A 57,671-nucleotide genomic window follows, 5' to 3' on the forward strand; every position below is an offset into this window, starting at 1 on the left:
TTGAAAAGGCCGCGGCGAATGCCGCCAGGGTCATTGAGCATGCGCGGTCGGCAAAAGATCTCGTTATCTATGTCCAGCATGAGTCTGCTGATCCAGCGATCCCTTTCTTCACCCCCGGTACACCAGAGGTCGCCATCCACTCCATGGTTGCACCGTTGGAGCAGGAGACAGTACGAGTGAAGCATTTCCCTAACTCGTTTCGTGAGACGGGTTTGAAGGCGCTACTGGATGAGCAAAGTATTGAGGAGGTCGTCATTATTGGCGCCATGAGCCATATGTGCATCGATGCAACCAGTCGGGCGGCGTCGGACTTCGGCTACAAGACAACCATTATCCATGATGCCTGCGCCACGATGGATCTTGAATTCGAAGGCGCTACGGTGCCAGCGTCTCAGGTTCATGCAACGATAATGGCAGCCTTGGCATTTGCTTACGGCACGGTAACTACAACGGAGCACTATATAGGGTAATGCCATAGCCCTGTGCGACGTGGCCACCTCTACTTACTCATTGAGATTAACCTGCCGAGCGAGTTGCGACATAACGCCCTATGCGGGCAACAGATAATCTTCAAATAATGTTGTGCTGCCACCATAGCAGTACAACATTATCGTAGGGACAGATTATTTTATGTTGCAACAAAGTATTGCCATTGGGCCGATGGGTTTCAGCCTTCACCAGCTATTGATTGGTTTTTCTTTTATGTTAGCCCTCCTTGTCGGTGCACTACTGGGCCGCCGCCGCCATGTTCCCGTGAGTGATACGCTATTTACGCTACTTTTTGTTGCAATTCTCGGCGCGCGCTTAGTTTTCGTAGTGCGCTACTGGGGTGAATATGATGGCTTATTAGACCGCTTAGATATTCGTGATGGAGGCTTTGATATTATTGGGGGGATTTTAATTGGCCTTGCGTATGCCAGCTGGTCTTTATGGCATTTTCCTCGCCAGCGCATCCCGCTAAGTGGAGCACTCTTGGCAGGTGGCTTTGTATGGAGCTTAGCTGCTGGCAGCATGCTATTGATGGAGCAACAATCACGCCCACTGCCTAAGGCTCCACTTATCACCCTTGATGGAGATCCCATCAACTTGCCGCAAATATCACAAACTAGCCAACAACCATTAGTGGTTAACCTATGGGCGAGCTGGTGCCCGCCTTGTATTCGTGAAATGCCTGTATTTGAAGAAGTTCAAAGGAATGAAGCGGAGATTACCTTTGTGTTTATCAACCAAGGAGAATCGCCGACACACATTGATGCTTTTATGAACAAACATGATTTCACGCTAGATAATGTTTGGCTAGACCCCCGCAATGCCATTGGCCAAGCCACCGGTGCCCACGCCATGCCAACCACACTTTTTTATGATGCCGATGGGCAACTGGTCAATACGCACTTTGGCGAGCTTTCCAGCGCTACCTTGCAACGTAGCCTGGAACGTTTGCGCTGACCCGCATCCATATCGTTCAACCTCTGCTGTCTAATTGAAAATGCCCCACTTAAACAGGATGTAGTAATGCGCTTAAATCAACACGCTTCTATTAGCAGTTTTCTCCTACTGGCAGGGCTTAGTGGCCTTTCAGCTAGCCACGCCGATGACTTACCCGCCCCCGTTCAGGCCCTCGCCGACCAAGGGATAGAAATTCACGGACAGTTTGATGCCCCTGGCGGGTTACGCGGCTATGGCGCTAGTGTCCAGGGCCGTGACATGGCGATCTACCTGACGCCCGATAAAGAACATGCCATTATCGGCACATTAATGGATAGCCGAGGCAATGATCTTACTGAAGCGCAGTTGGATGAGCACGTAAGAGCGCCCTTGGAAGCTGAAACCTGGCAGGCATTCGAGGCCAGCCACTGGATTCAAGATGGCGACGTGGATGCACCGCGCACCATTTATACCTTTACGGATCCAAACTGCCCCTACTGTCGTCAACTCTGGCATGCCGTTCGTCCTTGGGTCGAAGCCGGTGAGGTACAGCTACGTCATATCATGGTAGGTATTTTAGCCCCTGACAGCCCCGGCAAAGCAGCTGCTATCTTAGGTGCCGATGATCCTTCCGCAACGTTACATGCACATGAAAGCGGCGACCAAGAGATAGAGGCCAGCGCTCAATCTCGTGAGATCGAAGAACAGGTGTATGCCAATAACCAATTATTTGAAGAGTTGGGGTTATACGCTACGCCGACAAGCGCCTTCCAACGTGAGACAGACAACGGCACTCTTCGAATCGACCGAATAGAAGGCATGCCCAGCGAATCACGGTTAATAGAAATGATGGGCAGTGAAACGCCCTAACACGTCAATTGAAAACTCCACCGCATGCTAATTTAACTCTGCGGTGGAGTAGAGCCAGTATCAATCCTCGCTTAGGTTCTCAAATCTAGGCATCCCTACGTTCCATGGCTGTGCGTCGCCTTTGTCACCAAAGTTATCGTGATTGCCGAGCACATGATCATCATGCTCGCGGGCTTTGCCATAAAGTGAGCGACCATGGAAGCGTTCGGCTGTCTCAGCGACATCACCCGTGTAGCGGGGGTCTTGAGGGCGTTCTTGGCTGCTTACATAATAGGCAATATCCCAGGCCTGCTGATCTGAGAGCGAGTGAGGTTGGCCTAAGGGCATATTATTTTGAATGAAACCGGCCGCAGTGTCTAAACGAGCAATACCGGCTCCCCAATTGTTCGACCCATCACCCCAGGGAGCAGGAAAAACATACTCGCCGTTCTCGTAATGCCCTGAACCATCTTCTTGGTGGCATATTGCACAGTTTTCTTGGTAGGCAGCTTCACCACGTGCATAGTCAGGAGCTTGCTCAGGTTCATCCGGCGCAGGAAAACCACGTCCATAAATCGGTTTGTCTGGATACATCGGCGCACCGGTGGCCAACCACTGATGGTAGGCGCTGAGTGCCAACATTTCATCACTGCCATACTCAGGAGGCACACCATTCATAGAGTAGGCAAAGCAACCTGCGATACGCTCTTCAAGGCTATTCACATGCTGATTTTTACCGCGAAAATCAGGTAGTGTTACTGCTGCCGTCCAAACAGGCGCACTAAATGGTTGACGACCTTCGCCTAGATGGCAGCTAGAACAATTCATATCGTTATAAACATACTTATTGCGCAGCTGCTGAGTATCCGTAAATAGCTCGTAGCCGTAGCGAATGACCTTTTTTAACTCAGGATGAATATCCGCCGCTTCCAGGTCTTCCATAGTCGGCGGCACATGGACCAGCTCGCCCTCCTGGGGTGCAGGATATCCGAGTTCGGTAAGGTTCTGATAAGGCATCGCCTCGCTTTCAGACTCCCCATTAGCGGCATATGCCGTCATAGCCAATCCGGCAACCAGTGAGGTGGTCGCGATTGCCAGGACAAGAGTGCGTTTATGCATTGTCATCATTATTCTCCCGCTGCCTGGCTAGCGTTTTGGCGGGCATACCACGCCGAAACGGCCTGAATATCATCATCACTTAAACGCTTAGCTATCGATCCCATTAAATTTTGTGGATCATTAGAGCGCTCTTCATCTTTCCAAGCCTGTAGTTGAGCTTGAATGTAGCCAGCGTGTTGACTGGCGATGCCCGGAAAGTCACTACCAACGCCCATACCCCCTGGTCCATGGCAGCTTTTACACGACACAATATAGGCATCCCAGTCACCACGATTAGCTAACTGCTCGCCGCGCGCCAGAAGTGCTTCGTCCGCCTTATCACCGCCTTGCCCCGGGGTAACTTCTAGCTGACTGTAGTACGCCGCTACGTCTAGTACCTGCTGGTCATCAAGCATATTGGCAAATGGCATCATCGTAGCACTTTGGCGTCGACCCTCTTTAAAATCATGCAGTTGCTTAACGATATATGCTGCATCTAAACCCGCTAAGCGGGGCCACGATTCGCCATTTTCTACATGCAGCCCACTGCCATCGGCTTGGTGACAGGCGGTGCAAGTGGCAGCTGCCAATAGGCCTCGGCCTGCATCACCCTGCTCTGCGAGCGCGCTTCCGGCCACCAGGCCAGCCCCCAATAACAGACCAAACCTTCTCAGGTAGTTATTATTCATCGTGATTTTCCTTCTGACGTTATCGTTGTCTTTTGTTAACACCTTATTGAATAGAAACACTACCCAGACGCCTATGGCTTGGTCGTTTTTGGCATCGTCACAGGCATTACCAAGCGCGCGGTAAACCCTCCTTCAGCGGGGCTAATAAAGGTAACTTCACCGCCAAAACGCTCGGCGATTGCCGTCACTATAGCTAGCCCAAGCCCGCTCCCTTGCTGCTTACTGGCGCGCCAAAAGCGTTGCGTTATTTGCTTAAGCGTCGCTTCATCCACGCCTGGCCCCTGGTCACTAACAATAAACGTAAGGAAACTCTCACCAGGCTCCCACTGCACTTCCAGCGTAATGGGCATATCTGATGATCCATGCTGCAGAGCGTTATCTAGCAAATTTCGTAAGGCGGTAACCGCCAGCTCCCGTGGCATGGCGAGTGTGGCTTCCGGCCATCGCGGCGGTAAAACAAAACGCTCTAGGTGAGGTTCGTGAGTATCGGCTATCGCGTTCTCAGCTACTTCCGCCACATGACTCGCTTCTCCATCATCAAAGCGTATACGTCCTTCCACGCGAGCCAAGGTGAGTAATTGATCTAGCGTTGAGTTCAACCGGCCCACACCTTCTTCAGCATGGCTGAGTGATTCCATTGCTGCGCTTCCCTCTAAGCGACGAGCCACTTGAAGGTGAGTTTTGATCGCAGTGAGGGGCGTACGTAACTCATGAGCGGCGTCGTTAGTAAAGCGTTGCTCGCGGATAATGGTTTGTTGGATTCGGGCCAACAGACCATTAAGGGTGTCAATCAGCGGTCGAATCTCTTTGGGTAGGCCATAGGTAGCAATGGGGGCCAACGCATCAGGATGACGATTCGCGAGAGACTCGCGTAACCGTGTCAGTGGCGCTAAACCTCGCCAAATTCCTAACCACAACGCTATCATGCTGCCCACAAGTGCAACGATGAAGGGGACGACGGCTAATCGCACGACATCGTTGAGCAACATGTTGCGCTCATCCATACGATCAGCCGTGGTAATGACAATACCATCGCGTTCATAGGTAAAGACCCGCCACGTCACGCCCCCTGCTTGTCGGTAAGCATGTCCCTTTTCGCCCGGCGCGAGAATATTGTCCATATCGGCATGAGTACGCGCCATAATTTCACCTGCGGGGGAGTGTACTTGGCAGGCGAGTCCTTCTATGGAGGGGATGGACAGGACCGGTTGCTCGGCGTTCTGCCATACTTCAATCGGCAGTTGGAGAACTAAACCAGCCACCATACGTGCCGATTGGGCCAAACGCTGGTCCAGGGTGTCGACAAACTTTTCTTCTAGGTCTCGCATTAACCAAGCAGCGGCGATACCCCATAGTAGGGCCAGGGTGAAACCCAGCGTGAGCAACAAACGGGCACGTAAACTCATAGCTGACCCTTATAGGGCGTACCCGCTAAATGCACCGCCTCTGCCTTACCTAATCGGTAGCCGAACCCTCGCACTGTTTCGATGACGCCACTGCCCAACTTGCGGCGCAAATGATGAATATGCACATTGAGTGCATTACTCTCGACATCATCATTCATGCCATAAATGCTATCTTTAAGCTGGTCTGCGGAAAGTACGCTACGCGGCGACTGAAGGAACGTTTCGAGCAGTACCAGCTCACGGCGTGAAAGCATTATCAGTTGGCCTGCCACGTAAACTTCCCGTGCCGTAGGGTCTAGCGCAAGCTCTCCATGGTTAATCAAAACACGGCTGCGCCCAGCAGCCCGGCGTAATAGAGCCTGCAATCTCGCCACTAATTCATTTAAATCAAATGGTTTAACCAAATAGTCATCGGCACCACCTTGTAATCCATCCACTCGGTCACGCACGGCATCTCTTGCAGTAAGCACTAATACGGGCACATCGATCCCTTGCTCACGCCACTCTGATAATAATTGTAGGCCATCTCCATCGGGTAAGCCGCGGTCTAGGATGACCACATCGCTGGAAACCGTTTGCAGCGCCTGACGGGCAGCTTTAAGGGTCGATACGTGATCCACCACAAAATCGAATGTCATTAATCCGGAGCGAATGCCTAAGGCGACAAGCGGATCATCTTCAATTAGCAAAACGTGCATAGCAGTTTCCTTTTTATTACCCGTCAGCATGACTAACGGGCATTAACTCTGCGTTAAGGAGGCGGCATCAAGTCCCAAAAGCACCCTCTTTTTTAGTTCCTAATTGCCAGGAACAGCTGTCTTAGCACGTAAACGTAAACCTTGAGCAGGGTAAGTACATTACTCAGCGGACTGAAAGTCGCTGGGGGGAGGTGTAGCGCGCAGAAATAAACTCCGCTCTCTTAACAAAGGAGAGCAGAGAGTTGATTTGGCATGTACATTTCGGCCCTGCCCACTGAGGGTAGGACTTGCTTGGCCTGATGAGCATTCGCTTAGATAAGCGAATGCGTTCTTAACGTTCTACTCTGTCCAGCACTTCGTACATACGATCACGTGGGCTTGCTGGCGGAGTACTTACTAGGTGGGAAAAGTCTCCACGTAATGCTTTAAGCGCATAGCGTTCTTGATCGATTTCTTTTGAAGTGCGTACACCACGTTTTCGAAAGATAATGATGGGTGGACACCAGCCCTGCAATGCGTGTTGCAGAAGAAAACCGGTTACCGCCGCAGGCAACAGAAGCCAACGCTTATCGACTAACGCCCCAAGGGCCACACCAGCCAGGCTTAGGGTAGCCGCATTCGCTTCCAGAGTGCGTTCAATGTCCCACTCATGGTCAAGTTCGTGCAGACGTTGTTCAATTTCATGGGGGTGTTCGGCGAAGTACGCAATGTTGTCTTCGGTGCGCCGCCGGATATGCTGGTTGATGCTGTCAGCAGTATTCTGCTCAACGCGTGAAGTCGTTGAAGGGAGCATATGACCTCCTTTTCCTAATTTAATTTGTCCAACGTCATCCTTTCTTCAGACACTAGTTATCTTTCGTTAACCTAAAACTACACTTCGAAACCTGTACTTCAATCGTAGCAAACAATGGTTGAAGCTCAAGCGCCGATCAGCGGCTGCCTGAGAACCGCTTTGCTAACCACCAACCGCCAATCATTGCCACAAGCATCGCGACGAGAGGCGTGGTCAGTCCGACGACCGAGGCGATGGCAGGACCTGGACAGTAGCCCGACAGCCCCCAGCCAATACCAAAGAGCGCCGCCCCACCGAGCAAGCGGCTATCGAGTTCACGCTTGGTTGGTAGGTGGAATTCATCAGCAAAAAAAGGGCTGCTCCGACGCAATACCAACCGGTAGCCGATGAAGGTAGTGATGACGGCCCCGCCCAGTACGAAGGCCAAGGTAGGATCCCATTCGCCGGCGATATCCAGAAAGCCGAGAACACGCGCCGGATCGGTCATGCCCGAAATGGCGAGGCCGAGTCCGAACAAAAGCCCTGCGGCATAAGCCATTAAGGTTCTCATGCTCCACCTCCCATCACGTGTCGGGTGATATAGACGGTTGCCATGGCACTCAGCAAAAACGTGACGGTAGCCGCCATCGAACGCGGCGATAGACGTGACAGGCCACATACCCCATGACCACTGGTACAGCCGCTGCCGAGCCCTGTCCCGACACCCACCAACAGCCCCGCAATCAACATCAGCATCACGCCACCGGCGGGATCACCAATAACCTCATTGGGCTGTCCCACCACGTTTCCAAGACCGCCTCCCGCCAGAACGAGCACAACAGGCCCGGTGACCAGGCCAACCAAGAACGCGGCCCGCCAAGCGCTGTCGACCTTTGGACGCGTCGTCACCAGCGTGCCGGCGATGCCGCTGATACCGGTGATACGTCCTAGCGTGGCCATCAACCAGGTGGCGGAAATACCGATGAGTATACCGCCGGCCAATCCTTGCAGATTTGAAGTCCAATCCACTTCGTTTACTCCTTAGTTTGCTGAACCTGTTGGGTGTTGGTTGCCTGAGCCAACGACGTTTCCTCTTGATGCAGGCTGCGCCAAGCATCGTAGGTGCTGAGAAAGACCTCGCCGCCGAGCGCTTTCATGAAATCGGAGCCACGAAGCTTGTCCATAACCGGCCCCTTGACCTCGGCCAGATGCAGCGCCACGCCGGCATCCTTCAACCTAGCGTTGATCTCCTCCAGGCTTTCCAAGGCCGAGGCGTCGATGGTATTAACTGCCTGACACGCCAGCACGATATGCTGCAATTCGAAGTCCCGGGAAATCAAGGCCATCACGGTATCCTCAAGGTAACGGGCGTTGGCGAAATAAAGGCTTTCGTCGATGCGGAGTATGACCAGACGCTTATCGGTCTCAACATCGTGGCGCAGGACATTTCGGAAATGCTCGCTGCCTGGAACTCGGCCGACCACGGCGCTATGGGGACGGCTGGTACGGTAGAGATGCAAGGCGAGCGACAGCCCTACGCCGGCCAGGATGCCGCTTTCCACCCCATGGCCCAGGGTGGCGATGATGGTTACCAACATGGCTAGGCCATCACTGCGGGAATAGACCCAGTTTTTTTGCACCGCGCCCAAATCCACCAATGACAGGACGGCGACGATAATGGTTGCGGCGAGCGTGACGATGGGGAGGTAGGCGATCAACGGTGTCAGCAGCAACGCGGCCAGTGTGATGCCTATGGCCGTGAACGCACCTGCCGCCGGCGTCTGAGCGCCGGCATCGAAATTGACCACCGAGCGGGCAAAGCCACCCGTCACCGGCATGCCGCCAGAGAAGGAAGCCGCGATATTCGAAGTGCCAAGACCGATCAGTTCCTGGTTTGGCTCGATGCGTTGCCGACGCTTGGCGGCCAAGGTCTGACCTACCGATACTGACTCTACGAAACCGACCACGCTTATCAGCAAGGCAGCTACTAACAGTTCACGCCATAGCCCAAGGTCCAAGCCTGATAAGGTAAGCGGAGGTAGGCTGGCCGGTACTTCCCCCACGACGGCTACGCCGTGCTGATCGAGCTGCCAGGCCCAGCTCGCTAGGGTAGTCAGCGCCACGGCAACAATCGGTGCTGCCTTGGACAGCATATCCGCTGAGCGTGACGGCAGGCCTAGCGACAGGAGCCCTGGCTTCAACCAACGCCGGGCAGCATAAAGAAAGGCCAGCACACCTAAACCGATGGCAAGAGTAATGCCATTGATGCTTCCTACGTTTCCCCACAGGTCGCCCAGCAATTCGATCACGTTGTGACCCGAGGCTTCCACCCCCAGCAAGTGCCGGGCCTGACCGATCGCGATGAGCAGCGCCGAGGCGGTGATGAATCCGGAGATCACGGGATGACTGAGGAAATTGGCCAAGAAGCCCAGTCGCGCCACCCCCATGAGGATGAGAAGCAAACCAGACATCAGTGCCAGTACCAGTGCAGCACCCAAGTATTCCGGCGACCCTTGCGGGGCGACACGACCGATGGCCACCGCTGTCATCAGTGAGACTACTGCCACTGGCCCTACGGCAAGGGTGCGGCTGGTCCCGAAAATCGCATAAACGAACAGCGGAGCGATGCTTGCATAAAGCCCCACCTCGGGGGGAAGGCCCGCCAGCATGGCGTATGCCAGCGACTGTGGGATCAGCATGACGGTCACGATTACCGCTGCCAACAGGTCACTGGCCAGCGTATCGCGTCCATAGCCGGGCAGCCACTGGAGGATGGGCAGATAATGCTTCAGGCTGGCCATTGCACGCTCACGACCCAGAATCACCCTTTGCCTGATGGGCTTGTTGTTCAAGCCTGCCGCGCAAGGGCTCCAAGTCATAACCAGCCGCATTGGCTGAGGCGATCAGCTCGGATACCGGACGCTGCGGGGCGAGTGATAATGCCCACAGATGGGCAACGCGTTTTCCCGTTCGGCAGAAGCCGAGCACGGGGGCCTTTGCAGAATGCAGCACATCGGCGTAGGCGTCGATGTCCGCCTTTGCGTATTCCCCAGGCTTTACGGGAACTTCATGCCAGGCCATGCCCAGTGATTCTGCCTTTGCCTTTAGAGCATCGGGATCCGGCTGGTCATCACTTTCCCCGCGCGGGCGATTGGAGATAATGGTGCGGAACCCTTGTTCGGCGAGCTGTTCAAGTTCGTCGAGGCGAGGTTGTGCTGTCACATAAAGGCGATCATCGAGCGGTTTGATATCCATAGGTTACCTCCTTGGCCGTTTTAGGAGCGCGCCTCATCCCAGGCGGCTCCCGGTAGAGCATCGAGGGGAATCTTCAGGTAACGACGACCATTATCCTCTGGCTCTGGCAGGTCGCCGCCCCGAATATTGACTTGCAAAGCGTGCAAGATCAGTTTCGGCATGGGCAGCTTAGCGTCACGCTCGTTACGCAAAGCGATGAAGCTTTCCGCTGTCGGGCTGTCTTGTAGATGAATATTGGTTTCGCGCTGGACACTCACCGTGCTTTCCCACTCTGGCTCGCGATCGCCGGGCATGTAGTCGTGACCAGTAAAGAGCCGAGTGTCGTCCGGCAGTGCCAGGATGGCCTGAATGGAATCCCACAGCTTGTGAGCATTCCCCCCGGGGAAATCGGCACGGGCCGTACCACCATCCGGCTGAAACAGCGTGTCGTGCACGAACGCCGCATCGCCGATGACGTAGGTGATCGACGCCTTGGTATGGCCGGGCGAGAACATAATCCGGCCTTCTATCTCGCCCACGTGGAAAGTATCGCCCTCTACAAAAAGGTGGTCCCACTGGCGGCCGTCATCCGGAAAGTCGGGCCAGTTGTATATATCCTTCCATAGCGCTTGCACTTGTGTAACGTAAGCTCCTATAGCCGTTGGTGCCCCGGTTTTTTCTTTCAAATAGCGGGCCGAGGAGAAGTGGTCGGCGTGGGGGTGCGTGTCGAGTATCCACTGCACCTCCAGCCCCTGCCGTTCAACATACGCCAGTAGCTCATCAGCATTTTGGGTGGCGGTAGCCCCCGATTTCTCATCAAAGTCGAGCACTGGATCGATGATGGCACAGCGTTTAGTCGCGAGGTCGCTCACGACATACTGAATACTGGATGTCCGTGGATCGAAGAAACCGGCGACCACTGGGTTTCCTGTCGATTCAGCATAGGTTTGCATGGTGGGTTGCTCCGTTAGACCAGAATGATTCAACGATAGTAATTATTCGAATATATATCAAACGCATGCTTACGAAATGTCAAAAAGGGGTAGCAAAATTTATCTATTGTCTCGCACGCATCAGCTCCCATAATGCGCACTGACAGAAGAATTGTCCGCGACGTCGTTGACATCGCAAAGTGACTTGTATTTAGATAGATCGGTCTATATAGGAGCTGCCGCCAATGCCAGCCTCCAAGCGCGACCAGCTGCTCGCCACCGCCGAGCGACTTTTCTATGAGCAGGGATTCCACGCCACCGGCATTGACCGCATCGTGGCTGCCGCTGGCGTAGTGCGCATGACGCTCTACAATCACTTCTCTTCCAAGGAAGCTCTAATCACGGCCGTACTGAAAGCCCGCCATGCGCGCTTCATTGCCAGCCTCGATGCGGCGGCGGCCTCGGCTTTGCCAGGGCAGGTGACACAGGCCATGGTCGAGGCGCATGGCCGCTGGCTGGAACGCTACAGCCAGCAAGGCTGCATCATGGTCAAGGCGATGGGCGAGTTCGCCGAGCACAACACCGGGATCCATACCCTAGCGACGTCCGCCAAGACCGATTTTCTGGCACGCCTTGAGGCTGGCGTGGCACGCGACGGGCTGGATCACCACGCCGACCTGGCGCGACGCCTCTTTGTGGTACTGGAAGGCAGCAATACGACAGTGGCTCTGTTTGGCGTACAGACGGCCCTATCTGACACTCGGGCAGTGACCGATGTCCTGCTTTCAGCGGCCCGGAGCAGGATCCCATGAAGCCTCTATCCGCCGTCAACTATGTTAGTTCAACACGAAAAAGCGAGGTTACAGGATGGGTGCGAGTACTATTTTTGTGGTGCTGGCGGCGCTTTTCTGGGGGTTATCTGGCGGGATCGGCGGGATCCTTATGGCCGACGGTTGGGACGCGTTCGTGGTTTCCTTCTACCGGGGTGCGATTGGACTGCTGTGTGTCCTCATCTGGCTAATACTGCGTCCACACAGGAGTGGCCTGACAAAACGCCGGTTATGGTTCTGGTCTGTCATCGCCGGTGTCGGCGTAGCGGGTAACTTCTCGTTCTATTTCTTAAGCATTGCGCACGGTAGCGTTGCTGTTGCGGCTACGTTGATGTACAGCGCCCCAGTCTTCGTATATCTCGTATCCTTTGCTCTAAGGCTCGAAAGTCCCACGCCGCTGAAGTGGGCCGCGATCGCAGTAGTGATTCTTGGTGTCGTGTTGCTTACACAGATTTATGACGTCGGTGCGAGTGGCGTTACGGCGGTGGGTGTAGGGGCTGGTCTGCTTGCCGGACTGTCCTACGCAATATTCATTTTCGGCTTCAAGTATGCGGCGCCACACGGTAGCCCGCAGGCTATTCTCTCTATAGCGCTTACGGTACTTGTCATTATTCTTATCTGGCCGAGTGATGTTGGCCAGACGGTTGCTGTCCTGAGCACGCCGGATTGGCCGCTATTCGCAGTACTCGGTGTGCTCGGTGCAGGTTTGTCTTTTGTTCTTTATATCATCGGCTTGAATCATACGGCCCCGGCCGTGGCCTCCGTTGTGGCAATGGTTGAACCGGTCACCGCGACGCTGTTCGGCGTCGTGGTGTTAAGCGAAACCCTGGTAGGACCGCAAATTCTGGGTATGGGATTGATATTAGTCACAGTGACTGCGCTGAGCGTCTTTTCACGCTCTGGACGGCCACCTTCCGGATAGAACCACTAGCTGGTTAGCGTTCTGATCCAGGATCCACCGCTGTGATTACTGCTATCTGTAGGTATTGACGACTTGCGAAGGGTGAACAGAGAAAGGTATCGAGTTATTTCTTGGCTTATTTGATAGATGCCTAACTAAACATTACAGCAGGCGCGGAGTAGCCTAACCGCTCAAGTTATCCATTATATCAAAATTTACTAAATTTCCGCTCTTGGCCGAAACCAGCCTTCCAAGGCTCTCATGTGTCATTTCCAGAAAATGACTACCTGAATGTCCTCAGTGCGCGCATTCACCTTTTTCCCTAGCCATACGCTTGCGTCAAAAACGCGATGAGGCTTAGTGGTAGCTCCTATCGAATGAGCCGTCGAAACCATGAACGCAGTCAATGGCAGGGTAGGGCAACACTGGCTCGACGAAATTCAGGCGTAATGGCCAAAGGTTTTGCGCCAGTCGCGTGGGTTGACTTGATGATGATGCCTAAAGTGTTTCCGGAAAGAGGGCGCTGTGTGGAAACCAACTCTCTCTGAAATCGCTTCCACCGACAAGGAAGTGGTTTCCAGCAGTTCGCGTCCACGTCGTAACCGCTCGTTCACTAACCACTCCACGACCGTCATGCCGGTCGCTTTTTGAAAGTGACGCGTGAAGGTACGTCTGCTCATGGCGACGACGGACTAGCCTAGCCTCTCGTCTGAGCACTTCAAACTTCTGTCTGTTCTGCCATTTCCAAAGCATCATCTACTTCTTTCCCAAGATATCTAACAGTGCTTTCCAGCTTCGTGTGACCCAGGAGCAGTTGTACCGCTCTCAAATTTTTCGTGCGTCGGTATATCAGCGAAGCTTTGGTGCGACGCATTGAAGCTGGCATCCTTACGTTGCGTTCATAGCTGCCATTTAAGGCGCTTGCCGCAAGAGATACTTACCTATCGGGTCTCTGAACTCGCTACCGTCGCAGTAAGGCTCTTTGATTCTAAGCGGCTAGTAGCCGTCTTCCTCCCCACAACATCCCTCGTCGATACCTTCGCGCGCGTGTCGAGTTCACGCGCAAAGTCCCGTGAACTTAAGCGACTAATGCCTTAACTGCTGATGGCAACAATGCTTTTTCTCACCACAGAAGCCTTCCCTCCCTTTAAAGGATGAGAGTTCGGGTCTTTATGGATTAGATCATTCGATAACGAGTAATGATGATTTTGAGGAGGTAATAAAACTTTCATATCGTAAGCTTGTGTAATCGATAGGTGTAAAAATGTTTCTTAAAAATAGTGCATCTGTCGAGGTGCGGCGACATGTATGTCGGCTTTTCAAGACAGAAAACAGCAGCTCGCTGGTGAAGTTTGTGAGGGCCGCCAAATAACGTTGCATTTAACAAAAATAAGTAATAAAGCCCGGTGGGGCCTGGGGAGGGGAACATGGCTGTCAAACTGAATCAGCACGACCTGGAGTTCATACTCAAGCAAATCAAGATCGCCGAGGCGCATGTCGCTGGCACGCCACTTGATCAGCTGCTCGCGCAGCCGCACCTGCCTTACGGCCTGCGAACCGTTGACGGCAGCCTCAACAACATTACTCCGGGGCGCGAGCTTTGGGGCGCTGCTGACCAGATCATGCCACGCGCGATGCAGCCGCACTACCTGAATGAAGGCGACGACAGCTATCACGGTATGATCAACAATAATGACTATGGGGTCGTTGGCGAAGAAACCGACGGTATGGCGCAGAATGGCGGCCATACGGGCAACGTCGTCGACGCTGATCCCCGGATTATCTCGAACCTCATTTCTGATCAAACGCTGAATAACCCCGCCGCGATTACGGCTGCGTTGCAACACGCCGAGTATGGCGATCTTTCGGTAGGCGTTGCTGGCGTGCGCACCGAGTATGCTAACTACCTGCAGATCGTTGCGGACGGCGGTCTTGGCGCTCCCGGTAACGAGGAGGCCCTGGCGGCAGCCAAGGCTGCGCTCGACCAGACCCTGCTCGACGAATACGGCATCGAGATGGATGGCAATAGCATCCTGCTGCCGAACGTCGCACCAGATGAGGGGCTCTCAGCGCCGTTCAATGGCTGGATGACCTTCTTTGGTCAGTTCTTCGACCACGGCCTCGACCTGATCCATAAGGGCGACAACGGCACGATCTATATGCCGTTGACGGCCGATGATCCGCTTGTGACACACGGGCCTGACGGCATACCCGATAGTGGTGACGAGGTGGACGTCAACATGCCGCTGGTACTGACGCGTCTGACCCCGACCATGGCACCGGGCGCCGACGGGGTGCTGGGAACCGCTGATGACACGCCCGAGGCGAGGAACAAAACGACGCCGTTTGTCGACCAGAACCAGACCTACACGTCGCATCCTTCGCACCAGGTGTTCCTGCGCCAGTACGAGATGGTCGATGGCAAGCCGATGGCTACTGGGCGACTTCTCAACGGGGAAAACGGTGGCCTGGCCACCTGGAAGGACGTCAAGGACCAGGCCGAGGCGATGCTCGGCATCAATCTCGATGACCGCGATGTCTTTGGCGTTCCGTTGCTTCGGACAGATGCCTACGGCGAGTTCATTCGCGATGAGAATGGCTTTCCTCAAGTGGTCACCAATATCGGGCCGGATTTGATCCCGAACACCGCCGACGATGTGGTTGCCAGCGGTACGCCGGACGATCCGCTCGTGCTCGCGGAACTAAATGACGGCCGCGGTCCGGTCCGTACGTCGCATGCTTTCCTCGACGACATCGCCCACAATGCGGTGCCGATCCTGGTAGCGGGAGCCGAAGGGCAGCCAGCGATCCTGATGCCGGATCCGAACTCCGGCACCGACCCTGTTGGCGACCCGGTTCCGGTGGATCCGGATACCGGTGAGACCTTCTACGACAACGAGCTGCTCGACCGCCACTTCATCGTCGGCGATGGCCGCGGCAATGAGAACATCGGCCTCACTGACGTGCACCACGTTTTCCACTCCGAGCACAATCGCCAGATAGAGGACGTCAAGAAGCAGGTTCTCGAACTCGGCGAAGCAGGTGATATCGACTTCCTTAACGAATGGCTGCTCGAGCCGGTCGAGGCCGGGTTCGATCCGAATGCGCTCAGCTGGGACGGCGAGCGGCTGTTCCAGACGGCGCGATTCGCCACCGAGATGCAGTACCAGCACTTGGTCTTCGAAGAGTTCGGTCGCAAGGTGTCGCCGCTGATTGACGTCTTCGTCTTCAACACCGTGACTGACGTCGACCCGGCGATCTATGCCGAATTCGCGCATACCGTCTACAGGTTCGGTCACTCGATGCTGACCGATCACCTCAAACTCCTGCCGCTGAACGATGAGGGACAGCCGGTCGATGCGGACGGCAACACCATCCCGATTGAGGACTGGGGTGTAGATGTCGGTTTGATTGAGGCGTTTCTGAACCCCGTTAGCTATGACCAGGACGGGTCTATTACTGCTGACCAGGCTGCTGGCGCGATCTTCCGTGGCATGACCTATGTACAGGGCAACGAGATCGATGAGTTCGTCGTGGACTCGCTGCGCAACAACCTGCTTGGCCTGCCGCTCGATCTGCCAGCGATCAATATCGCTCGCGCCCGGGATGCCGGCGTGCCTTCGCTCAACGAGGCCCGCGAGCAGCTCTACGCTGCCAGTAACTCGACCTGGCTCAAGCCATACGAGAGCTGGGCCGACTTCGGCGCGAACCTTAAGACGCCAGCGTCGGTGGTCAACTTCATCGCCGCCTACGGCACGCATCCGCTGATCCTGGCGGCTGATACGCTCGCGGAGAAACGCGAGGCCGCGATGCAACTGCTGGGCCTCGCCGAAGCGACCGAGACCTCGGCGGTTTCGGTCGAGAACGCCAGCTTCGAGGCCAACTCCCTCGCGGACGGGGAGTCGGGGGTCACCACCAACGCGCTGGGGAACTATACCACTGAGGCCCCGAGCGGCTGGACGCTGACGGGGCAGGGCGGCCTGATTGCGCCGGCGGCGAGTGTCGTCGATCCGGAGGGCATCACCGGGGATAATGTTGCCTGGCTGCGCGAGGGTGGCATGCTATCTCAGGACACCGGGCAGGTTCTGGAAGAAGGTGTCAGCTATCGCCTGACGCTAGACATCGGCGACCGTACGAACATGGATTGGCCCGGTGGGCAGGCCCGGCTTGTGGATGCGAACGGCAACGTGCTGGCTTTCGTGGATCTCGAAGCGCCCGTCGATGGCGGCTGGTCTACCGTGATATTGGAGACCGGACCGATCGACGGGGCGCAAGCCGGGCTCGGGCTGTCGATCGAGATAGCGCAGACCGACGGCACGTCCAACCAGATCCTGATCGACAACGTACGCCTCGATGTCGAGCAGTCGGCCGAGATCGACGACAGGCTCGAATTTTTGAACAGCACGGGCGCGTGGGCCTCTGAGGAAACTGGGCTCAATCTCGTGGACCTGTGGATCGGCGGCCTCGCTGAGAAGATCATGCCGTTCGGCGGTATGCTGGGCGCAACCTTCAACGCGATCTTCGAGCTGCAGCTTGAGAATCTGCAGGAAGGCGATCGCTTCTACTACCTGTCGCGGACCCAGGGCCTGAACCTGCTCAACGAGCTCGAGAACAACGCCTTTTCCAAGCTGGTCATGGCCAACACGGACATGGCGATGCCGGGTGCGGATGGAATCCTCGGCACCGAGGACGACGAGGTCAACTTCCATGTCGGCGTCGACTCATTCGCCAAGCACGACATCGTGCTCGAAGTGGACGAGACCAAGCAGATCGCCATGGACCCTGAAGGCGATGACCCGGTGCTCAATGCGATCCGCGAAAAGGTGCAGCGCGATGATCCGTCAACGCCGGACGCTGACGAGAACTACCTGCGCTTTACCGGCGGTGAGCACGTTGTAATGGGCGGTACCGAGAACGACGATACCATCATCGGAGGTGACGGTGACGACGCCATCTGGGGTGACGCTGGTAACGACCGGATCGAGGGTGGTCACGGTGTCGACCTGATCATCGGCGGTGGCGGTGACGACATCATCACCGACATGGGCGACACTGGCGACTTCATCAAGGGTGAGGGTGGTGACGACGTCATTGCTAACTCGAACGGCCTTGACGTGGTCATGGGCGGCGATGGTAATGACGCGATCCTGGTTGGCGTCGATGCAACCGAGGTCTTTGGTGGGGAGGGTAATGACTTCATCCTCGGCGGTCTCGACCATGACTTCCTCATGGGCAACGAGGGTGACGACTGGATCGAGGGCGGCGACGGCTTCGACGTGATTAGTGGCGATAACTCGGAGCTGTTCTTCAACTCCACCATCCTCGGCCATGACGTGATGTTCGCCGGCGCCAACGAGAACGATTTCGATGCCGAGTCCGGCGACGACATCATGGTCCAGGGCGAAAGCGTCATGCGCAACGAGGGCATGTTCGGCTTCGACTGGGCGATTCACAAAGGCAGCGCCGTCGCGGCGGATTCCGACATGGCGATCCCGATCTTCACAACGATCGAGGACGACATCCTGCGTGACCGCTTCGACCAGGTGGAGGGCCTGTCGGGCTGGATCCACAACGACGTCCTGCGCGGTGACGACCGCGGTAGCAGTGAGGAGATCGAGGTCGAGTTCAACCTCGACAACCACGGGCTCACCCAAGCCGGCGTCAATCGGATCGACGGGCTACGCGAGCTTCTCGGCATCAGCATCGAGGATGCGCCAACCGATCCAAACATTGATCTGGAGGAAGTGGTGGCCTGGGCCGAGGGCAACATTCTGCTAGGCGGCGATGGCAACGATACCTTCGAAGGGCGCGGCGCCGACGACTTCATCCACGGCGATGCCTGGCTGAACGTGCGCCTCAGCATCCGTGAGCTCGACAACGATGGCAATGTATTGGAAGGAACCGAAGCCTTCACCGTCGACAGCCTCACGGACATGGTGACGATTGGCGGCGAGACGAAGCAGCTGTCGAACTTCCTGCTGGACGGCGTCATCAAGCCTAAGCAGTTGCATATCGTACGCGAGATCAAGTACGCGGAGGATGCCAGCGACGACACCGACACGGCGATTTTTGCGGGCAACCGCGACTGGTATGAGATCACCCATGTCGGTGATCGGACGTACGTCGCCCGCCGTGAGTCGGAGAATATTGATCCGCAGATCGATGAGGGCACCGACACGCTGATCGGGATCGAACGCATCCAGTTCGCCGATGGCATCTACACCATTCGCGAGACCGGCAACGTTGATCCGACCGGCCGTCTGGTCATCGAGGGTCTTCCAGCCCGCGAGGACGAGCCGCTCACTGTGAATGCGGACGATATCCGCGACCTCAACAACCCGGACGGCGCGGTCGACCCGACGCAAATGACCTTCCGCTGGCAGATTGAGCGCAACGACGGCACCGGTGACTACATCGACATCCCCAACGTCAATGGGCTGACCTTTGTCCCGGGCGACGAGCACGATGGACTTCGTGTCCGGGTGCTTGGGTTCTACACCGATGCCGGCGGCGTGCTCGAGATTGTTTCGTCACAGCCAACCGACCCGGTGATTGGCGTCAATGACGAGCCGACTGGGCCGCTGCTGATCAGCGACATGTCTCCGACGGAGGGGCAGGAACTGACGGCGACGGTCGCCTTCACCGACCCCGACGGGATGACGGATGCCTTCGAGGAGTTCCTGCTCACCTACCAGTGGCAGTACTCGCCGAACGGGCTGAACAACTGGCAGAACGTGCCGGCAGAGGCAGGCGGTAACGACCGCAGCTTCCTCCCGGGGCCGGAGCTTGTCGGCAACCGGCTGCGGGTGGAGGTCGTCTACTTCGATGACCTGCTCAACGAGCACACCGTCTATTCCGAGGTGACGGCGGTCGTCGGCAACTACATCGAGACCAACGATGCCACCGTTAACGGTGCCACCGGCGGCGACGATGAAGGCGGCACCAACCAGGGCGATGACATCGTCATCGGTGGCGATGGCGACAACTTCATCAACGGCATGGGCGGCAACGACGTCATCACCGGCGGTGCCGGCGACGACACGCTGTTTGGCGCTAACGGCGACGACACGCTCGACGGCGGCCTCGGAGACGATATCGTCACCGGCCACGCCGGCAACGACACCGCTATCTACCGCAACGGCCATGGCAGCGACACGATTAACCTCGGTCCGGACCATGACCGCCTTCGAATTCTCGAAAGCAACTTCGGTGCCGACGACGATGTCGAGGTGCGGCTGAACGGCGGGACCATCGATCGTGTGAACGAAACCACCATCGTGGTGAACGTGGAGGCGACCGAGCTTGATCTCGCCGGCGGCAACGACACGCTGTCCTACGACACCGACGAGGATGTCTCGGTGAACCTGCTCACCGGCGCGGCAACGGGCTTCTCGCTCACCCGCGGCTTGGAAAATGTCACCGGCGGCACTGGCAACGACACGCTCTTGGGCAACAGCCTCGACAACATGTTCGAGGGCCGGGAGGGCGATGACACCCTGAACGGTGGCTTCGGCAACGACACCCTGCTGGGTGGTGAAGGCGGCGACGACCTTCGCGGCGAGGCCGGCGACGACCATCTTGAGGGCGGTGCAGGTGATGATCGCGTGGACGGCGGGCAGGGGCGGGACACCGCCTCGTATGCCGCGGCGGCTGCGGCGGTTACGGTCTCACTGCTCGGGCAGGCGGGGCGCGCGAGCTTCGAGGAGCAAGATACGATCGGCGCGGGTATCGACCGTCTGGTCGATATCGAGAACCTTGAGGGCAGCGCCTTCAACGACACCCTGACCGGCGATGCGGACGACAACGTCATCGACGGCGGCGCGGGAGCCGACGCCATGGCTGGTGGTCAGGGCGACGACACCTACATGGTCGACAATGTCGGCGACCAGGTGAGCGAAGCAACTGACGCCGGCTCTGACACCGTCCATTCGTCTCTCGCCAGCTACATCCTCGGCAGCAATGTCGAGAACCTAGTGCTCGACGGGACAGCGAACATTGACGGCGAAGGCAACGGGCTCGACAACCGCTTTACCGGCAACTCGGGCAACAACGACTTCGAGGGCCGGGCAGGCATCGACACCCTGGTGCTGGAAGGTGGTGTCACCGGCCACGAGTTCGCCATGAATGCGGGCAGCTTCGAGGTCACAAGTGATGCGGGCGGGACGGATACGTTAACCCGGATCGAGCGCGTCGAGTTCGACGGCGAGGGCTATACCTTCGCTCGTGGCACCAACGGCTCGAACACCGTAAATGGCGGTGCCGAGAACGACTTGGTGCTGGGCTTCAATGGCAATGACACGTTGAATGGCGGTGACGGCGACGACATCCTCGTCGGTGGCAACGGCAACGACGTGATGAACGGTGGTGCCGGCAATGACACCTACTTCGTTACCGATGAGGGTGACCGCGTCAACGAGGTCGGTGGCGACGGAGTCGATACCATCCTCTCGACTATCACGCTCGATCTGCATCCGACTCGCGGCGATCATGTCGACGGCGCGGTGGAGAACCTCACCTTGGTTGGGACCGCCGACATCGACGGCACCGGTCATAACGGTGATAACGTGATCACCGGTAACGCCGGCCAGAACACGCTCGGAGGCGGCGCCGGCAACGACACGCTGGTCGGTAATGCCGGCAACGACCGTCTGCTCGGACATTCCGGTGACGACGTGCTCGATGGCGGCGAGGGCAGCGATATTCTGAACGGCGGCAACGGCACCGATACCGCGCGCTTCGCGGGCTCGGCTGGCGACTATGCCTTCGGGATGAACGGCGCCTCGGGCCTATCTACCGTCACCCACCTTGATAGTGGTGACGTCGACACGCTGGTCGATATCGAACGATTGCAGTTCGGTGACGGCGAGGTTCTGAACATCATCAACGGCGACGGCGACATCACCTCTGAAGATCCGGGCATCATCTTTGGCGGCGCCGGTGACGATACGATCGTCGGCAGCGATGGCGACGATGTCATCATTGGCGGCGCCGGAAACGATACGCTGCAGGGGCATGACTTGGGCGATGGGGACGATGACGTGGTCGAGCCACAGCTCGACGACGATACATTCTCTGGAGCCCTGGCGACGGCACCGACACCATCAACGGCGGTGGCGAAGGCGTCGATGGTGACCTCTTCCAGATCGTTGGCAACGGTGAAGCCGAGACCTACCGCATCTATACGTACGACGAAGCGGTGGTCCGGATCGCCTATGCAGGCAGCGATGAGAACGAGATCATCGTCACCCGGCAGGTCGCGAACGCAGACGAGACCATCATCGCCGAGCTCACGGAAATTGAAGAGATCGTCGTAAACGGCGGCGGAGTCAGCGAAAGCGGTCAGTTCGGCGGCGACGCCGTCGAGATGTACGGCAGCTTCGATGTCGCGACGAGCCTCAGGCCCAACACGATCACGATCCTGGGCTCGGAAGGCGACGACACCGTCGATATCAGTTCACTGACGTCGGCCCATCGCATCGTGTTCAAGACCAAGGGTGGCAACGACATCATCATCGGCACCGTACGGCCACAGGACGTCATTGAGCTCGAGGATGGCAAAACCATCGAAGACTATGTGCTTTCCCAGAATGAGGACGGCTCGACCACCATCGCCAGCGACACGCATTCGGTAACCTTCTACAGCGACGGTCAACTGCCGGCGTTTGGTGCTGGTAACCAAGACGACGATGATGATCTTGCTGTGACGCCTCCATCCGGTCAGGACGAGGGTGAGGAACAGGACGACGAAGGTGAAGGTGATGATGAGCCTGATCACGACGCTGATGAATCGCCCGTTGGCAATGGGGAGGAGGGTGAAGACGGAATGCAAGTGATCCCGGCTGCAGCCATTGTCGGCAGCGAAGGCACAGACGCGTTGGTTGGTACGGCGGACAGCGAGACCATCTTGGGCTTGGGCGGTCGAGACGTCGTCTTCGGCCATGACGGCGACGATGACATCCTCGGTGGTGATGGCGATGACATGCTCTACGGCGATGACGGTGACGACCGTATTCTTGGTGAGGACGGTAACGATTTCATCAATGCCGGTGCAGGCGACGACACGGCCTTCGGCGGCGACGGGGATGATATGTTCGTGGCCGAAGCCGGGGACGGCGACGATACCTACTACGGCGACGACATGGTGGGCGGTAGCGGCAACGACACACTGGACATGTCGTCGATCACGGCAGCGATCACGGCAGATCTTGGCACCGGCTTCATGGGACGGGGCAGCGTCTCGAGCTCAGAGACCGGCAATGATGGGCTGTGGGGCGTCGAGAACATCGTCACGGGATCTGGAGACGACACGATCACGGCGAGCCGCGCGGTCAACGTCATGGACGGCGGTGCGGGCAACGATACTTTCCGCTTCCTCTCTGCGGCGGATGCGGACGGCGATACCATCATGGGCTTTCAGCCGGGCGATCGTATCGATCTCAGTGGTTTGGACACGAATGGCTGCGCAACGGGGAACCAAAGCTTCACCCTGGTGACGGAGGCCTTCACCGGCGCAGGCCAGCTCATGTTCAGCCATCAAACGAGCGACGGTGAGGACTATACCGTCGTGCAGGGGAACACGACCGGAGACGATGATGCCGATTTCTCAATCAACATCAAGGGTCGGCATGAACTGACAGTGAACGACTTCAACCTCTAACGAACGACAACGATAACAATAACGTTCCCTGCGGTCGGGCGTGCCCGACCGCAGGGAACGCCCGTTCAATTTAGGGTGCAGGGGTAGTTCACATGCGCAAAAGAGACGCTAGTACGTCGGCGAAGCGCAAGAGCGCAGAAAAGCTGACCAAAGGTTTCCGAGGAATCTTTTTCTTTCTATTCGGCATGTCGGGGATCATCAACATCCTCGCACTGACCGGTGCCTTCTACATGCTGCAGATCTACGACCGGGCGCTGACCAGCGGGAGCGTTTCGACGCTGGTCGCCATCTCCGTTCTGGCGCTCGGCCTGTATTGCTTTCAGGGGATGTTCGACACCATCCGCTCCCAAATTCTTGTTCGCGTCGGCGCACGCCTCGATAGAAGGATCGCGCCGTTGGCCCATCGGGTTGCGATCGACATGCCGCGTTTCGGGTTTTCGACCGCTGAATCACTGGAGCGTGGCCGCGACGTGGATACGGTGCGCGGCTTCCTGGGAAGCCAGGGCCCCGTGGCTCTGCTGGACCTTCCCTGGATGCCGCTTTTTCTCTTGTTTGTCTACATACTGCACCCCTACCTTGGTGCGCTGGTTTTTCTCGGCGGATTCATCCTGGCCATGCTCGCGATCGCTACGGAAATGAAGACGTCCAAGCTGAGCAGTGCCATGCAGCAGGCTGCCGTTACTCGCAACACTATCGCCGATTCCAATGCTCGCAATGCGGAGATTCTCAAGGCGATGGGCTTTGCAGGTCGTGCGGTGGCGCGCTTCAATCGGGCGAACGACGATCATCTGGAGTTGCAGACGCGAACGAACGATGTCAGCGGCACCTTCGGAGCGGTCTCACGAGTTTTGCGTATGGTCCTGCAGTCGGCCGTCCTTGGCCTCGGAGCACTGCTCACTATTCAGGGAGAGCTTAGCGCTGGCGCAATCATCGCCGCTTCTATTGCATCTGCGCGGGCGCTCGCCCCCATCGATCTTGCGATCGGCAACTGGAAGAGCGTCGTCGCTGCGCGAACAGCGTTCGCACGGCTGAAGGAAACCGTCATGGCACTGGCGGAGACTGAAGAACCGATGGAACTGCCCAACCCGACTTCATCCCTCAAGATCGAGAACATCACTGTCGCAGCCCCCGATTCCGGACAAGTCCTGCTCAGCGAACTGAGCTTCGAACTCAAGGCTGGCCAGGCGATTGGGATCATCGGTCCTAGTGGTGGCGGCAAAACCACATTGCTGCGCGCGTTGACAGGTATCTGGCCCGTGCTGCGGGGAAGCGTGCGGCTCGACGACGCGGAGCTCTCACAATGGCACGACGAAGCTCTCGGTCAGTTCATTGGCTATCTGCCGCAGGAGGTCGCGCTACTTAATGGCACGATCGAAGAGAACATTTCGCGGTTTCAGGAAACACCGGATTCCCAAGCAATCGTAGCGGCGGCGATGGCCGCAAGCGTCCATGAGATGATCGTGCGTTTGCCAAACGGCTATCGAACGCAGCTCGGCTCGCTCGGCACCTCCCTGTCAGGCGGCCAGCGACAGCGGATCGGACTCGCCCGTGCACTATTTGGCAATCCCTTTATCGTCGTCTTGGACGAGCCCAATTCCAACCTCGACGCCGAAGGCGAAGCAGCGCTGACGGCGGCCATTGAAGGTGTGAGGCAGCGAGGCGGCATCGCCGTCGTGGCTGCCCACCGCCCAAGCGCTCTGGCGGCCGTCGATCTCGTGGGGGTTATTCAGAACGGCCGGCTGAGCGCTTTCGGACCGAAGGAGGAAGTCATCGGCAAGTCCAACATACGCGAAGTGCATACTGCCGGATCGCCGAAGAAAGAGGCCGTCGCTCGAACATGAACATGATTAACGTCAAAGGCACGAAGAACGCCTTACCGGAATCTGATGCCTCGCAGCGCTACGTTCAGAAGAGTGGGGATGAAGTCTCGCGGGCGCCTCTGGTTATCGGCGGTCTACTGGCGGGGGTCGCTGCTTACCTTGGCTCGATCTTTTCCTGGGGCCGGGAGCCCCAGCCACCACCACAGACGAAGAGCGGGGACACAGCCGCGGAGTTGTTACAGGCAGCGAAGCCGGCCGCCACGGCAGCGGAGATCGAAACGCCGGCGGAGGTGGACCAAAGAGCCTCCTCCCCGCGCAGGGCTCAGGACGACCTGTCGGGTTCCAAAAGCTTCAGCGCCGGAATGTCTCCAGTCGACGATGCTCCGCGATCGATGCCGCTTCGTAATTCGGGCGACAGCGGAAACATGCCGTTCATAGCTGGACCGGCAAGCGAAAACGTGGACGGTGCAAGGATAGGCCGAAGTGCTAGCGCCGCTGGCACACCGCCTGCCGACACTGCTAATCCGGAAGGTGAGCATTCCTCACCTGATGGCGACGGCCCCTCCGGTACGGAATCACCACCGGAAGACGACCCGCTCGAACACGGAGATAAAAATAACGAAGAAGATGACGATGTCGAGATTAGGCCCGACGGCAACCGTGCTCCTCGAGTGTCAGGTCCCGTCTATCTGCTGGACGTGGCGCCTTGCATGGCACTCTTAATCGCCTTCGACGATCTGCTGCGCAAGGCAGAGGACCCCGATGGTGACGTCCTCTCGGTTCAAAACCTGTCCGTTTCCACCGGCGAGCTTACTGAAGTGGAAGGGGGGTGGGTGTTCCAGAGCGACACCGGGCAACCGGGGCCGGTGACCCTCCACTATGAGATCACTGACGGCGAACTTACGATCGATGCCGTCGCCCACTTTTCCGTTGTCGAGCAGCCCGTTATCGAAGGAAGCGCGGCAAACGACATGCTTCTCGGCAGCCTGTGTGCCGATGAGATCGACGGCGCAGGTGGCGATGACAACATTGATGGACGGGCCGGCAACGACGTCATAAATGGAGGAGCGGGAGACGACCACATCGTCGCTGGGGACGGTGACGACGTGGTGTTCGGCGGCGATGGGAATGACATTATTTTCGGCGGCGCGGGAAACGACCATCTGTTCGGTGGATCCGGCGACGACAGGCTATTCGGCGGTGAGGGCGATGACGTGATCTTCGGCAACGCCGGTGAAGATCTTCTGAGCGGAGGATATGGCGACGATCTTCTGCTCGGGGGCGATGGTAACGACGTGATTATGGATGGTGCGGGTCGCGACCGAGTTTTCGGCGGCATGGGAAACGATCGGATCGTGGCGGCGCTCGATGCGGACGATGACGTGAATGACGGCGGCGGAGGCACGGACACCCTCGACTACAGCCACGCGACGGAAAGACTCATGGTTGATCTCGTCAACGGCGTTGCCAGCGGAGTGGAAATCGGCCATGACTTCATCACCGGTTTCGAAAAAATGCTTGGTGGCCGAGGAGCCGATCAGTTCATTTTCGGCAGTGAATCGGTCGCGCTCACTGGCGGCGCTGGTGATGACGTCTTTGCGTTCGCCAGCGCCGGTGGGGAACGACCGAACGCCGTTTCGCAAGTGATTATGGACTTTGGGGTCGGAGACCGTATTCGTATATCTGAATACGATATTTTCTGGAAAGCCGACGAGTCGGAAGACCGTTTTGACCAAATCTACCGCGATGACGACGATGACGATTTGCCGATACGCTATCGCCACGACCGGGACGATGGAAGCGAGTGGACCGTGATCGAGACCAACTTCGACGACGAGATGTGGGCGACGGCGGTCACGCTGCAGGGAGCGCACAAGCTGTCGTGGTCTACAGAGCGTGACGATAGTCTCGAGTGGCTATCATAGGAGCACAAAATGAGCACATATGATCTTTCCGGCGGTACAACCAAGCTCTCGCCGAATCCAGAAAACTCTTTTCGACTCGGCCCGCGTGTATTTGTGGGTGCGGCTCTCGCGCTGTTTCTGCTGCTTGGAGCCGGCGGCTGGGCCGCGAGCGCTCAACTAAGTGGGGCCGTCATCGCGCAAGGATCCGTGACGGTGGATCAGAACCTTAAGTCGATACAGCATCGTGACGGCGGCATCGTCGGCGAGATTGCCATCAGGGAAGGGGACTTCGTTCGAGCGGGAGAAGTACTGATGCGGCTCGAAGACACACAGACGAAAGCGGAGCTTTCGATCGTGCGTTCTAAACTCGTGGAATTGGCCATCAGGAGAGCGCGCCTGCTGGCAGAGCGGGACGGGCTTGCGGCAATCGAGTTCCCGTCCGACTTGAACGCAGACGACTCTCCGGATGTTTTTCTCGGCGAAACACGCCTCTTTGACGGCAATCACACAAGTCGCCAAAGTAAGAAGCAACAGCTCGAGCTCAGTGTCGAGCAAATCGAAGAGGAGATAAAGGGGCTGGAAGCGCAGCGGCAATCGAAAGACGAGGAATTCCATCTAGTTCAGACTGAATACGAGGGGAATAGAGGACTCGCTGACAGAGGGCTGATTGCACGGACTCTTCTCGTTCCGATGGCGCGTGACAAAGCAAGAATTTCAGGTGAACGCGGTGAGATCCATGCATCCATCGCCAGAGCGAGAACCCGCATGAGTGAAATTCGCCTCCAGATTATTGCGATCGATGAGGACGCTCGTACCGAGGCGCAGCGGGAATTAAGTGCCGTGGAGGCGGAATTTTCAGAATTGCGTGACCGTCGCATCGCCATTGAGGATCGGCTGGCGCGAACGGACATTCGCGCTCCGATTTCTGGAACCGTTAATGAGCTGAACATCCACACGATAGGAGGCGTGATCACGCCGGCCGAAGAGCTTGTCACCATCGTTCCAGAAGACGCCAAATTGAAGGTCGAGGTAAAACTTGCTCCGATAACCATCGACCAAGTCTGGGTCGGTCAGCCGGTCAGGCTCCGTTTTACTGCCTTCAACCAGAGAACGACACCTGAGCTCAAAGGCGAGATCATCTATGTTTCCCCAGCGACAACACGCGACGACGTAACTGGCGAGATCTACTACCTGGGCGATGTTGATGTTTCTGCAGAAGAGCTTAAGAAGCTTGGCGTTACTACGCTGCTGCCTGGTATGCCAGTCGAAGCCTTTATCACAACGGAAGAGCGCACCGCACTGACGTATTTTATTAAGCCTATCACTGACCAGTTCAGTAGGGCCTTCCGAGAAGAGTAAAGCAGGGTGCTCTGCCTTTGAAAATAGACACATTTCTTATGAGTGTTCTTCTCGGAAGTCGTGACGGAAATACAAGTGCCTAACAAGACCCACGAAGCGGCCGGGCAACCGATCGTGTGGGTTACCCGGCGCCTCAAAACTGCGTTCCAGTATTTCTCTGAATGACAGTTTCTGGCCGATACCAGCCAAAAAAAGCCTGCGATTTATCGCAAGATCCATTTTGTAATATGGCGCGCCCAGGCAGGATTTGAATCTGAGACAAAGCTAGCTGCATAAGAGGTTTAGTAAGAGGCCAAGCATTTCGCAAAAAAATTTATCTTACTAATTTGGTGATACTTACAACGTTTGAACTCGGTTTTTCAACAACTTGCGCAGCTACTACTTCTCCCCAGCGCTCCCAAATGTCCACTTGTGATTTCCAACGAACAGCGCGGTTATAGGTGCCCAGTAGTTTGGGTGGGGCGTGTGCCAACATCATTTCGACTAAAAGCGGGTCTGCCATAAGCGTTTCTGTCGCTTGAGTTGCAAAAGAGCGTCTCAAATCGTGAACGGTGAAGTGATTAAGGTGGAAAAGTGGTGCAAATTCGTTATGGGATTTGGTAGCGCGTCCTTGTAAGCGTGAAATTGCAGTACTCAAACTATCAGGATGAAGCGCTTTCCTTGTACCTTGCGTGGATGTAAAAACAAAATCTCCGTTAGCCAGCTGGCGTTGCTCGGCAAGCAATTCAAGTACTAGCGAGTTGAGGTGTACTTGATGTTGTCGTCGTGATTTGGTGCGTTCAGCAGGAATTGTCCACGTATCTTTCTTTATCTCCTCCCAGCGCATAAACGCCACTTCACTACGACGGCAACCAGTTAGGATTAGTAGTTTCAAAGCATTAGCAACGGGAATGCTTAACACGGCTGTCGCAGCCTTGCCTTGAGTATCAGCACGTATTTCATCTATAGCCCGCCATAACTGGCGCAATTCAGTTAAGGGTAAGTGTCGCTTCCGGGGCGGGGACGCCGACGCGGCAATATCGGCTGGTGTAAGCCCATCGGTGGGGTTAACTTCAATTTGCTCTCGCTTCTGGCAATAACGCAGCATCTGACGCAGTAGGTTCAAACTATGGCGCGCCTCCACCTTAGCTTTACTTGAAGCTTTCTCTAAAATGTCGATTATCAGACGGCGAGACACGTCACGAACATAATAATCAGCCAGCCGAGGAGCTAGGTGACGACGCCACCTCCCATGTTGTTGAGTCACTGTTTTTGGAGTAGGGGGCTGCTTATTACGCCCTGGTGTCTGTTGGTAGTGTTCTACCCATCGGTCAAACGCCTCCTGCATAGTCCAGGCGGCTAAGTTATTTGCCTTTTCATAGGCTCTTTGTTTTCGCGGGTCAAGGCCTAGCTCTACTAATTTTACAGCCTCCCGATGGGCTTGACGAGCCTCGCGCAGCTTCATAGCTGGGTAACTACCAAGCTGTAGCTCGTGTTGCTTCCCATTAATACGATAGCGATATAGCCAACGCTTAGCATCTCGATCGGAGCGGGCTTCTAGTGCTAGACCTCCGACACCACGATTTGTAACGCCTTCTCGTACTTTGGTTTTATTCTCACAAGGCTTAAAAGCTATTACTTGCTTTTCTGTGCTGATCATAATGTACCCAATCGATGCTTTTCCGACCCCACAGGCGACCCCACAGGTAACGCAGTATAGAATGAGGAAGCATGAGACACAATAAGACGCATATTTCTCATAATCTATTGATTTTGATAAATATCATAGTCTATTAAGAGACAGTGTGAGTATGTATGAAACATTGAAAAATCCTGCTCCTAAGCGGCAGGTCGCAGGTTCGACTCCTGCCAGGGACGCCAATCGCCTCAATCGCTTTATTTTTACTCCCTCTCCACTCCTACATTTTTCCAATAGCTCTCCAAGAGCTGCGCGCATCAGGTATCCTCTCTGCTTGCCAACCCCCCGGCTGATTTTTTGCCAAGGACGTTCCTCATGCTTTTCCCAAAACACATTGCTCTCACACCGTTCATCGTTGTATTTGCATTGCTTCCAACAACGCTACTTGCTCAGGATGCCAGCATCGGTAGTGTGCGAACCGAGTTCAAATTACTTGGCCCGAACAACACCATTGAAGTGGAGCGCTTCGATGATCCGAAAGTACAGGGCATCTCCTGCTATCTTTCCTACTCGCAAATAGGTGGCATCTCCGGTGCAGTGGGGCTTGCCGAAGAAGCCAGTGAGGCCAGTGTGGCGTGCCGACAGACGGGAGAAGTTATCTTCGACCCTACTGACGTTGAGGACCAAGAGGTGGTTTTTACTCAACGCCGCTCGGCGCTTTTTAAAAATATGCGCGTCGTCCGCATGCACGATACCGAAACGCAGACCTTTGTATACCTGACCTACAGCACCAAGCTGGTCGATGGCTCGCCTAAAAATGCGATCACGGCTGTTCACTACGGTGAGTTAGGTGGCGGGCAATAATTAGCTCGTGGGCGCTTAGCGTGGATTGCCTAGCGTTTGTGTCCAGTAGGTTGAGTAGCGCGACTCCGAATCCTCGGCGTTTGCCATGCCCATCTCGGTAAAGGCGTCGCTCATAATATTACGGCAGTGACCGGGACTTTCTAGCCAGCCTTCTACCACGGCAGAGGCTGATGCTTGGCCAGCGGCAATATTTTCTCCCACTGCTTGCCATACGTAGCCTTGGTTTTCGATACGCTGCTGAATCCCGATACCATCCGGGCCGGTATGGCTAAAGTAGTCATTCTCTGCCATATCTTTTGAGTGGTCCTCGGCAGCGGCTTCAAGCTTGCAGCTCCAAGTTAACGATTCCACGGCTTCGTATCGTTGGTCGCCGCATTGCCGCGCCTGGCTACGTGCTTCGTTCACCAGTGATAGCATTTCCCGCTTCTGATCGGTGAGTTCGCATTCGCTCTGCCGAGAGGCTTCGCTACTTTGCGGTTCGTCAGAAGCCCATGAGCCACTTGGGCCCATGAGCATTAATACACTCAGACTGAAAAGCGCCTTGATGGAAGGGCACATCAGCATTCGATTAACCGCCAAACTTTTCATTTTCGCCCATGTTCGGGGTGGCATCTTTTTTGATGTTGGCTTTGGCGATCTCGTAGAGTTGGAACGTTTTGCTCTCCTTGGCTTTCCAGTGCTCGCCCATCTGCACCTTAATTTCCAGCAGGGCGACGTCCGGGTCGTCCTTACCTTCTGGGAACCATGCCGCGATGAAGGGGTTCCAGTATTTCTCGATCAACTCACGGTTGTCGGTAAGGTTGGCTTTACCCGATAGCGAAACGTAGACACCATCTTCCTGATCGGAGAAGCTTAGGCATACGTCATGGTCGCTTTCTGTTTCAAACACTTTTTCAGCACTCCGACGAGTGTAGAACCAAAGGGTGCCGTCATACTCATCCTGAACCAAGTGCATTGGCCGTGCGCGGGGTGTGTCGTTGTCCAAGGTGACGAGCATGCCAACTTTGATATCCTTGATCATTCCCCATATCTTCTGCTTATGCTCAGGGCTGGACATAATTTCACTCTCCTTATGAGTTGGATGTTTAAATGGTCATCGACAATGCTTGTACGCTAAAGATGACTAGATAAAGCCTAGCTACCATTTTCGACATCGGCAAATGCTCATTGAACAATCACGCCTTTCGCCAAGTGATATCCTGCTTGAGGTCTTCCAGGTGACTCGCCAGAATCAGATTAACGATTTATTGTATGGTCAGGGATGAAGCCGCTAATGCTCAACAGTTCTATAGACCGCTATTGCCATTTGCCTGATCGCCGGGTCGAAAATCAGTGGCAGCTTTACCGCTCTGATCGTCTCGATAATGACTAGCGCGTTTTGGGTATCCTATATGACCGACTTTGAGTATTGCGATGCGTCTTAATTACCAAGGCCCACTCCCGGAAATGGTGGGCTTTTTATTGTTGCCGCAGTATTCGATGATGGCTTTTTTTGCCGCCGTGGAGCCTTTGCGTATAGCGAATCGCATTGCAAACCGCCCGTTGTTCGATTGGACGCTGATCAGTGCGGATGGCGGGCCGGTGACGGCATCTAACGGCATGACGCTGATAGCTGACCAGGCAACGTCAGATGTGCATCATTTACCTTCGCTAGCGGTATGCAGTGGCTTTACGCCGGAAGCACATCTTAGCCGGCCGCTAATGGCCTGGCTTCATCAGTTGGATCAGGCGGGCTGTTGCCTGGGCGGTATCGACACGGGCGCGTTTTTGCTCGCGGCAACCGGCCTGTTAAAACACGAGCGAGTGGCGCTGCACTGGGAGAGTCTGCCGGCCTTTCGTGAGCGCTTTCCAGGTATTGAAACCACCGATGAACTGTATGCACTAGGCGAGCGGCGTTTCTCATGTGCGGGCGGGGCAGCGGCAATGGATATGTCGCTGGAAGTGATTGCCAGGCGCCATGGCGCAAAATTGGCCATCGATGTTTCCGAGCAACTTATCCATGACCGTATCCGCACCCGTAGCGACCAGCAGCGCATGGCATTGGTAAAACGCCTGGGGACGCATAACAGGAGAGTCGTGGAGGCGGTGGCGCTAATGGAGCAGAACTTGGAAGAGCCGCTTGCGCTCGAGGACGTTGCCAGCCGGGTAGAGGTGTCGGTTCGCCAGTTGCAGCGCTTATTCGAACAAGAGTTGGAGGTCACACCGCGCCAATGGTACCTGCAACTGCGCATTAAGCGCGCCCGGCGGCTGCTGGCCGAAACAGATTTGGCGGTACTTGCGGTTGGCTTAGCCTGTGGCTTTAGCTCGTCATCGAGCTTTGCACGCTCCTTTCGTACGCATTATGGGTATTCACCCCGGCAAGTGCGGGAAAAAGCGAAGAAGGCGGCAATTGAGTCGCCTAATGTTTGATAAGTGTCGCATGGTGACTAGTAGTAGGGAGGCAGCCGCGCATACTGACTAAACCCAACTAATAAGAGGTTCAGTGTTATGTCTTTACCGGCCAAGTCTTTCCCTTCCAAGTCCTTTGCTAACAAGTCGCTGTCGCTAAAAGCGGGCTTTTTACTTTCTGCGTTTGTTGCCACGCCTGCCATGGCGGAGCTCGATGAGCTGCGCTTTGGCGTCCCGCCTTGGCCTGGTGTCACCGTTAAGTCCGAAGTGGCAGCGCAACTGTTGGAGACGATGGGGTACGAAACGCGTCAACAGGATTTGGCCGTGAGCGTGATTCTGGAGGGTTTATCGCGCAACGATTTGGAAATCTATTTGGGCGGCTGGTACCCGGTACAGACGGATATGGTTGAGCCGTTGGTCGCCGATGGGAAAGTAGAAAAAGTGGTTTCCAATATTAGTGGCGCCAATTCCGGTTTGGTGGTGCCTCAGTACGTTTACGATGCCGGGGTCACCACGGTGGCTGAATTGGCAGCCCATTACGATCAGTTCGACGGTGAAATACAGGGAATCGAAGCGGGCACTGGGATCAATGAGGCGATTCTAAACGCGATCGACAATGACCTGGCGGGCCTGGGCGATTGGCAACTGCGCGAAAGCTCGACCTCGGCCATGCTTGCCCAGGCGGAGCAAAAAATGGCTGACGAGGAGTGGGTAACGTTTGTCGGTTGGGAACCGCACTGGATGAACGTAAGCTTCGATTTAGCCTACTTGGCGGATAGCGATGACGCGGGTGTGGCCTCTATTGAAAGCACGGTGTGGACTATTACCCCTGCTAGCCTGGCTAAGGAAGCCCCCCAAGCGCACCGCTTTCTGTCCCAGTACGTCGTGACCATCGAAGACCAGAACGAGTGGGTGCACGAATATAGCTATGAAGAGCGCCCTGCTGATGAAGTGGCCCAAGAGTGGATTGAGGACAACTTGGATACCGTGGCTGAGTGGCTGGAAGGCGTTGAAACCCGTGATGGCGAATCCGCTATTGAGCAGGTACGGGCTCAGTTCGGCGCTTAATCGCCCGTTGACGTAGCCCCCACGACAAAGCGTCTTATGGTTTAAGGCGCTTTTTTAGTGCCTGACAAAATGCCTGCCATGTGCTCCCCATCTCGGCTAATTGAGATTGAGCGTGAAGGGCGCCATGCACCATCTGCGGTGCGCAGCGATAGCCTATCGAGGCACCTTTATGTCGCCAGTCTGTCACCGCGGCTTCGATTGGCCGCGTCAAAGGGTCGTGCTCTACGGTGAGTATTTCGATACGTGAAGCCGGTGGATAGCGATCCCGCTCAGTGGCGATGATTGCCGGGCATTGCGCCCGAATGCTCAATACATCGCTACGTGACAGTAGCGGTGCATCCTTCCCCAGGCTCGCGAAGGAAAGCTCACCGACCGGTGGATAGATCAACCCCAGCGGCGGCGCATCGCTCAACGAGTGAGCAAGGCCAATCGCTAGCCGCCCGCCCGCACTATCGCCTACCAGGGCGCTTGGCTGAATGGCTTCTAATACCGTACGGCACTCTGCCAGCATGGCGGGGTAATCTACCTCGGGCGCAAGCCGGTAGTTCACGCTGACCACTTCGCGATTGAGCGCCTGGGCCAAGCTGGCGGCGGTACCATGGTGGCTATCAACGGAGCCGATCATAAAGCCTCCCCCATGGATAAACAGTATTGCGCCAGGCGTTGATGGCTGGGGAATAAAGCGGCGCACGCTGACGCTTTCTATCTCGCTATCTTCAACCCGCATGCCGTCTGGGTCGGGTGGGGTGAAGGTGCGGCAAAGCTTATCGTAGGCTCGCCGCGCTTGGGGCAATGGCATTTCTGCCATCACCTCGAGCCCCGCGCCAAAGCGCTGAATAAACGCGTCTACGTTCATCGCATGTGCTCCCTGTTAACGACGAATGCCGATGGTGCGGCCAGCTAGCTCCGGCCAGGCATCACGGTTTGCCCTAGGGAGTGCTGCGATGCGATGTGTGACCGCTTCGGGGAAGGGGCTTGGTCGGCCTGACGCTTGCTTCATGCCCATTAGCATCTGTTCGCTGGTGGCCAGCAGGTTGGCCTCGTCATCGAACATGGCGAAAAACACGTGCAGCCGTTTGGCATCGCTATCGAGCAGCGTTAGATCAATAGTGAGTGGCTGGTCTTGATGTGCTTCACGCCGATAGCAAAGATGCGTTTCCAGGGTATAGATCGTGTAGCCATAGTGCTCACGGCCCGTTGCATCCAAGCCTATCTGGTCAATCAATGCTTCGCAGGCCTGGGAAAAGACGCGGGCATACTCCGCATCATTCATGTGCCCGTTGTAGTCGACCCAGTCAGCAGCGACCTGGGTTTCCAGGATGATCATTAAATACGCCCCTTTAAGCCTTCGGCCTCCGGCCAGTATTTTTGCACTACCTCTAGCAGCTCAACTAAAAAGTCATCCCTGCGACGATCAAGTGTCGCGACCGAGCGGCCAGCCGCCTGATGTTCGCAGCCTTCGACCACTTTATCGATCAACTCATCGGTAAGCTCGGGGGCTTCCAGCTTGGTCCAGGGCAGTTTTAATGCGGGGCCAAACTGCTCCAGCATATGGCGCATGCCGGGTTCGCCACCGGCCAGGTGGAAGGTGAGGAAGGTGCCCATCAGTGACCAGCGCAGCCCGCAGCCGTAAACAACGGCGGCATCGATCTCTTCGGTGGTGGCCACGCCATCGTTGACCAAGTGCAGGGCTTCCCGCCACAGCGCTTCCATCAAGCGGTCGGCGATATGCCCTTCAATTTCACGGCGCACTACCAGCGGGCGCATGGCGAGCGCCTGATACAGCCCTTGGGCGGTGGCAATCTGCGCTGGCTGGGTAGCCTCACCGCCCACAAGCTCCACCAGAGGCAGTAAATACACCGGGTTGAAGGGGTGAGCGACGATCACGCGGCCGGGCGCTTTTTGGCAAAGCCGTTGCAGATCGGTGGGCTTAAACCCGGAGGTAGACGAACCAATGATAACGTCCGATTCGGCAACGGCATCAATGGCCGCCAGAATCTCTTGCTTCAGTTCAAGGCGCTCAGGCACGTTTTCCTGAATCAAGTCTGCGTCGTTCACCGCCTCTTCAATCGTGGTGACGAAAGTCAGTCGATCAGGGTTAGCGTGGGGAGCAAGGCCGAGCTTTCTTAACGAGGGCCAGGCGTTGTCGATAAACGCACGGGTACGCGCCGGTGCGTTGGGATCTGGGTCGAAAGCGACGACGTTCCAACCTTGGGCGAGGGCGCGGGCGATCCAACCGTTGCCAATCACGCCGGTACCAATAACGGCTAAGCGGCTCATGCATCACCTCCTGTTGTGCTACCCATGATACGTCCGGTTACTGGGTCGCGTAGCTTGAGATGCGCGCGGGTTTCTGCGGGTGTCATCACCTTTGCACCTAGATTCTCGATAATGGTGGCGGCTTTTTCGACCAGTTGGCCGTTATTGGCCAGCACGCCTTTTTCCAGAAACAGGTTGTCTTCCAGGCCGACCCGGGCGTGGCCGCCTAGTAGCACCGCTTGCGCCACCATGGGCATTTGATGGCGGCCAATGCCGAAGGCGGCCCAGTTGGCGTTGGCAGGTAATTTGTTGCGCATGGCCAGCATCGTTTCGGTGTCTGCTTCGGCTCCCCAGGGGATACCCAGGCAGAGCTGGTAGAGCGGGGCGCCGTCGATCAGGCCCTCTTGCTGGAGCTGGCGGGCAAACCAGACGTGGCCCAGGTCAAAGCACTCCAGCTCCGGCTTAACGCCAGCGGCTTGAACGAGGCGGGCGTGCTCGCGCAGCCAGTCAGCCGGGTTGACGTAAACCATGTCGCCAAAGTTTAGGCTGCCACAATCCAGCGTACACAGTTCGGGAAGCAGTTCGCCCACCGGGGCATGGCGTTCCGCGGGCGTTTGAATATCGGTGCCGGGGCCGCCGCGGGTGGGGTCTTGTGCGTCGGGTATCCAGTCGCCACCGCCACCCGCGGTGATGTTCATGACGATATCCACATCCGCTTCGCGAACCCGCTCCATTACCTCACGGAACTGCGCGGTAGAGTGGCTGATGCCGCCGGTTTCTGGGTCACGCACGTGAATATGCGCGATGCTGGCCCCGGCGTGAGCCGCTTCGATACAGGACGCCGCGATGGCCTTGGGGGTGACGGGAACGTTGGGGTTTTTGGCGGTGGTGTCACCCGCGCCAGTGACGGCACAGGTGAGAATGACATTGCGATTCATGGCGCGCTCTCTAGTAACGATTGATTCGCTTACTAGTGTGTCGCGGTGAGCAGAGAATAGTTGTCGTAATGCGTCATTCGCTATACATAAATGGTTGTTTTTGGCGTATGGGGCGCTCCCAATCCAGTTTTAAGCCCTCGGGCAGCTTGCCTGGGGGTATTTTGATCAAGCACTCACTGAGAAGACGTATTGACCGCTTTGATTGCCGATCTAAACTCAATATGCGCGTGCAAGGTTAATAATAATGACAAACAACGTATGGAAGGAGTGCTTGCCATGTACCCGAAACCCACACTGCGACCGCTAGGTGCAGCCATCGCCGCGGCGGTCTTCGCCGGTTTGCCAGCGGTCACGACTGCCGATACTGGCCCCGAACTTAGCCAAACCGAGGTGTTGTCTGGCCTTGAAAACCCCTGGGATATGGCTTTTTTGCCTGATGGGACAATGTTTTTCACCGAACGCTGCCGTGGCTTATCAGTGCGGCTCCCCGATGGCGATGTTCAACACCTGCTAGGCATGGAAGGCACCGATGAGTATGCCACCACTGCTGATGATCTTGTCTGCCAGGGACAGGCGGGGATGAACGGTGTAGCGGTCGATCCAGATTTTGACGAAAATCGCACGATCTATGTGTACTCGGCGTCCAACATCTCTGAGCCGCGCACCAATCGCGTGCTCCGCATGACGGTCAACAGCGATTTTGATGAGGTTGCAGATCGCACCGATATCGTCGAGGACATTCCCTACAAGCCTGAAGCTACCGACCACCCCTTCGGTGATGCTGGCGCCCATAATGGTGGACGAATCCGTTTCAGCCCGGAAGATGGCTATCTCTACGTGACCACTGGCGATAACCATAACAGCGAGATTCCTCAGTCGCCGGACCGCTTAGGGGGCAAGGTGCTACGTATTGATCGTGACGGCAATGCTGCCGAAGGTAACGAGCCACCCGAAGGGTTCGATCCACGCATCTATACCTATGGCCACCGCAACGTTCAGGGCATTACCTTCCACCCCGACACCGGCCAGCCAATCGTGACCGAACATGGCCCCTGGCATTCCGATGAGGTCAATGCGCTGGTCAATGGCGGCAATAGCGGCTGGGATCCGCGACCCAATATGGCGGGTCGTGGCGATTGCCCCGATGATTACTGCGGTTATGAACCCAATCAGGGCGAAGGGATGGATCCTAAGGAGCGGGCGGCCTATATGCCGGTCACCGATACCGAAACCTACCCCGATGCCATGCAACCGGCCTGGGGCAACGATGGGCTTTCCCAAGGCATCTCCTCGGCCGAGTTTCTAACCGGTGAGCAGTGGGGAGAGTGGGATGGTCGCCTGTTAGTGGGCTTTTTGGGGATTGGCTTTGGCGGAACACCCGTCGGGCAACGCATCAACGTCATGGATATTGCGGAGGATGGCCTTTCGGTCAATGACGTTGCCGAAATGTCACCACCCATGGGGGCTGCACGTTTCCGCTCGATAGTGCTAGGGCCGGATGGCGACCTGTATACAGCCGTTGATGAAGGCAGCATTTACCGCATCACGCCGGAATGAGCCATTGGCAGCCGCGCTGAACGATCACAGTGCGGCTGCTCTCTTACCGCCCTATTGGTTCAAGCGCCATTGAGAGGGAACAAGGCCATTATGAAGAGATTATGCTTTTTCGTTGTTGCGACGGCACTGACGGTGGCGTCGGCCAGTGTGCCAGCTGCCGATAAGGCCGCTGGAGAATCGATGTACGCCGATGCCTGCGCCCAATGCCACGGCCCCTCCAGAAAGGGGATGGCCAGCTTTCCATCCTTAACGGGCCGGAGTGTGGACTACATCACCTCTCGGCTTGAAACCTATCGCGCCGGCGAGCGGGTCGGTTCGAACTCCGCGCTGATGATTCCTAATGCTGCCGATTTATCGGATGACGACATTGCCAATCTGGCTGCTTATATCGCCGATGAAGCCGAGTAATAAAATAAGAGCTTTTGGCAGGCGTTGCCTGCCTCCATTCAGCTATCCATGCTGTTGTTAAGCCCCGGCTTGTTAATATCCGGTCATTTCCAGGTAGCCCTCGCCACGCGGTTCGCCGCTGGCGCGATCACTGACCTCTACTTCGCCCTCCCAGTAGGGCACGCTGGTGGTCATCCAGCGGTTGGCGTAGGGCGCTTCGACGTTAACATCTACATCGACTGACGGCACTTCCAAACGCCAGCGGGTAGGAATATACCGCCCGGCCACGACGGAGGTGGCTAGCGGTGTCATGGTTATATCCGCGTTGGTCAGTGATGTGGTTTGGCCTTGGGGCGTTATCCATGTGCCGGAGCGATAGTTACTTCCTTCCTCGCCGTCACCGCCGCCGCGTAGTTGAAACGCCATCAGCTTGTGACCGGCATCAAGGTGAATCGAGAACCAATCCCAGCCTGATTGGCGGGCGTCCAATAGCTGGCTGCTCCATTCGCGATCCAGCCAGCCGCGCCCGCTGACCGTTTTGGTTTCACCGTGAAGGGTGACGTCGCCGGTTATCTGCCAGAAGGGCTGGCTGTAGTACATGGACCCCTGGCCATTGGCGGCTTTCTGGCTAAAGCCAGCTTCGCCGTGCAGCACTAGTGGGCCTTCGGCAGCCAGTTTCAACGTATAGCCAAAACGCGACGCACCTTCGCCGCTGTAAGCGGTGAGTGTGAGGTGATTAAAATCGTTACCATCGGCTTCTTCACTTGCTTTAAGCTGCCAATCATCCAACCAGGCATGAAAGGGGCTAGAGATTACGCCTGCTTGGCTGTCCTGTAGCGTGTTCAAGGGAGCCTGGGAGTGGCTGCGTCCGAAACGTTCGGCCACTTGATGCTGCTCTCCTTGGGAGATCGCCATATGGGCCATCCAGAGCTGGTCGGCGGCCCAGGGAGTCGGTGCAGGGCGTTCGCTAGGTGGCATCAGCGCCTGGCGAAATAACGTCCACTGTAGGCCAAGTGGATCACCGTCGTTGTCTTCTAAATTGGCGGTTAAATACCACCATTCGATACGGTAATCTGGATGGGCGACATGATCCGTTGGGAACGTCAGCAGTTGGTGGGGCTCAGCGTGTTGGAAGCCATCGGCATCCTGGCCCAAACCGGCAAAGCCAGCGTTACTCGTTGTTGACTGATCCTCAGGGCTACAGCCGCTTAAATTGAGGGCAGTGATGAGTATTAGCAGTCTGATTAGGCTCATTGGTTGGCCTCTTCCGCCAGTAGCGTGCGCGGCGAGGTGCGCCAGAAGCGTAGCGCTGGTAGTGCTGCAGACAGTAGCGCCACAGTGACCGCGGTCGTCAGCGTAACAGCCATTTCACTGGGGAATAGGTAGAGTGGCAGTCGCCAGCCGAAGGCGGCTACGTTAATGATGGCGACCAATCCCCATGTAATGGCAATGCCCAGCGGAAGCGCCAGTAAGCCGGTCACCAAGGCCGCGCCCCCCAGCTGTGCCATGCTGAGTTGGGCAAGCTGGGACCGAGAAATACCCAGCGCCCATAGCGGTGCTAACTGTTGGCGCCGGCTGCGTGCCTGAGCCAACAGGCTGGTGAACAGGGCGAGGGCCGCTACCGCCAGGGTCAAACCATTGAGGGCGCGGGTGATGGTGAAAGTACGCTCAAAAATCTCGGTGGCGATGCGTTTGATTTCGGTTTGATCGCTCAGAGCGTCGCTGCCGAGGTCAAAGCGTTCACGCAGGGCAGCACGCAGGGTATCAACATCAGCGTCATCACTCAGCACTAATCCCATAGAGCTAGGTGGCGCATCAAACCGCGCGGCAAGTTGGGGAGATGCCATCAGTACCTGACCGCTGGGGTTGCCGTAGTCGGGGTAAATAGCGGCGATAGTCAGCGTTTCATTGGCGCCCAGCGCGTTAAGCGTCAGGCGATCACCGGGGGAAAGGTGCTCTGCAGTGGCAAGCTGTTCATTGATAAAAATTGCGCCATCACTAAAAGCTGCCCAGGCGGATGAGCGGTCTTGTTGGGTTGCCAGCAGCGGCCAGTGTGGAGTGAGTGATTCACCAGGGGTAATGCCGTAAAGTTCGATAGGCGTGCCTAAAGAGCGGCTGCCTTCCTGCGTAGTGGCAGTCTGCAGGGTTGCATCGCTGCGCCGAGTGAGTAGGCGCTCGAAGACCTCCGGGCGATCAGCCAGCCAAGCATCAATATCCGCATATTGCTCGGTAGGGGCATTTAAATAGAGCGAGGCGACTAGGCGCTGATCGAGCCAGTCTAAAAACGTCAGGCGAAAGCCACCTACCATGCTACCGACCCCCAGATTGGTCGCTAAGGCGATAAGGAGTGCCTTCATGGCCAGTGACAATCTGGGGAGCTGAAGCTGCATATCCGCCAGCGCCCAGTGAATAAGCGGGCGTCGCCGGGTGAGGTGCGTCAGCCCTTTTAGTAGTAGTGCTAAAAAGGGTGGCAGCCACAGTGCGCTAGCCAGAAGTAACGCCGCTACAAGCGTAAAGCCTGTCACTAATCCATCGCCCGGGGGCTGAAATCGAAGCCAAACATACAATGCTAGCGCAACGCCCATCGCGAAAGCGCCGCCGATGCTCATTAGCGATAATTGGCGGCGGTAACCGCTACGCCAGGCCTGCATCTGGCCTAGCTCCAACATGTTTAAGCGGGCCGCGCGCCATAGCACGCCGCTGCCCGCCAGCAGCAGCCCTCCAAGGCTAACCCCCAGCCCACCGACCCAGTAATGCCAGGGTAGGTTAAGCTCTTGCCCGACACCTGCGCCATAAAGTGAGCCCAGGGTGGCCGCGACATCGGGCAGTAACAAGCGTGCCAGCCATACGCCGCTGGTTATACCAGCAAGCGCTCCGACTAGGCCGAGCAGGAGCAGCTCTAAGCTGAGCGCTAGCACTAAATTGCGCCCCGATACACCCAGCACTCGCAGGGTACGCAGCATGCCCAGGCGTTGCTCCAACGTTAGGCCTAGCGCTGCTTGAACGATGAATAGCCCCACGACCCAGGCAAGTAGCCCCAGCGCGGTAAGGTTCAGGTGAAAGCTTTCAGTCAGTTGGCCAGGGGAGGCAAGCGTGGCGGCGCGGGTAAGCGTTAATCCGGCAGGCGCTTCAGTGAGTGCCCCCGGGGCGGTAACGATGCGCGTTAACTCATCGCCGCTTTCAAGCAACCGCGCTGCGGCGGCAATATCCATGATCAGCGTGCCCGGCGGTAGCGCTGGCGCTAAAACGAGCGGTGGGAGTGTTTTGTCATCTGCCAAGGGCGGGGTGGCAGCCGATGCATTTTCGCGCGGTATCCCAAGGGCTGCCAGGGAGTCAGGCGCTACGCGTGCTTGCCACGGGGGCGTTAGAAAATCGCTTAACGACGCGGAGGTGTTGGCTTGGGCCAGCGCGTTATCGCTGGGCAGGGTCAGCGGATCAATGCCGATCAGGGTTAGCCGGGTGCCATCTTGGGTAACGATTTCACCCTCTAGCATGGGCGACACGGGCAAGCCTGCTTGGCGCAGGGCGTAATACTCGGCGCGGTTAAGCGGTGTGCCATCGCGCCGTTCAAGCTGATCCAGCTGGGTGTCAAACAGCGCATCGGCGCGAGCATAGCTGTCCCGCGCGGTAGCGTTGATCGCTTGGATGCCGCTCCATAGGGCGCTAGCTACCCAGAGACCGAGTAGCAGCATCATCATTTGGCCGGGGTGGCGCCGGTAGTGGCTAAGTAGCGTGGATAGCACCCGGGTCATAGTGCCGCTTCGAGTAGATGACCATGGCTCAGGCGTAGGCAGCGATCAAGCGGAGCCGCCACTTGAGGGCTATGGGTGACGATAAGCAGGGCGCATTGCGTTTCGTGAACCAGGCTTAATAGTAGTTCAAGCACTTCGCCTGCGGTGGTTTCATCCAAATTGCCAGTTGGTTCATCGGCCAGCAGCAGAGGCGGGCGCGGCGCTAGGGCGCGGCCAATGGCTAAGCGCTGCTGCTGGCCGCCAGAGAGCTGCTCCGGATAGCGTTTTTCCATGCCACTTAGCCCAAGCCGCTCAATGAGGTAGCCTGCCCATTCGTCATCGTCACGCTTGGCTAAGCGCGCCTGTAAGCGAAGATTGTCGATCACCGTTAGGCTGGGGACTAAATGAAACTGCTGGAAGACTAAACCCAATTGCTCGCGGCGTAGCTTGGCGCGGGTGGGCTCGGGGAGTGACGCGACGTTCTGGCCTTCGAGGGTAATGGCACCTTGGTCGGGAAGATCTAATCCAGCCGCAAGGTGCAGTAGGGTGGATTTGCCACTTCCCGATTCGCCCATCAGCGCTAGACTTTGACCTGCGGCCAAGCGCAGGGAGACATTATCGAGTACCCGCAGCGGACCTTGGGGGGTCGCATAGGTTTTATGTACTTGATGAAGTTCCAGCATAGGCTGCTCTTGGTGCTCTGGTGCTGTTCGGTGCTAACCGCACACGCAGCAGGCTAATCGTTAATAGGCATAATAGATGCGCCGCGTTCGCCATATACCGCTATCCCGCCGCGCCCTGTACGCTTAATGAAATACATGCTTTTATCGGCTGCATCAATGAGCTCATCGGCATTTCCAAACCCGCCGTCCTCCAAACAGGCAATGCCGATGGAGACTGAGACATGAATCGTCTCTTGGTCATTGTGGGCCATCGGGGTTTTTTCCAGTCGTTGGGCGATGCGTCTAGCGAACACAAGGGCTGCAGTGGCGCTTTCATCGGGTAGAATAATCAAAAACTCCTCGCCACCCCAGCGCCCAGCCAAGTCACCTTCACGAATTAACGCTTGCAGCGTTTTGCCAAAATTTTCGAGAACGAGATCACCCACCTGATGCCCGTATTGATCGTTCAGCTTTTTAAAGTGGTCAAGATCAATAAATACCACGGACATAATGCGAGACTGCTCCTGGCAAAGAACAAAACGTTTGTGTAGCTTTTCTTCAAGCCAAGCTCGGTTTGCGAGGCCGGTTAGCGCGTCTGTACGTGAGCGCTCTTCTAACTCATCCTGCCGTTGGCGTAACGAGACGAGTTCAGCGTGTTGCGCATCAAGGCGTGCATTGAGCTGTAATGTTTGCCGAAACAATAGCTGCTGCGCCTCGGCAAGCAGTGATTCGTTATCCTGCAGAGGTGGCGCAGCCATTTGCAGCATGTCGGCTAGCGCTGGTAATTGTTGCTGAATATTCTCTAATAATTGCCCTAAAGAGAATGAATGAGCGCCCTCATAGGTTTGAAATTCCCTTATCACAGCGACTAATGATTGGGCCGGGTGCGAAGAGAGCCAGGCATCGGCGATGGGCCCCGATAACTGGATACACAGTATGTCTGTGGCGGCCATGTTGTATTCGCCATGGCTATCACAGATACGTTGAGCGAGCGGTGTTGGCACTCCCCACTTAGCCGCAAGCCAAGCGCCGACTTGAGAATGATCGCAGCCAAAGAGTCGTTGCTCAGATTCTGATAGCTGTCGATGAGACAATGCGGCTTCAAGATATAAATCAGTGCTTTCTTTCGGGTAGGTGGCACGTAAAGCCATAATCCCAATGTCTTGGAGTAACGCTGCCGTAAACACAGGGCCCGCCATATCCGGGCAAAGATGGATGGCAAGGTATCGTGCCGCTAAAGAGGCGATGATGGAGCGCATCCAAATACGTTGATAATGAGCGTCTATGCCTTTGTTTTGAAGAAGGCTGAAACTCATCACTGCTGCCAGTGTGGCATCTAACCCCAAGCGAGCAGTGGCTTCCTGACACGAATGTACTTTGGTATGTGTATGCGAGAAGAAGGCGCTGTTGGCAAGCGTAATTATCCGCATGGTCAAGGCAGGGTCACGCTCAATGGCATTGGCAAAGTCGGTAACCGAAGGTTGCTCAGTGCGCGCTATTTTTAATACGTTGATAGCGACGGAAGGTAACGTAGGCAAGGTCGGGCATTGGAGTAGGTCAGCTACCAAAAAGGTAGGTAATTCAGCCGTTAAGATTAAGTCTTTTGAATTATCCTTTGCCTTGATGACCTGCATTGCTTTCTCCTAAATCTTATGGGCTTGCAGCAACAGCCTTAAGCCATTCCCTGGCATTTGTTGTTTGGGCGTGAAGGTGTTCAAACGTTCGTATTAAGTGATCATAGGCGACTTACTGACAAAATACTTGTATCTGGTTCAAACTATTTTGCTAAAGAAAGACTTAAAAATACTCTAATCGGTTTTGCTTTGTAAGATATTTCTTACAAAAATACAGGAAGATGGCTATGTAGGTAGCTATTGGCTAGGTAGTTATAAGCTATGCAGCTAAAGGCTAATGTATCGGGTCTTTTTTTATTTTCATATAACTACCATACTAGTCATAGCAGATAGATAGCCAAAGGAATCGTCGAAGTACCATGAAGATGAACTTGCAAGCAATGTGGCAGAGGACAAACAGCGACGTGTCGGTGCGCCAACGTCTTAATGACGTATTGCGGCAAGCCATTATTCGTATGGAGCTGGCACCAGGACAGGCGCTTTCTGAAAAAGAGATTGCAGACTTATTTGCTGTTAGTCGCCAACCAGTGAGAGAGGCATTTATACGCCTTTCTGAGTCAGGCTTGGTGGAAGTGCGTCCTCAACGGGGCACCTATGTTGTGCGCATTTCGCGCCAAGCAGTGCTAGAGGCGCGATTTATTCGTGAGTCGCTGGAAGTGGCTATTACCCTGGAAGCTGCCAAAAACTCAATTCCTTCTAGTGTGTTGATGGAATTGAACGAACTGATTGAGCGCCAACGTAGTTGTATTGAGCGTCAAGATCATGATCGCTTTTTCTTTCTTGATGAGATGTTTCATCGAACCTTGGCCTTATCCACGGGGCAAGCCATGGCATGGAAAGTGATTGAAGACGTTAAAGCACAACTGGATAGGGTGCGGTATTTGAGCATTCCTGATTCTACACCCATCCCTAAATTGGCCGATCAGCATCAGGCCATCGTGGATGCGATTTCTGCTTCAGATACTGAGGCGGCAGAGCAAGCAATGATCCATCATCAGCGTGAAATACTTCACTCGCTGCCTGAATTAGAGCGCCGCTTTCCGGAGTTGTTTGAAAATGCAGGTGTGGGCTCTCCTGGTTATCTATAAAACCTGCAAGTTAGAGCAACAACGCAACATAGGTCGCGTGACGTAAGTCCAGTCAGAGCTGGCTGGTGAATTACCAACAATAAATGGATGTCTTTAGGAGCTTAAAATGAAACTCACAAAATTACTTCCTGCTCTTGCCCTGGTAGCCGCAAGCCATTCGGCTCACGCCGCTTACCAGCTTAATGTCTCAATAGCGCTAAGCCCTCAAGATCCTATTGCTCAGGCAATGGAGAATGCTAAACAGGCGATTGAGGAGCGTTCAGAGGGGGAATTGACCATTCAGATTTTCCCTAATAGCCAGCTTGGTTCTGACGAAGACGTGATCGAACAAATCCGCAGTGGTGCCAATATCGCTATCTTAGTCGATGCTGGTCGCTTGTCGGAGTATCAACCCGAGTTGGGTATCTTGAGTGCTCCTTATTTAGTTGAAGACCATAGTGACTATGACCAAATCACCACCTCTCCACTTTACCTGGATTGGGTCGAGGGGCTGGCAGAAGCCAGTGGTTTGCGACTGCTCAACTATAACTGGTTTCAGGGGTCACGGCAGATGCTGACCCAAAATGAAGTAAACACGCCAGAGGATTTAAATAGTGTACGAGTGCGCACTATCAACTCCCCTGTCTGGGTGAAAACCATTGAAGCGATGGGCGCCACTCCAACGCCACTACCTTGGTCAGAAGTTTACTCGGCGCTACAGCTAGGTTCGATCGATGGCGCTGAAGCGCAGCTAACCGCTGCCGAAGGTCAAAATTTGCATGAAGTTATTACTCACGTGGCACTAACCAATCATATTCATTTGATGACCGGTATTGCGACTTCTGAACAGTGGTACCAGGCGTTACCCGATGAGTTACGCTCAATTCTTGATGAAGAACTACTCAATGCCGGTGATGCTGCGAGCCAAGCAACGGCAGATGCCCAAGATTCGGTGCGCGAGCGGATGGAAGCGGCAGGCGTTACGTTTTCTGAGGTAGATATGCAAGTGTTCCGCGATCAAGTAGGCAGCGTCTACGAAGAGCTAGGTTACGACCAGTACCGTGATGAATTGCTTTCTGGAGAGTGAGCCTCAGCCCCTGCCCATTAGGGTGGGGGCTTCTACCTTTTTCTCTTTTGCTATTAGGTAACTATCCAGATGCTCTTATAGGGCGAGGAATATGTATGTGGCATTGGTACGATAAAGGTGAGGAGTGGCTGGCTATTATGCTACTCGGTGGTACCTCTCTCACCATGTTAGTTAGCTCAACGGCTAGAGCGATAGGAAATCCATTTGCAGGTGGTGCTGAGCTTGCGCAGTTTTTATTCATATGGACCGCTGTATTAGGGGCTGACATTACCCTGCGCCACGGTGGCCAGGTGCGAATTGATGCGCTCGTGATTCGTTTGCCAATTAAATGGCAGCGCCTTATTACTAGCCTGTGTATTGGAATGATGATGCTCTTTCTAGCTCTTTTAACCTGGTATGGCTTTGCTTTAGCCGCATCAAACTGGCAGCGTCCTATGGGAGTGGCAGGGCTTAGCTATGGGTATATCACTTTAGCTCTTCCTGTTGGTGCCCTATTGATGATGCTCTCAATGATTCGCCGTGTATTCACTAACGGCATTATCGGAAGTTTGGTTGCTGACGATGATGACATTGTGGAGGAGGCGTTATGACTGCTGCTTTACTGCTCGGGTTCGGTTTGCTTCTGATGGCGATTGGTATGCCTGTTGCCTTTGCCATTGGCATTGCGGGGTTCTCTTACTTTTTATTGCCCGAAACGTTTTTACCGACAGGTATTGCTGTCCAGCGCATTGTGTCCTCAACGCAATCATTTCCGCTATTGGCTGTTCCGTTGTTCATATTTATCGGCCATCTGATGAATGCTAGTGGTATTACTCCACGTCTGGTCCACCTTTCTACACTATTAGCGGGATGGATGAGCGGTGGCTTAGCCCAAGCAAGTATTGTTTTAAGTACTCTAATGGGTGGGGTATCAGGCTCAGCAGTAGCGGATGCCGCGATGCAATCCCGCGTGCTGGGTAAAAGCATGGTTGAGGGAGGTTACTCGCCTGGATTTACAGGCGCAGTGCTTTCTATCGGGGGGCTGATTACCGCGACTATTCCACCCAGCATAGGTTTGATCCTCTATGGCTACTTGGGTGAAGTGTCTATTGGCCGTTTATTTATTGCGGGGTTGGTACCGGGTTTTCTATTAATGGTCGCGTTAATGGTGACCACGTACATTGTGGCTAAGCGCCGTGGCTACCAGCCAGTCAGACAGCATCTTCCTACTGGTGGTGAAGTGCTTAAGGCCTTACGAAGCAGTATCTGGGCAATTCTATTTCCCGTATGGCTCTTGGTGGGCATTCGCTATGGGCTTTTTACCCCCTCTGAAGCGGGAGCTTTTGCCGTTGCTTATGCCTTGTTGGTTGGCTGCGTAATACACCGAGTAATGGGTATTAAAGAGATACTTAATGCCATGCGTGCCAGCGTAAGGGATATTGGCATGATCATGCTCATTATTATGTTCTCAGGCATTATTGGTTATGTTGTCTCTTTTGAAAGGGTGCCACAAACAATTGCTGAACTAACGCTAGGCGTATTTTCTAGCCACATAACACTGCTACTTGCAGTGGCTGTAATACTTGTTTTACTAGGTATGCTGTTAGAAGCCACTGTTGTCGTAATGCTATTAACGCCCATCCTTGTTCCCGTTATTAAAGCTGCCGGTGTTGATCCTGTTCATTTTGGGCTGCTAATGATGACACTTGTGACTTTTGGCGGAATGACACCACCCGTGGGCATATCTATGTATACCGTCTGCGGCATTTTGCGCTGCTCTTTTTACGATTATAGCCGTGAATTACTGCCTTTTTCTGTTGCTGTGTTTATTGTTGTTCTAGGCATTCTTTTCTTCCCCAACATAGTGCTGTTTTTGCCCAACTTACTGCTTGGTTAAATTACCTGTAACACTCAAATGATAGAGGAGCGAAGATGAAATTTAACGATAAGATTGAGTTTATGGGTAAAGACTTCCTTCTGGAAAACGAAGCAGCCCGTCGGCTTTATCATGAGCACGCGTCTATTATGCCGATTTGCGATTACCACTCGCATCTAGATCCAGGCGAAATAGCGAATAATACCCAGTTCGATAATTTAACTCAGCTATGGCTAAAAGGGGATCACTATAAATGGCGTGCAATGCGCTGCGCAGGCATCGCTGAACAGCGTATAACAGGAGATGTCAGTGATCGGGAGCGCTTTCAAGCATGGGCAGAAACCGTACCCGATTGCCTAGGTAATCCGCTTTATCACTGGACGCATCTCGAGCTTAAAAAACCGTTGGGAATAGACAATATCCTGCTTTCGTCAGATACCGCCGAGGAAGTCTGGCGGGAGTCTCAGCATCGGTTGGCAACGCCTCAGCTTAGTGCTCATGGCATGTTGGAGAGCTTTAACGTACGTACTATTTGTACCACGGATGATCCCGTCGACAGCTTGGAAATACATCAACGGCATTCGAAAGCTGGGGCTGGACCTACCATGTTACCGACGTTTCGTGCCGATTCAGTCTTGAAAATAGAGCCACCTGGCTTTGTCGACTACCTTGCTACGCTTGAAGTGGCTAGTGGTGTGACGATACAGCGCTACGATGATTTGCTAGCGGCACTGTTCCAGCGTCTCGAACATTTCGAGAGTTTAGGCTGCTGCCTTTCTGATCATAGCCTCGAAAAGCCTGTTTTTGTTGAGCCTCCTGCTGTTCATGAGTTGGACCGGATACTCGACCGCAGAAGGTGCGGAAAAGAACTGTCCAGCGAAGAGGCGCATGGTTTTACCACCGCGGTACTGCTATGGCTCGGCAAAGAGTATGCCCGTCGGGGTTGGGTGATGCAGCTTCATATTGGCGCTTTGCGCGATTTAAGCCAGCGTGGTCGACGGGAAATAGGCCCTAACAGTGGTTTCGATGCCATTGGTGATGTCACTTACGCAGAACCCTTAGCGGCGTTGCTGGACGCGCTTGATAGTCAGCACCAACTACCACGAACGGTGCTTTACAACCTCAACGCTCGTGATAACGAAATGTTGGCCGGGCTTGCAGGTTCCTTTCAAGGCGATGGAATTCCAGGGAAAGTGCAGTTTGGAGCCGCTTGGTGGTTTAACGACCAGCGTGATGGTATGGAACGGCAGCTAACAACTCAGATGCAATTCGGACTGTTGCGACATTTTGTAGGCATGCTGACGGACTCTCGCAGTCTTCTCTCGTTTTCCCGTCATGAATATTTCCGACGTATTTTCTGCCAAATGCTAGGCGCACAAATTGAGCGTGGTGAATTGCCCCGAGATCTGGATCGTGTTGGGGAGCTGGTTCGCGCGGTGTGTTACGACAACGTACAGCGCTACCTTTTCGAGCGTTAATTTCTTCTTACTTCTTGTGATGGATTTACCATGATCATTAGCGATGCTTATTTAATCGTAACGTCCCCAGGCCGAAATTTTGTCACGCTAAAAATTGTTACCGAATCAGGAGTGTATGGGATTGGCGATGCTACTTTAAACGGCCGCGAGCTGGCGGTCGTCGCTTACTTGGAAGAGCATGTATTACCGTCATTGATTGGACGTGATGCAAGCCGTATTGAAGATATTTGGCACTTTCTTTATCGCGGTGCTTACTGGCGGCGGGGGCCAGTAACGATGACGGCGATCGCAGCAGTAGATGTAGCTCTATGGGACATCAAGGCCAAGGTGGCAGGTATGCCACTTTATCAACTACTGGGCGGTAAAAGCCGGGACCGGGTCATGGTGTATGGCCATGCAACGGGGCGTGATATCGAAGCGTGCCTGGAAGAGGTCGCCCGCCATGTGAAGGAAGGTTATAAAGCGGTGCGCGTTCAAGCCGGCGTGCCTGGTATTGCCAGCATCTATGGTGTCGCCAAAATAGATGGTGAGCCTTATGAGCCTGCTGATGCCGAGTTGCCTGCTGAGCATGTTTGGTGCACCAGTAAGTACTTAAACCATGTACCTAAGCTGTTTGCCGCGGTACGGGAACGCTTTGGCGACGACCTGCACGTGCTGCACGATGTTCATCACCGCCTTACCCCCATTGAAGCCGCCCGTTTAGGCAAAGAAGTTGAGCCCTATCATCTATTTTGGCTCGAGGACTGCGTGCCTGCTGAAAACCAGGAGGCGTTTGGGCTTATCCGTCAACACACCACCACGCCCCTGGCCGTTGGTGAAGTCTTTAACAGCCTGTTTGACGCCAAAACCTTGATCGAGAATCAGTGGATCGACTATATCCGCGCTACCTTGACCCACGCCGGTGGTATTACTCATGTGCGCCGAATTGCCGATTTAGCAGGTCTTTATCATGTGCGTACCGGTTTTCACGGGCCGACGGATCTTTCGCCCGTTTGCCTGGGAGCAGCGATTCATTTTGATACTTGGGTACCCAACTTCGGTATTCAGGAGTATATGCCCCATACCAACGCGACGGATGAGGTCTTTCCTCACGATTATCGGTTTGAGGATGGGCACTTCATTGTGGGTGAAACCCCTGGGCATGGTGTCGACATCGATGAAGGCTTAGCCAAGCAATACCCTTATAAGCGGGCCAGCCTACCGGTCAACCGGTTGGAAGATGGCACCTTGTGGCACTGGTAGGAGAGACTGATGCCAAACGTTAAGCTGATCTCATCCTCAAGCAAGCAAAATAGCCAGATAGCGATCGTCCACTTGGGCTTAGGCGCTTTTCACCGCGCCCACCAAGCGGTCTATTTAGAACGTTACCGCCAACGCAGCGGTGATGATACGTGGGGCGTATGCAGCGCTAACCTACGTTCTAGCTTTGGTTTAGTCGACGGCTTAAGTGCGGCAGGGCATCGCTACCATGTAGCGGAGTACGCCGATAGCGAAAGCATCACGCTACGTGAAATTGGCGTTATTGAAGAAACACTATTCTCGGGTCGTGATGGCGCGGACGAAGGTATGGATAGCTGGGGCCGAGACCGAGAGGCGCTACTGGCGCGAATGGCGTCTGCGGATACCCGTGTTGTTACGTTAACAGTCACTGAGAAGGGCTATTTTCTAAACCCCGCCAGTGGTGATTTAAGAAACGACGACCCGATGATCGTCGGCGATATTGCTTCTCCTCAGCAACCCCGAACTGCTCCAGGGCTGCTAGTGGAAGCGTTAGCGCGGCGGCGAGAAGCGGGCATTGCTCCCTTCACCGTGCTTTCTTGCGACAATATGCCTGATAACGGTAAGCGAACCCGCCAAGCGGTGGTGCAACTGGCCGAGCAGCGTGACGCAGACTTGGCTAGCTGGATCGCCAATGAAGTGGCTTTTCCCTGCAGTATGGTGGATCGCATCGTCCCCGCCATGACCGACGCCGACTTTGAACGTTTGGCGGTTTTGGGCGTGAACGACCCTAATGCCGTGGTGTGCGAAGCGTTCACTCAGTGGGTGGTCGAAGACCATTTCCCCACGGGGCGACCGAGCTGGGAAGCCGAGGGCGTTGAGATGGTGGCCGACGTGGCGCCATTTGAAACCATGAAGCTGCGTATGCTCAATGGCAGCCACTCCTTGCTGGCTTACCTGGGGGCCTTGGCAGGTATCGAAACGGTTTATGAAGGCGTCAATAATGCCGAACTTCGGTCGCTGTTGCGCCGATATATGCTTGAAGAGGCGGCACCCACGCTTGTGATGCCGGAGGGAATCGATTTAGACGCTTACGCTGACTCGCTAATGGCACGCTTTGCCAATGACAGCCTACGTCATCGTCTGCAGCAGATCGCGATGGATGGCAGCCAAAAGCTTCCACAGCGCTGGCTTTCCGGAGCGCTGGAACGTAGTACCGCTGGTCAAGCTTCGCCCTGCGTGGCGCTGGGAGTGGCGACCTGGATTCGCTACACCGCGGGTCAAGACCTACACGGCAATAGTTACCCCGTGGATGATCCGCTAGCCAAGCGCTTTGCAGAGCTGCACCAGAAGCATGGTAGCGATCCCAGCGCGCTGGTAGCGGCCTATTTAGCTATGGACGATGTAATGCCTAATGCATTGGCACAAGATGATGCGTTTGCACAGGCAGTGCTGGTGGCATATCAAGCACTAACCCATGGCGGATTGAATGAAGCACTAGCGGTGCTATAGTCCGGTTAAATAGTCCCGTTAAAAATAAAACCCCACTGATTGATTCAATCAGTGGGGTTTTTTTATTGCGCTCTAATGACTAGCGATTAGCGAGTTGCAGCGGGCGCTTCAGCACTGGTCAGCGTTGGTTCGGGCACTTGTTCCATACGCTGGCGTTCTTGGTCAAGAATTGCCAGTGCCTGGGCTGAGGTGACGCGAGAAGCGGGTGTCACTAGGCTCACAACCACCCCGGCTACCAGCGCTACTAGCACGGCGGGAATGCTTGGGTTGCCCCAGAACGCTGTCCAATCGCTATTGGCGATAATGGTTAAAGAGGTCGCTGAGGCAAAAATCAGCGTCGCGATGGCGCCCTGCCAGTTATAGCGTGACCAGAAACGGCCCAGCATGGCGCTCACAAATAGCCCTGAAAGAATCGTTGAGATCATACGGGTGATATAGGTGATGACATTGTCTGAGGCCAGCGCGAATAGCAGCGCCAGACCAATGGTGGCCACCAATGCAATACGCGAGAAGCGCACTACATTTCGCGCTGAGGGCGTGCGGCCCGTTGCCAGCACATACAGATCGCGAATCAGCGTGGAAACACCGGCAATCGCATCGGAGCTCGCGCTAGACATGGTGGCGGAAAGACCCGCTACCAGTAGCAGTAGTCCTAATCCTAGGGGCATAATTTCAGTGGCCAGGAAAGGGAAGGCGAAGTTGCTATTTTCGAGCCCAGGGTTAAGGGCGTGGGTGGCCATACCAATAATCGCGGGAATGATCGAAAAGCCCAGGTAAAGAACGCCGGTGATTAAGAACGAGCGGCGTACCGACTTAACTGATTTGCCTGAGTAGATGCGCTGACGAAAGGAGGGCGTAGCAAGCACGCCAATGGCAATGACGGCAGCTAGTGACAGCGCAGGCAGCGCACCAATTTGATCAATACCAAGAAAGCTAGTGGCACCCGCTTCCATACCTGTCGTAAGGCCTGAAAAGCCGCCAACCTCGATCAGTGCCAATATTGCCATTAAGATAAAACCCGCGAACAGCACAACTGCTTGAATGGTGTCAGTCCAGATAACCGCAAAATACCCCCCCACCACGCAGTAAATGCCGAAGCCTAACGCCACTAGAATACGCGCAGTAGTTAGGTCGATCCCCGCCATCCAGGAGAGGTATAGACCGCCGCCGAGGATATGGGCGCCGAGCCAGCCGATGCAGGCGATATAGATGAGAAGGGCAACGACGTTGCGTACCAGTCGGTTTGCGCCAACGTAGTAGGCCAGCTCTTCACTCATGGTCATAAAACGCAGCTTACGTACGGGGGCAAAACAGACCGCGAGTAGCAAAATACCTACGGCGCCCCCAAGCCCGTATAAGGCGCCTGCCCAACCGTTGGCGTAGCCGAACCCGACGGCGCCCATGCTGGAGCCGGTTCCCACCATCGTCGCTACTGTGGTACCCACGGTAAGGAATAGTGGAACGCTTCGTCCGCCGAGTAGGAAGTCATCGCCGCTGTCGCGCTTATGCCTTGAAACCCACCAACCAAACGCGATCATCGCGATGATGTAGAGCACAAAGGTGATAAGGAATATTTGACTGTTCATGGTAACCTCTTGTCGTTGTTTATCCGGCCGTTGCCGCGGCCGAAGGTAGGCAATGGAAGCGATTACCGCGGGGCTTTTTATCCTAATCACGCGGTAATCTGGCGCTGCACCCTTGCCGGGGTGCGGCGCTTTTTTTGTACTAACGTTGAGTGTCTACACGCGATCAGCGCGGAAGCACTTCACGTCAACCTCTACTTTGCAATCCACCACCAAGTCTTGAACGCTGCAGATACGTGCCGGTGGGTTTTCGCCGAAGACTTCCTTAAACACCTTGTTGAACGAGGTGAAATAGCGCGCATCGGTCAGAACGGTGGTGACATGTACGACGTCTTCAACGCCGAAGCCTGCTTCTTGCATAATGGCCAGGCAGTTATCGAAGGCGAGGCGGGTCTGCTCAACAATGCCGCCTTCAACGACTTCGCCGTCGGTCATGGGTGTTTGGCCGGAGACGTATAGCCAGCCACCTGCCTCTACGGCACGGGCAAAGGGCAGCTTCTGACCGCCGGTGCCTACGCCGCCTTCCGTGCCGTATCGAGTAATGCTCATGGTGTTTGCTCCTGGTTGGGTTGAAAGGTGGGGATCGATTGAGCAATGCGCTCTGTTCTGCGCAGCATCCTGCCAGCGCGTTGGTCTGAAATTGCACCTTTGTGATAGGCGATTTTGCCGTTCACTATGACCATTTCGATACCTTTAGCGGCTGCGATAGGGGCCTCATAGTTCGCCGTATCTTCGAGTACCGCGAGATCAAAAAGGGTGAGATCTGCGTAGGCGCCTATACGAATGACGCCGCGATCCGTTAAGCCGAAATTGGCGGCTGAAAGGCTGGTCATCTTGCGCACTGCTTCTGCTAGTGGCATTAGCTTTAAATCGCGGCTGTAGTGGGCCAGCACGCGCGGAAAGGCTCCCCAAAGGCGCGGGTGGGGGTGTGGGTCGTTCGGTAATCCATCGGAACCGACCATGGAGAGCGGATGCGTTAACACTTGCTGCATATCCGCTTCACTCATGTTGTGATAAACCGCCCCCGCCGGCTGTAGTTGCTTGGCCGCATCTAACAGTGATACCCCCCATTCTGCGGCGATCTCTTTTAACGGGCGACGCGCCTGCTCAGGGTGCGGTGTCGACCAGGTAATAGTGATCTCAATTTCATCCGTGACCTGGCCTAAATCCAAGGTGGAAGAGCCTGCGGTGTAGGGGTAGCAGTCGCAGTGGGCGTGCTGATGCTGAGCGGCAGCCTCTAGCTTACTCAGCGCCTTGCCCGCGCCTCCCCAATTGCCTGCGCCTGCGCATTTAAGGTGCGAGATCACCAGAGGTACCTGGCCATTGCGAGCGGTGGCAAATGCTTCGTCCATGGCATCCAGCAGGCCCGCGAACTCATCCCGAAGATGGGTGGTATATACGCCGCCTGATTTCCCAACGGCGGCCACCAGAGGAGCCATTTCGGTGGTCGGCGCGTGTATCGCGTTGCGATAGGCAAGCCCTGAACTAAGCCCTAATGCGCCCTCATCCAGCGCTTGGCTTAGCAGCATCTCCATTTGTGTAATTTCTTCAGCAGTGGCAGGCCGGGCAAAGCTATCCATCACTTGGCTGCGTAAACTGGTATGCCCTACCAAGGCGGCGACGTTAATACTGGGTGCGGCAGCGTCCACGGCATTGGCATAAGCGCTGAAGCTTGAGTAGCGAAAGTCATCTAGCTTGCCCAATAAATTCATGGGGTCGGGTACGTCGTCGGCAAGCGTCACGGGGCTTGCACTGATGCCACAGTTACCCACCACAACGGTAGTAACCCCCTGGGTCAGCTTTGGCAGCATCTCGGGTGTGCGAATGACGTTGGTGTCGTCGTGGGTGTGGACATCGATAAAGCCAGGGGCTAGATAGCGCTCTTGGGCGTCAATAATGTTGGCGGCGGTGGCGTAGGGCATATCGCCGATGGCACAGATACGCTCACCTTGAATAGCTACATCGGCACGAAAATGGGCTGCGCCGGAGCCATCCAGTACGTTGGCGTTACGAATCAGCAGGTCGTAAACCATCTTAATCTCCTAGTGGCTGGCGGTTGTCGCCACCGCGATGGTCATCGAGGCTAAGCTTGAGACGACGCAATTTAGTCCGTGATCGCTCGCGGTGGCGCATGGCAAGTTCAAGCGCTAACACATCGATGACCGCCAGCATGGCGTAGCGGGAAGCTGAA

General features: G+C 55.6%; 48 protein-coding genes (2 of these 48 only partly in view). 22 read left to right on the forward strand and 26 right to left on the reverse strand.

The genetic code is table 11. The annotated features are described in order from the left end of the window. From ACW44H_RS06330 to dsbG, 3 genes are all read left to right on the forward strand, one after another. Positions 1–470, forward strand: partial view of a cysteine hydrolase family protein gene (locus tag ACW44H_RS06330; protein ID WP_457507814.1) — the 3' portion only. Its footprint begins 76 nt before the window's first position; only the last 470 of its 546 coding nucleotides appear in the window; its start codon lies beyond the left edge, outside the window; the stop codon is at positions 468–470. 160 nt (positions 471–630) lie between these two features. After that, on the forward strand, positions 631–1,446 hold the full coding sequence (locus tag ACW44H_RS06335; protein ID WP_457507816.1) for a prolipoprotein diacylglyceryl transferase family protein: 816 nt from the start codon (positions 631–633) through the stop codon (positions 1,444–1,446). A 66-nt stretch (positions 1,447–1,512) separates the two neighbouring features. After that, on the forward strand, positions 1,513–2,295 hold the full coding sequence (gene dsbG, locus ACW44H_RS06340; RefSeq protein ID WP_457507818.1) for a thiol:disulfide interchange protein DsbG: 783 nt from the start codon (positions 1,513–1,515) through the stop codon (positions 2,293–2,295). A 60-nt stretch (positions 2,296–2,355) separates the two neighbouring features. On the opposite strand, the gene ACW44H_RS06345 is transcribed toward dsbG, so the two are convergent. From ACW44H_RS06345 to ACW44H_RS06390, 10 genes are all read right to left on the reverse strand, one after another. Continuing rightward, entirely contained in the window at positions 2,356–3,393 is a 1,038-nt protein-coding gene (locus tag ACW44H_RS06345) for a c-type cytochrome (protein WP_457507820.1), read from the reverse strand. Positions 3,394–3,401: 8 nt separating this feature from the next. Then, positions 3,402–4,061 (reverse strand): c-type cytochrome, encoded by a 660-nt coding sequence (locus ACW44H_RS06350; RefSeq protein WP_290701019.1) that lies wholly within the window; start codon positions 4,059–4,061, stop codon positions 3,402–3,404. A 71-nt stretch (positions 4,062–4,132) separates the two neighbouring features. Further along, on the reverse strand, positions 4,133–5,467 hold the full coding sequence (locus ACW44H_RS06355) for an ATP-binding protein (RefSeq protein WP_457507822.1): 1,335 nt from the start codon (positions 5,465–5,467) through the stop codon (positions 4,133–4,135). Continuing rightward, positions 5,464–6,165: a response regulator gene (locus tag ACW44H_RS06360; RefSeq protein ID WP_290701024.1), complete on the reverse strand. Its 702-nt coding sequence runs from the start codon at positions 6,163–6,165 to the stop codon at positions 5,464–5,466. Before ACW44H_RS06360 ends, ACW44H_RS06355 begins: the two co-directional genes overlap by 4 nt. A gap of 331 nt (positions 6,166–6,496) precedes the next feature. Next, positions 6,497–6,958 (reverse strand): YgaP family membrane protein, encoded by a 462-nt coding sequence (locus ACW44H_RS06365; protein WP_457507824.1) that lies wholly within the window; start codon positions 6,956–6,958, stop codon positions 6,497–6,499. A 136-nt stretch (positions 6,959–7,094) separates the two neighbouring features. Further along, the gene (locus ACW44H_RS06370) at positions 7,095–7,508 is read right to left on the reverse strand and encodes a DUF6691 family protein (RefSeq protein ID WP_457507826.1); all 414 of its coding nucleotides are present in this window, start codon (positions 7,506–7,508) and stop codon (positions 7,095–7,097) included. After that, positions 7,505–7,966 carry a YeeE/YedE family protein gene (locus ACW44H_RS06375; protein WP_457507828.1) on the reverse strand — a complete coding sequence of 154 codons (462 nt, stop codon included), beginning with the start codon at positions 7,964–7,966 and terminating at the stop codon, positions 7,505–7,507. Before ACW44H_RS06375 ends, ACW44H_RS06370 begins: the two co-directional genes overlap by 4 nt. Positions 7,967–7,971: 5 nt before the next feature. Next, positions 7,972–9,738: a SulP family inorganic anion transporter gene (locus ACW44H_RS06380; RefSeq protein ID WP_457508951.1), complete on the reverse strand. Its 1,767-nt coding sequence runs from the start codon at positions 9,736–9,738 to the stop codon at positions 7,972–7,974. Between the two features lie 7 nt (positions 9,739–9,745). After that, positions 9,746–10,192 carry a TIGR01244 family sulfur transferase gene (locus ACW44H_RS06385; RefSeq protein WP_457507830.1) on the reverse strand — a complete coding sequence of 149 codons (447 nt, stop codon included), beginning with the start codon at positions 10,190–10,192 and terminating at the stop codon, positions 9,746–9,748. Between the two features lie 20 nt (positions 10,193–10,212). Then, positions 10,213–11,124, reverse strand: coding sequence for an MBL fold metallo-hydrolase (locus ACW44H_RS06390; RefSeq protein ID WP_457507832.1), 912 nt, complete (start codon positions 11,122–11,124; stop codon positions 10,213–10,215). Positions 11,125–11,348: 224 nt separating this feature from the next. Here ACW44H_RS06390 and ACW44H_RS06395 point away from each other — a divergent pair, with 224 nt between their 5' ends. Then, entirely contained in the window at positions 11,349–11,915 is a 567-nt protein-coding gene (locus ACW44H_RS06395) for a TetR/AcrR family transcriptional regulator (RefSeq protein WP_457507834.1), read from the forward strand. 55 nt (positions 11,916–11,970) lie between these two features. Further along, positions 11,971–12,855: a DMT family transporter gene (locus ACW44H_RS06400; RefSeq protein WP_457507836.1), complete on the forward strand. Its 885-nt coding sequence runs from the start codon at positions 11,971–11,973 to the stop codon at positions 12,853–12,855. 419 nt (positions 12,856–13,274) lie between these two features. On the opposite strand, the gene ACW44H_RS06405 is transcribed toward ACW44H_RS06400, so the two are convergent. Next, positions 13,275–13,514: a helix-turn-helix domain-containing protein gene (locus ACW44H_RS06405; RefSeq protein WP_457507838.1), complete on the reverse strand. Its 240-nt coding sequence runs from the start codon at positions 13,512–13,514 to the stop codon at positions 13,275–13,277. A gap of 747 nt (positions 13,515–14,261) precedes the next feature. Here ACW44H_RS06405 and ACW44H_RS06410 point away from each other — a divergent pair. The 5 genes from ACW44H_RS06410 (at position 14,262) to ACW44H_RS06430 (ending at position 28,574) form a co-directional block, all read left to right on the forward strand. Then, entirely contained in the window at positions 14,262–22,148 is a 7,887-nt protein-coding gene (locus ACW44H_RS06410; protein WP_457507840.1) for a peroxidase family protein, read from the forward strand. Continuing rightward, on the forward strand, positions 22,031–23,491 hold the full coding sequence (locus ACW44H_RS06415; protein ID WP_457507842.1) for a calcium-binding protein: 1,461 nt from the start codon (positions 22,031–22,033) through the stop codon (positions 23,489–23,491). Before ACW44H_RS06410 ends, ACW44H_RS06415 begins: the two co-directional genes overlap by 118 nt. 92 nt (positions 23,492–23,583) lie before the next feature. After that, positions 23,584–25,332 (forward strand): type I secretion system permease/ATPase, encoded by a 1,749-nt coding sequence (locus tag ACW44H_RS06420; RefSeq protein WP_457507844.1) that lies wholly within the window; start codon positions 23,584–23,586, stop codon positions 25,330–25,332. Next, positions 25,329–27,236 carry a calcium-binding protein gene (locus tag ACW44H_RS06425; protein WP_457507846.1) on the forward strand — a complete coding sequence of 636 codons (1,908 nt, stop codon included), beginning with the start codon at positions 25,329–25,331 and terminating at the stop codon, positions 27,234–27,236. The genes ACW44H_RS06420 and ACW44H_RS06425 overlap by 4 nt, the downstream gene beginning before the upstream one ends. A gap of 9 nt (positions 27,237–27,245) precedes the next feature. Next, on the forward strand, positions 27,246–28,574 hold the full coding sequence (locus tag ACW44H_RS06430) for an HlyD family type I secretion periplasmic adaptor subunit (RefSeq protein ID WP_457507848.1): 1,329 nt from the start codon (positions 27,246–27,248) through the stop codon (positions 28,572–28,574). Between the two features lie 313 nt (positions 28,575–28,887). On the opposite strand, the gene ACW44H_RS06435 is transcribed toward ACW44H_RS06430, so the two are convergent. After that, positions 28,888–30,213 carry a tyrosine-type recombinase/integrase gene (locus tag ACW44H_RS06435; protein ID WP_457507850.1) on the reverse strand — a complete coding sequence of 442 codons (1,326 nt, stop codon included), beginning with the start codon at positions 30,211–30,213 and terminating at the stop codon, positions 28,888–28,890. 354 nt (positions 30,214–30,567) lie between these two features. Here ACW44H_RS06435 and ACW44H_RS06440 point away from each other — a divergent pair, with 354 nt between their 5' ends. Further along, positions 30,568–31,056, forward strand: coding sequence for a CreA family protein (locus ACW44H_RS06440; RefSeq protein WP_457507852.1), 489 nt, complete (start codon positions 30,568–30,570; stop codon positions 31,054–31,056). Between the two features lie 15 nt (positions 31,057–31,071). Here ACW44H_RS06440 and ACW44H_RS06445 read toward each other — a convergent pair whose 3' ends face one another. Beyond that, entirely contained in the window at positions 31,072–31,644 is a 573-nt protein-coding gene (locus tag ACW44H_RS06445) for a CAP domain-containing protein (protein ID WP_457507854.1), read from the reverse strand. Continuing rightward, positions 31,625–32,113 carry a pyridoxamine 5'-phosphate oxidase family protein gene (locus ACW44H_RS06450; RefSeq protein WP_113268311.1) on the reverse strand — a complete coding sequence of 163 codons (489 nt, stop codon included), beginning with the start codon at positions 32,111–32,113 and terminating at the stop codon, positions 31,625–31,627. Before ACW44H_RS06450 ends, ACW44H_RS06445 begins: the two co-directional genes overlap by 20 nt. 356 nt (positions 32,114–32,469) lie before the next feature. On the opposite strand from ACW44H_RS06450, the gene ACW44H_RS06455 reads away from it, so the two are divergent. Both ACW44H_RS06455 and ACW44H_RS06460 read left to right on the forward strand, forming a co-directional pair. Further along, positions 32,470–33,465 (forward strand): GlxA family transcriptional regulator, encoded by a 996-nt coding sequence (locus tag ACW44H_RS06455; RefSeq protein WP_457507856.1) that lies wholly within the window; start codon positions 32,470–32,472, stop codon positions 33,463–33,465. A 78-nt stretch (positions 33,466–33,543) separates the two neighbouring features. Further along, on the forward strand, positions 33,544–34,512 hold the full coding sequence (locus ACW44H_RS06460; RefSeq protein ID WP_457507858.1) for an ABC transporter substrate-binding protein: 969 nt from the start codon (positions 33,544–33,546) through the stop codon (positions 34,510–34,512). Positions 34,513–34,546: 34 nt separating this feature from the next. On the opposite strand, the gene ACW44H_RS06465 is transcribed toward ACW44H_RS06460, so the two are convergent. From ACW44H_RS06465 to ACW44H_RS06480, 4 genes are read right to left on the reverse strand one after another with little or no spacing between them, the layout of a single operon-like run. Beyond that, a complete protein-coding gene (locus ACW44H_RS06465) occupies positions 34,547–35,368 on the reverse strand; it encodes an alpha/beta hydrolase (protein WP_457507860.1) in 822 nt (273 codons plus the stop codon). 15 nt (positions 35,369–35,383) lie between these two features. After that, complete coding sequence (locus tag ACW44H_RS06470) at positions 35,384–35,839, reverse strand: thioesterase family protein (RefSeq protein ID WP_457507862.1); 456 nt, start codon at positions 35,837–35,839, stop codon at positions 35,384–35,386. Then, complete coding sequence (locus ACW44H_RS06475; RefSeq protein WP_457507864.1) at positions 35,839–36,792, reverse strand: L-carnitine dehydrogenase; 954 nt, start codon at positions 36,790–36,792, stop codon at positions 35,839–35,841. Before ACW44H_RS06475 ends, ACW44H_RS06470 begins: the two co-directional genes overlap by 1 nt. Further along, positions 36,789–37,709 (reverse strand): 3-keto-5-aminohexanoate cleavage protein, encoded by a 921-nt coding sequence (locus ACW44H_RS06480; RefSeq protein ID WP_457507866.1) that lies wholly within the window; start codon positions 37,707–37,709, stop codon positions 36,789–36,791. Before ACW44H_RS06480 ends, ACW44H_RS06475 begins: the two co-directional genes overlap by 4 nt. Positions 37,710–37,985: 276 nt before the next feature. On the opposite strand from ACW44H_RS06480, the gene ACW44H_RS06485 reads away from it, so the two are divergent. Together ACW44H_RS06485 and ACW44H_RS06490 are read left to right on the forward strand one after the other, a co-directional pair. Then, a complete protein-coding gene (locus tag ACW44H_RS06485) occupies positions 37,986–39,266 on the forward strand; it encodes a PQQ-dependent sugar dehydrogenase (RefSeq protein ID WP_457507868.1) in 1,281 nt (426 codons plus the stop codon). Positions 39,267–39,356: 90 nt separating this feature from the next. After that, complete coding sequence (locus ACW44H_RS06490) at positions 39,357–39,674, forward strand: c-type cytochrome (protein ID WP_457507870.1); 318 nt, start codon at positions 39,357–39,359, stop codon at positions 39,672–39,674. Between the two features lie 72 nt (positions 39,675–39,746). Here ACW44H_RS06490 and ACW44H_RS06495 read toward each other — a convergent pair whose 3' ends face one another. Genes ACW44H_RS06495 through ACW44H_RS06510 form a run of 4 tightly spaced genes read right to left on the reverse strand, consistent with a single transcriptional unit; the run spans position 39,747 to position 45,680 of the window. Next, positions 39,747–40,907: a lipocalin-like domain-containing protein gene (locus ACW44H_RS06495; protein WP_457507871.1), complete on the reverse strand. Its 1,161-nt coding sequence runs from the start codon at positions 40,905–40,907 to the stop codon at positions 39,747–39,749. Beyond that, a complete protein-coding gene (locus ACW44H_RS06500) occupies positions 40,904–43,405 on the reverse strand; it encodes an FtsX-like permease family protein (RefSeq protein WP_457507872.1) in 2,502 nt (833 codons plus the stop codon). Before ACW44H_RS06500 ends, ACW44H_RS06495 begins: the two co-directional genes overlap by 4 nt. Then, positions 43,402–44,067 carry an ABC transporter ATP-binding protein gene (locus ACW44H_RS06505; RefSeq protein ID WP_457507874.1) on the reverse strand — a complete coding sequence of 222 codons (666 nt, stop codon included), beginning with the start codon at positions 44,065–44,067 and terminating at the stop codon, positions 43,402–43,404. The genes ACW44H_RS06500 and ACW44H_RS06505 overlap by 4 nt, the downstream gene beginning before the upstream one ends. Positions 44,068–44,120: 53 nt before the next feature. Continuing rightward, complete coding sequence (locus ACW44H_RS06510; RefSeq protein WP_457507876.1) at positions 44,121–45,680, reverse strand: sensor domain-containing diguanylate cyclase; 1,560 nt, start codon at positions 45,678–45,680, stop codon at positions 44,121–44,123. 359 nt (positions 45,681–46,039) lie between these two features. Here ACW44H_RS06510 and ACW44H_RS06515 point away from each other — a divergent pair, with 359 nt between their 5' ends. From ACW44H_RS06515 to ACW44H_RS06545, 7 genes are all read left to right on the forward strand, one after another. Then, positions 46,040–46,768 carry a GntR family transcriptional regulator gene (locus ACW44H_RS06515; protein ID WP_457507878.1) on the forward strand — a complete coding sequence of 243 codons (729 nt, stop codon included), beginning with the start codon at positions 46,040–46,042 and terminating at the stop codon, positions 46,766–46,768. Between the two features lie 106 nt (positions 46,769–46,874). After that, on the forward strand, positions 46,875–47,834 hold the full coding sequence (locus ACW44H_RS06520; RefSeq protein ID WP_457507880.1) for a C4-dicarboxylate TRAP transporter substrate-binding protein: 960 nt from the start codon (positions 46,875–46,877) through the stop codon (positions 47,832–47,834). A gap of 95 nt (positions 47,835–47,929) precedes the next feature. Beyond that, entirely contained in the window at positions 47,930–48,424 is a 495-nt protein-coding gene (locus tag ACW44H_RS06525; RefSeq protein ID WP_113268296.1) for a TRAP transporter small permease, read from the forward strand. Next, positions 48,421–49,710, forward strand: a complete 1,290-nt coding sequence (locus ACW44H_RS06530) for a TRAP transporter large permease (RefSeq protein ID WP_457507884.1) — start codon at positions 48,421–48,423, stop codon at positions 49,708–49,710. The genes ACW44H_RS06525 and ACW44H_RS06530 overlap by 4 nt, the downstream gene beginning before the upstream one ends. A 35-nt stretch (positions 49,711–49,745) precedes the next feature. Beyond that, complete coding sequence (gene uxaC, locus ACW44H_RS06535) at positions 49,746–51,167, forward strand: glucuronate isomerase (protein ID WP_457507886.1); 1,422 nt, start codon at positions 49,746–49,748, stop codon at positions 51,165–51,167. 30 nt (positions 51,168–51,197) lie between these two features. Beyond that, positions 51,198–52,409, forward strand: a complete 1,212-nt coding sequence (manD, locus tag ACW44H_RS06540; RefSeq protein WP_457507888.1) for a D-mannonate dehydratase ManD — start codon at positions 51,198–51,200, stop codon at positions 52,407–52,409. 9 nt (positions 52,410–52,418) lie between these two features. Next, complete coding sequence (locus ACW44H_RS06545; RefSeq protein ID WP_457507890.1) at positions 52,419–53,897, forward strand: mannitol dehydrogenase family protein; 1,479 nt, start codon at positions 52,419–52,421, stop codon at positions 53,895–53,897. 86 nt (positions 53,898–53,983) lie between these two features. Here the strand turns inward: ACW44H_RS06545 and ACW44H_RS06550 are convergent, their stop codons facing one another. The 4 genes from ACW44H_RS06550 to ACW44H_RS06565 all read right to left on the reverse strand — a co-directional run. After that, the gene (locus tag ACW44H_RS06550) at positions 53,984–55,483 is read right to left on the reverse strand and encodes a sodium:solute symporter family protein (protein ID WP_457507892.1); all 1,500 of its coding nucleotides are present in this window, start codon (positions 55,481–55,483) and stop codon (positions 53,984–53,986) included. A gap of 153 nt (positions 55,484–55,636) precedes the next feature. After that, positions 55,637–56,029, reverse strand: coding sequence for a RidA family protein (locus tag ACW44H_RS06555; RefSeq protein WP_457507894.1), 393 nt, complete (start codon positions 56,027–56,029; stop codon positions 55,637–55,639). Next, positions 56,026–57,513 carry an N-acyl-D-amino-acid deacylase family protein gene (locus ACW44H_RS06560; protein WP_457507896.1) on the reverse strand — a complete coding sequence of 496 codons (1,488 nt, stop codon included), beginning with the start codon at positions 57,511–57,513 and terminating at the stop codon, positions 56,026–56,028. Before ACW44H_RS06560 ends, ACW44H_RS06555 begins: the two co-directional genes overlap by 4 nt. Before the next feature lies 1 nt (position 57,514). Next, on the reverse strand, positions 57,515–57,671 hold the 3' end of the coding sequence (locus tag ACW44H_RS06565) for a MurR/RpiR family transcriptional regulator (RefSeq protein WP_457507898.1). The gene runs 707 nt beyond the window's last position; 157 of the gene's 864 nt are visible here — the last part of the coding sequence; the start codon falls outside the window, past its right edge; it ends in the stop codon at positions 57,515–57,517.

It is taken from the genome of Vreelandella sulfidaeris Esulfide1 (assembly GCF_054072535.1).

What these genes read in the sequence shown, in the direction of transcription:
- ACW44H_RS06335 (WP_457507816.1), top strand. Translation starts at nt 631, where the DNA reads ATGTTGCAACAAAGTATTGCCATTGGGCCGATGGGTTTCAGCCTTCAC.
- dsbG (WP_457507818.1), top strand. Translation starts at nt 1,513, where the DNA reads ATGCGCTTAAATCAACACGCTTCTATTAGCAGTTTTCTCCTACTGGCA.
- ACW44H_RS06345 (WP_457507820.1), bottom strand. Translation starts at nt 3,393, where the DNA reads ATGCATAAACGCACTCTTGTCCTGGCAATCGCGACCACCTCACTGGTT.
- ACW44H_RS06350 (WP_290701019.1), bottom strand. Translation starts at nt 4,061, where the DNA reads ATGAATAATAACTACCTGAGAAGGTTTGGTCTGTTATTGGGGGCTGGC.
- ACW44H_RS06355 (WP_457507822.1), bottom strand. Translation starts at nt 5,467, where the DNA reads ATGAGTTTACGTGCCCGTTTGTTGCTCACGCTGGGTTTCACCCTGGCC.
- ACW44H_RS06360 (WP_290701024.1), bottom strand. Translation starts at nt 6,165, where the DNA reads ATGCACGTTTTGCTAATTGAAGATGATCCGCTTGTCGCCTTAGGCATT.
- ACW44H_RS06365 (WP_457507824.1), bottom strand. Translation starts at nt 6,958, where the DNA reads ATGCTCCCTTCAACGACTTCACGCGTTGAGCAGAATACTGCTGACAGC.
- ACW44H_RS06370 (WP_457507826.1), bottom strand. Translation starts at nt 7,508, where the DNA reads ATGAGAACCTTAATGGCTTATGCCGCAGGGCTTTTGTTCGGACTCGGC.
- ACW44H_RS06380 (WP_457508951.1), bottom strand. Translation starts at nt 9,738, where the DNA reads ATGGCCAGCCTGAAGCATTATCTGCCCATCCTCCAGTGGCTGCCCGGC.
- ACW44H_RS06385 (WP_457507830.1), bottom strand. Translation starts at nt 10,192, where the DNA reads ATGGATATCAAACCGCTCGATGATCGCCTTTATGTGACAGCACAACCT.
- ACW44H_RS06390 (WP_457507832.1), bottom strand. Translation starts at nt 11,124, where the DNA reads ATGCAAACCTATGCTGAATCGACAGGAAACCCAGTGGTCGCCGGTTTC.
- ACW44H_RS06395 (WP_457507834.1), top strand. Translation starts at nt 11,349, where the DNA reads ATGCCAGCCTCCAAGCGCGACCAGCTGCTCGCCACCGCCGAGCGACTT.
- ACW44H_RS06400 (WP_457507836.1), top strand. Translation starts at nt 11,971, where the DNA reads ATGGGTGCGAGTACTATTTTTGTGGTGCTGGCGGCGCTTTTCTGGGGG.
- ACW44H_RS06405 (WP_457507838.1), bottom strand. Translation starts at nt 13,514, where the DNA reads ATGAGCAGACGTACCTTCACGCGTCACTTTCAAAAAGCGACCGGCATG.
- ACW44H_RS06410 (WP_457507840.1), top strand. Translation starts at nt 14,262, where the DNA reads ATGGCTGTCAAACTGAATCAGCACGACCTGGAGTTCATACTCAAGCAA.
- ACW44H_RS06420 (WP_457507844.1), top strand. Translation starts at nt 23,584, where the DNA reads ATGCGCAAAAGAGACGCTAGTACGTCGGCGAAGCGCAAGAGCGCAGAA.
- ACW44H_RS06425 (WP_457507846.1), top strand. Translation starts at nt 25,329, where the DNA reads ATGAACATGATTAACGTCAAAGGCACGAAGAACGCCTTACCGGAATCT.
- ACW44H_RS06430 (WP_457507848.1), top strand. Translation starts at nt 27,246, where the DNA reads ATGAGCACATATGATCTTTCCGGCGGTACAACCAAGCTCTCGCCGAAT.
- ACW44H_RS06435 (WP_457507850.1), bottom strand. Translation starts at nt 30,213, where the DNA reads ATGATCAGCACAGAAAAGCAAGTAATAGCTTTTAAGCCTTGTGAGAAT.
- ACW44H_RS06440 (WP_457507852.1), top strand. Translation starts at nt 30,568, where the DNA reads ATGCTTTTCCCAAAACACATTGCTCTCACACCGTTCATCGTTGTATTT.
- ACW44H_RS06445 (WP_457507854.1), bottom strand. Translation starts at nt 31,644, where the DNA reads ATGAAAAGTTTGGCGGTTAATCGAATGCTGATGTGCCCTTCCATCAAG.
- ACW44H_RS06450 (WP_113268311.1), bottom strand. Translation starts at nt 32,113, where the DNA reads ATGTCCAGCCCTGAGCATAAGCAGAAGATATGGGGAATGATCAAGGAT.
- ACW44H_RS06455 (WP_457507856.1), top strand. Translation starts at nt 32,470, where the DNA reads ATGCGTCTTAATTACCAAGGCCCACTCCCGGAAATGGTGGGCTTTTTA.
- ACW44H_RS06460 (WP_457507858.1), top strand. Translation starts at nt 33,544, where the DNA reads ATGTCTTTACCGGCCAAGTCTTTCCCTTCCAAGTCCTTTGCTAACAAG.
- ACW44H_RS06465 (WP_457507860.1), bottom strand. Translation starts at nt 35,368, where the DNA reads ATGAACGTAGACGCGTTTATTCAGCGCTTTGGCGCGGGGCTCGAGGTG.
- ACW44H_RS06470 (WP_457507862.1), bottom strand. Translation starts at nt 35,839, where the DNA reads ATGATCATCCTGGAAACCCAGGTCGCTGCTGACTGGGTCGACTACAAC.
- ACW44H_RS06475 (WP_457507864.1), bottom strand. Translation starts at nt 36,792, where the DNA reads ATGAGCCGCTTAGCCGTTATTGGTACCGGCGTGATTGGCAACGGTTGG.
- ACW44H_RS06480 (WP_457507866.1), bottom strand. Translation starts at nt 37,709, where the DNA reads ATGAATCGCAATGTCATTCTCACCTGTGCCGTCACTGGCGCGGGTGAC.
- ACW44H_RS06485 (WP_457507868.1), top strand. Translation starts at nt 37,986, where the DNA reads ATGTACCCGAAACCCACACTGCGACCGCTAGGTGCAGCCATCGCCGCG.
- ACW44H_RS06490 (WP_457507870.1), top strand. Translation starts at nt 39,357, where the DNA reads ATGAAGAGATTATGCTTTTTCGTTGTTGCGACGGCACTGACGGTGGCG.
- ACW44H_RS06495 (WP_457507871.1), bottom strand. Translation starts at nt 40,907, where the DNA reads ATGAGCCTAATCAGACTGCTAATACTCATCACTGCCCTCAATTTAAGC.
- ACW44H_RS06500 (WP_457507872.1), bottom strand. Translation starts at nt 43,405, where the DNA reads ATGACCCGGGTGCTATCCACGCTACTTAGCCACTACCGGCGCCACCCC.
- ACW44H_RS06505 (WP_457507874.1), bottom strand. Translation starts at nt 44,067, where the DNA reads ATGCTGGAACTTCATCAAGTACATAAAACCTATGCGACCCCCCAAGGT.
- ACW44H_RS06510 (WP_457507876.1), bottom strand. Translation starts at nt 45,680, where the DNA reads ATGCAGGTCATCAAGGCAAAGGATAATTCAAAAGACTTAATCTTAACG.
- ACW44H_RS06515 (WP_457507878.1), top strand. Translation starts at nt 46,040, where the DNA reads ATGAAGATGAACTTGCAAGCAATGTGGCAGAGGACAAACAGCGACGTG.
- ACW44H_RS06520 (WP_457507880.1), top strand. Translation starts at nt 46,875, where the DNA reads ATGAAACTCACAAAATTACTTCCTGCTCTTGCCCTGGTAGCCGCAAGC.
- ACW44H_RS06525 (WP_113268296.1), top strand. Translation starts at nt 47,930, where the DNA reads ATGTGGCATTGGTACGATAAAGGTGAGGAGTGGCTGGCTATTATGCTA.
- ACW44H_RS06530 (WP_457507884.1), top strand. Translation starts at nt 48,421, where the DNA reads ATGACTGCTGCTTTACTGCTCGGGTTCGGTTTGCTTCTGATGGCGATT.
- uxaC (WP_457507886.1), top strand. Translation starts at nt 49,746, where the DNA reads ATGAAATTTAACGATAAGATTGAGTTTATGGGTAAAGACTTCCTTCTG.
- manD (WP_457507888.1), top strand. Translation starts at nt 51,198, where the DNA reads ATGATCATTAGCGATGCTTATTTAATCGTAACGTCCCCAGGCCGAAAT.
- ACW44H_RS06545 (WP_457507890.1), top strand. Translation starts at nt 52,419, where the DNA reads ATGCCAAACGTTAAGCTGATCTCATCCTCAAGCAAGCAAAATAGCCAG.
- ACW44H_RS06550 (WP_457507892.1), bottom strand. Translation starts at nt 55,483, where the DNA reads ATGAACAGTCAAATATTCCTTATCACCTTTGTGCTCTACATCATCGCG.
- ACW44H_RS06555 (WP_457507894.1), bottom strand. Translation starts at nt 56,029, where the DNA reads ATGAGCATTACTCGATACGGCACGGAAGGCGGCGTAGGCACCGGCGGT.
- ACW44H_RS06560 (WP_457507896.1), bottom strand. Translation starts at nt 57,513, where the DNA reads ATGGTTTACGACCTGCTGATTCGTAACGCCAACGTACTGGATGGCTCC.